58 protein-coding genes and 1 tRNA gene (2 of these 59 running past the window's edge) are annotated in these 54453 nt (G+C 67.9%); 32 read left to right on the top strand and 27 right to left on the bottom strand.

From position 1 onward, the window contains the following. Positions 1-569: the 3' portion of a gamma-glutamylcyclotransferase gene (locus ACFOOL_RS04585; protein WP_380095300.1), read on the top strand. Its footprint begins 13 nt before the window's first position; the window shows 569 of its 582 coding nt (coding positions 14-582); its start codon lies off the left edge, out of view; the stop codon is at positions 567-569. Here the strand turns inward: ACFOOL_RS04585 and ACFOOL_RS04580 are convergent. From ACFOOL_RS04580 to ACFOOL_RS04565, 4 genes are all read right to left on the bottom strand, one after another. Further along, positions 557-892, bottom strand: coding sequence for a hypothetical protein (locus tag ACFOOL_RS04580; protein WP_380095298.1), 336 nt, complete (start codon positions 890-892; stop codon positions 557-559). The two genes, ACFOOL_RS04585 and ACFOOL_RS04580, sit on opposite strands and share 13 nt — an antisense overlap. Before the next feature lie 118 nt (positions 893-1010). Next, positions 1011-1823: a lysophospholipid acyltransferase family protein gene (locus tag ACFOOL_RS04575; RefSeq protein ID WP_380095296.1), complete on the bottom strand. Its 813-nt coding sequence runs from the start codon at positions 1821-1823 to the stop codon at positions 1011-1013. Between the two features lie 71 nt (positions 1824-1894). Continuing rightward, entirely contained in the window at positions 1895-2824 is a 930-nt protein-coding gene (locus ACFOOL_RS04570; protein ID WP_380095294.1) for a cell division protein FtsX, read from the bottom strand. Further along, positions 2817-3479 carry a cell division ATP-binding protein FtsE gene (locus ACFOOL_RS04565; protein WP_380095293.1) on the bottom strand — a complete coding sequence of 221 codons (663 nt, stop codon included), beginning with the start codon at positions 3477-3479 and terminating at the stop codon, positions 2817-2819. Before ACFOOL_RS04565 ends, ACFOOL_RS04570 begins: the two co-directional genes overlap by 8 nt. Before the next feature lie 230 nt (positions 3480-3709). Between ACFOOL_RS04565 and ACFOOL_RS04560 the strand changes: the two genes are divergently transcribed. Together ACFOOL_RS04560 and ACFOOL_RS04555 are read left to right on the top strand one after the other, a co-directional pair. Beyond that, complete coding sequence (locus ACFOOL_RS04560) at positions 3710-4564, top strand: zinc-ribbon domain-containing protein (protein ID WP_380095291.1); 855 nt, start codon at positions 3710-3712, stop codon at positions 4562-4564. 9 nt (positions 4565-4573) lie between these two features. After that, positions 4574-4981, top strand: coding sequence for a response regulator (locus ACFOOL_RS04555; RefSeq protein WP_380095289.1), 408 nt, complete (start codon positions 4574-4576; stop codon positions 4979-4981). 8 nt (positions 4982-4989) lie between these two features. Here the strand turns inward: ACFOOL_RS04555 and lysA are convergent, their stop codons facing one another. Beyond that, the gene (lysA, locus tag ACFOOL_RS04550; RefSeq protein WP_380095287.1) at positions 4990-6249 is read right to left on the bottom strand and encodes a diaminopimelate decarboxylase; all 1260 of its coding nucleotides are present in this window, start codon (positions 6247-6249) and stop codon (positions 4990-4992) included. A gap of 34 nt (positions 6250-6283) precedes the next feature. Next, positions 6284-7732, bottom strand: a complete 1449-nt coding sequence (gene argH, locus ACFOOL_RS04545) for an argininosuccinate lyase (protein ID WP_380095918.1) — start codon at positions 7730-7732, stop codon at positions 6284-6286. Positions 7733-7754: 22 nt separating this feature from the next. Between argH and ACFOOL_RS04540 the strand changes: the two genes are divergently transcribed. Beyond that, entirely contained in the window at positions 7755-8417 is a 663-nt protein-coding gene (locus ACFOOL_RS04540; RefSeq protein ID WP_380095285.1) for a TlpA family protein disulfide reductase, read from the top strand. 7 nt (positions 8418-8424) lie between these two features. On the opposite strand, the gene ACFOOL_RS04535 is transcribed toward ACFOOL_RS04540, so the two are convergent. Genes ACFOOL_RS04535 through ACFOOL_RS04525 form a run of 3 tightly spaced genes read right to left on the bottom strand, consistent with a single transcriptional unit; the run spans position 8425 to position 11395 of the window. Further along, positions 8425-9081 carry a response regulator gene (locus ACFOOL_RS04535; RefSeq protein ID WP_380095283.1) on the bottom strand — a complete coding sequence of 219 codons (657 nt, stop codon included), beginning with the start codon at positions 9079-9081 and terminating at the stop codon, positions 8425-8427. Next, on the bottom strand, positions 9078-10886 hold the full coding sequence (locus ACFOOL_RS04530; protein WP_380095281.1) for a sensor histidine kinase: 1809 nt from the start codon (positions 10884-10886) through the stop codon (positions 9078-9080). Before ACFOOL_RS04530 ends, ACFOOL_RS04535 begins: the two co-directional genes overlap by 4 nt. Next, positions 10883-11395 carry a molybdopterin-dependent oxidoreductase gene (locus ACFOOL_RS04525; protein WP_380095279.1) on the bottom strand — a complete coding sequence of 171 codons (513 nt, stop codon included), beginning with the start codon at positions 11393-11395 and terminating at the stop codon, positions 10883-10885. The genes ACFOOL_RS04530 and ACFOOL_RS04525 overlap by 4 nt, the downstream gene beginning before the upstream one ends. A gap of 184 nt (positions 11396-11579) precedes the next feature. On the opposite strand from ACFOOL_RS04525, the gene ACFOOL_RS04520 reads away from it, so the two are divergent. The 3 genes from ACFOOL_RS04520 to ACFOOL_RS04510 are packed head-to-tail and all read left to right on the top strand — an operon-like array spanning position 11580 to position 15101. Beyond that, positions 11580-12557, top strand: a complete 978-nt coding sequence (locus tag ACFOOL_RS04520; protein WP_380095277.1) for a hypothetical protein — start codon at positions 11580-11582, stop codon at positions 12555-12557. Beyond that, entirely contained in the window at positions 12554-14233 is a 1680-nt protein-coding gene (locus ACFOOL_RS04515) for a vWA domain-containing protein (RefSeq protein WP_380095276.1), read from the top strand. The genes ACFOOL_RS04520 and ACFOOL_RS04515 overlap by 4 nt, the downstream gene beginning before the upstream one ends. Before the next feature lie 37 nt (positions 14234-14270). Continuing rightward, the gene (locus tag ACFOOL_RS04510) at positions 14271-15101 is read left to right on the top strand and encodes a hypothetical protein (protein WP_380095274.1); all 831 of its coding nucleotides are present in this window, start codon (positions 14271-14273) and stop codon (positions 15099-15101) included. Positions 15102-15278: 177 nt separating this feature from the next. Here the strand turns inward: ACFOOL_RS04510 and ACFOOL_RS04505 are convergent. Beyond that, positions 15279-15368 (bottom strand) — tRNA-Ser (locus ACFOOL_RS04505). Positions 15369-15574: 206 nt separating this feature from the next. Here ACFOOL_RS04505 and ACFOOL_RS04500 point away from each other — a divergent pair. The 10 genes from ACFOOL_RS04500 (at position 15575) to rsfS (ending at position 23711) form a co-directional block, all read left to right on the top strand. Then, complete coding sequence (locus ACFOOL_RS04500) at positions 15575-16387, top strand: MBL fold metallo-hydrolase (RefSeq protein ID WP_380095272.1); 813 nt, start codon at positions 15575-15577, stop codon at positions 16385-16387. A gap of 229 nt (positions 16388-16616) precedes the next feature. Continuing rightward, positions 16617-17288, top strand: coding sequence for a 50S ribosomal protein L21 (locus tag ACFOOL_RS04495; RefSeq protein WP_380095270.1), 672 nt, complete (start codon positions 16617-16619; stop codon positions 17286-17288). Between the two features lie 12 nt (positions 17289-17300). Continuing rightward, positions 17301-17567 (top strand): 50S ribosomal protein L27, encoded by a 267-nt coding sequence (gene rpmA, locus ACFOOL_RS04490; RefSeq protein WP_380095269.1) that lies wholly within the window; start codon positions 17301-17303, stop codon positions 17565-17567. Between the two features lie 120 nt (positions 17568-17687). Beyond that, a complete protein-coding gene (locus ACFOOL_RS04485; RefSeq protein ID WP_380095267.1) occupies positions 17688-18230 on the top strand; it encodes a GNAT family N-acetyltransferase in 543 nt (180 codons plus the stop codon). Then, positions 18227-18763, top strand: coding sequence for a GNAT family N-acetyltransferase (locus ACFOOL_RS04480; RefSeq protein ID WP_380095265.1), 537 nt, complete (start codon positions 18227-18229; stop codon positions 18761-18763). Before ACFOOL_RS04485 ends, ACFOOL_RS04480 begins: the two co-directional genes overlap by 4 nt. Further along, a complete protein-coding gene (gene obgE / locus ACFOOL_RS04475) occupies positions 18760-19803 on the top strand; it encodes a GTPase ObgE (RefSeq protein WP_380095263.1) in 1044 nt (347 codons plus the stop codon). The genes ACFOOL_RS04480 and obgE overlap by 4 nt, the downstream gene beginning before the upstream one ends. A 55-nt stretch (positions 19804-19858) precedes the next feature. Continuing rightward, complete coding sequence (proB, locus tag ACFOOL_RS04470; protein WP_380095261.1) at positions 19859-21022, top strand: glutamate 5-kinase; 1164 nt, start codon at positions 19859-19861, stop codon at positions 21020-21022. Then, positions 21009-22292 carry a glutamate-5-semialdehyde dehydrogenase gene (locus tag ACFOOL_RS04465; protein ID WP_380095259.1) on the top strand — a complete coding sequence of 428 codons (1284 nt, stop codon included), beginning with the start codon at positions 21009-21011 and terminating at the stop codon, positions 22290-22292. The genes proB and ACFOOL_RS04465 overlap by 14 nt, the downstream gene beginning before the upstream one ends. Before the next feature lie 34 nt (positions 22293-22326). Continuing rightward, complete coding sequence (locus tag ACFOOL_RS04460) at positions 22327-22959, top strand: nicotinate-nucleotide adenylyltransferase (protein ID WP_380095257.1); 633 nt, start codon at positions 22327-22329, stop codon at positions 22957-22959. A gap of 359 nt (positions 22960-23318) precedes the next feature. Beyond that, positions 23319-23711 carry a ribosome silencing factor gene (gene rsfS, locus ACFOOL_RS04455; protein WP_380095255.1) on the top strand — a complete coding sequence of 131 codons (393 nt, stop codon included), beginning with the start codon at positions 23319-23321 and terminating at the stop codon, positions 23709-23711. Positions 23712-23877: 166 nt separating this feature from the next. On the opposite strand, the gene ACFOOL_RS04450 is transcribed toward rsfS, so the two are convergent. The 6 genes from ACFOOL_RS04450 to rlmH all read right to left on the bottom strand — a co-directional run bounded on the left by ACFOOL_RS04450 (position 23878) and on the right by rlmH (position 29674). Beyond that, a complete protein-coding gene (locus ACFOOL_RS04450) occupies positions 23878-24564 on the bottom strand; it encodes an aspartate/glutamate racemase family protein (protein ID WP_380095253.1) in 687 nt (228 codons plus the stop codon). Positions 24565-24571: 7 nt separating this feature from the next. After that, positions 24572-25108: an RNA pyrophosphohydrolase gene (locus tag ACFOOL_RS04445; RefSeq protein ID WP_380095251.1), complete on the bottom strand. Its 537-nt coding sequence runs from the start codon at positions 25106-25108 to the stop codon at positions 24572-24574. Between the two features lie 9 nt (positions 25109-25117). Continuing rightward, positions 25118-26245: a divergent polysaccharide deacetylase family protein gene (locus ACFOOL_RS04440; protein WP_380095249.1), complete on the bottom strand. Its 1128-nt coding sequence runs from the start codon at positions 26243-26245 to the stop codon at positions 25118-25120. A gap of 31 nt (positions 26246-26276) precedes the next feature. Then, complete coding sequence (locus ACFOOL_RS04435; protein WP_380095246.1) at positions 26277-27692, bottom strand: S41 family peptidase; 1416 nt, start codon at positions 27690-27692, stop codon at positions 26277-26279. 8 nt (positions 27693-27700) lie between these two features. Continuing rightward, the gene (locus ACFOOL_RS04430) at positions 27701-29092 is read right to left on the bottom strand and encodes a murein hydrolase activator EnvC family protein (protein ID WP_380095243.1); all 1392 of its coding nucleotides are present in this window, start codon (positions 29090-29092) and stop codon (positions 27701-27703) included. Between the two features lie 99 nt (positions 29093-29191). Next, positions 29192-29674 (bottom strand): 23S rRNA (pseudouridine(1915)-N(3))-methyltransferase RlmH, encoded by a 483-nt coding sequence (gene rlmH, locus ACFOOL_RS04425; RefSeq protein ID WP_380095240.1) that lies wholly within the window; start codon positions 29672-29674, stop codon positions 29192-29194. A 333-nt stretch (positions 29675-30007) separates the two neighbouring features. Here rlmH and ACFOOL_RS04420 point away from each other — a divergent pair, with 333 nt between their 5' ends. Further along, the gene (locus ACFOOL_RS04420) at positions 30008-30289 is read left to right on the top strand and encodes a hypothetical protein (protein ID WP_380095237.1); all 282 of its coding nucleotides are present in this window, start codon (positions 30008-30010) and stop codon (positions 30287-30289) included. On the opposite strand, the gene ACFOOL_RS04415 is transcribed toward ACFOOL_RS04420, so the two are convergent. Both ACFOOL_RS04415 and ACFOOL_RS04410 read right to left on the bottom strand, forming a co-directional pair. Beyond that, a complete protein-coding gene (locus ACFOOL_RS04415; RefSeq protein ID WP_380095235.1) occupies positions 30282-31490 on the bottom strand; it encodes a GGDEF domain-containing protein in 1209 nt (402 codons plus the stop codon). The genes ACFOOL_RS04420 and ACFOOL_RS04415 overlap by 8 nt on opposite strands. Before the next feature lie 74 nt (positions 31491-31564). Further along, complete coding sequence (locus ACFOOL_RS04410; RefSeq protein WP_380095232.1) at positions 31565-32578, bottom strand: LLM class flavin-dependent oxidoreductase; 1014 nt, start codon at positions 32576-32578, stop codon at positions 31565-31567. 182 nt (positions 32579-32760) lie between these two features. Here ACFOOL_RS04410 and ACFOOL_RS04405 point away from each other — a divergent pair, with 182 nt between their 5' ends. Beyond that, positions 32761-33318 (top strand): acyloxyacyl hydrolase, encoded by a 558-nt coding sequence (locus ACFOOL_RS04405; RefSeq protein ID WP_380095230.1) that lies wholly within the window; start codon positions 32761-32763, stop codon positions 33316-33318. 9 nt (positions 33319-33327) lie between these two features. Here the strand turns inward: ACFOOL_RS04405 and ACFOOL_RS04400 are convergent, their stop codons facing one another. Then, positions 33328-33741 carry a tellurite resistance TerB family protein gene (locus ACFOOL_RS04400; RefSeq protein WP_380095227.1) on the bottom strand — a complete coding sequence of 138 codons (414 nt, stop codon included), beginning with the start codon at positions 33739-33741 and terminating at the stop codon, positions 33328-33330. A gap of 144 nt (positions 33742-33885) precedes the next feature. On the opposite strand from ACFOOL_RS04400, the gene ACFOOL_RS04395 reads away from it, so the two are divergent. After that, positions 33886-35499 (top strand): lysine--tRNA ligase, encoded by a 1614-nt coding sequence (locus ACFOOL_RS04395; protein WP_380095225.1) that lies wholly within the window; start codon positions 33886-33888, stop codon positions 35497-35499. A 600-nt stretch (positions 35500-36099) separates the two neighbouring features. Here ACFOOL_RS04395 and aac(6') read toward each other — a convergent pair. Together aac(6') and ACFOOL_RS04385 are read right to left on the bottom strand one after the other, a co-directional pair. Next, entirely contained in the window at positions 36100-36531 is a 432-nt protein-coding gene (aac(6'), locus tag ACFOOL_RS04390; protein WP_380095223.1) for an aminoglycoside 6'-N-acetyltransferase, read from the bottom strand. Between the two features lie 11 nt (positions 36532-36542). Next, entirely contained in the window at positions 36543-37193 is a 651-nt protein-coding gene (locus ACFOOL_RS04385; RefSeq protein WP_380095220.1) for a S24 family peptidase, read from the bottom strand. A gap of 135 nt (positions 37194-37328) precedes the next feature. Here ACFOOL_RS04385 and ACFOOL_RS04380 point away from each other — a divergent pair, with 135 nt between their 5' ends. Beyond that, a complete protein-coding gene (locus ACFOOL_RS04380) occupies positions 37329-37697 on the top strand; it encodes a DUF952 domain-containing protein (RefSeq protein WP_380095217.1) in 369 nt (122 codons plus the stop codon). Next, complete coding sequence (locus ACFOOL_RS04375) at positions 37694-38806, top strand: quinone-dependent dihydroorotate dehydrogenase (RefSeq protein ID WP_380095214.1); 1113 nt, start codon at positions 37694-37696, stop codon at positions 38804-38806. The genes ACFOOL_RS04380 and ACFOOL_RS04375 overlap by 4 nt, the downstream gene beginning before the upstream one ends. Positions 38807-39024: 218 nt before the next feature. Here ACFOOL_RS04375 and ACFOOL_RS04370 read toward each other — a convergent pair whose 3' ends face one another. Together ACFOOL_RS04370 and ACFOOL_RS04365 are read right to left on the bottom strand one after the other, a co-directional pair. Continuing rightward, complete coding sequence (locus ACFOOL_RS04370) at positions 39025-40377, bottom strand: MATE family efflux transporter (protein ID WP_380095212.1); 1353 nt, start codon at positions 40375-40377, stop codon at positions 39025-39027. Between the two features lie 371 nt (positions 40378-40748). Further along, the gene (locus ACFOOL_RS04365; protein WP_380095210.1) at positions 40749-41420 is read right to left on the bottom strand and encodes a nucleoside/nucleotide kinase family protein; all 672 of its coding nucleotides are present in this window, start codon (positions 41418-41420) and stop codon (positions 40749-40751) included. A gap of 76 nt (positions 41421-41496) precedes the next feature. On the opposite strand from ACFOOL_RS04365, the gene ACFOOL_RS04360 reads away from it, so the two are divergent. Together ACFOOL_RS04360 and pdeM are read left to right on the top strand one after the other, a co-directional pair. Further along, positions 41497-43998, top strand: coding sequence for a ligase-associated DNA damage response DEXH box helicase (locus ACFOOL_RS04360; RefSeq protein WP_380095207.1), 2502 nt, complete (start codon positions 41497-41499; stop codon positions 43996-43998). A gap of 41 nt (positions 43999-44039) precedes the next feature. Beyond that, positions 44040-44747 carry a ligase-associated DNA damage response endonuclease PdeM gene (pdeM, locus tag ACFOOL_RS04355; protein ID WP_380095204.1) on the top strand — a complete coding sequence of 236 codons (708 nt, stop codon included), beginning with the start codon at positions 44040-44042 and terminating at the stop codon, positions 44745-44747. A 638-nt stretch (positions 44748-45385) separates the two neighbouring features. Here pdeM and ACFOOL_RS04350 read toward each other — a convergent pair. Continuing rightward, positions 45386-46576: a BaiN/RdsA family NAD(P)/FAD-dependent oxidoreductase gene (locus ACFOOL_RS04350; RefSeq protein ID WP_380095202.1), complete on the bottom strand. Its 1191-nt coding sequence runs from the start codon at positions 46574-46576 to the stop codon at positions 45386-45388. Between the two features lie 332 nt (positions 46577-46908). Between ACFOOL_RS04350 and ACFOOL_RS04345 the strand changes: the two genes are divergently transcribed. Further along, entirely contained in the window at positions 46909-47949 is a 1041-nt protein-coding gene (locus tag ACFOOL_RS04345; protein ID WP_380095199.1) for an aspartate-semialdehyde dehydrogenase, read from the top strand. A 300-nt stretch (positions 47950-48249) separates the two neighbouring features. Here ACFOOL_RS04345 and ACFOOL_RS04340 read toward each other — a convergent pair whose 3' ends face one another. The 3 genes from ACFOOL_RS04340 to ACFOOL_RS04330 all read right to left on the bottom strand — a co-directional run bounded on the left by ACFOOL_RS04340 (position 48250) and on the right by ACFOOL_RS04330 (position 49917). Then, on the bottom strand, positions 48250-48552 hold the full coding sequence (locus ACFOOL_RS04340; protein ID WP_380095197.1) for a hypothetical protein: 303 nt from the start codon (positions 48550-48552) through the stop codon (positions 48250-48252). Positions 48553-48667: 115 nt separating this feature from the next. Beyond that, complete coding sequence (locus tag ACFOOL_RS04335; protein WP_380095194.1) at positions 48668-48916, bottom strand: hypothetical protein; 249 nt, start codon at positions 48914-48916, stop codon at positions 48668-48670. A gap of 362 nt (positions 48917-49278) precedes the next feature. Next, the gene (locus tag ACFOOL_RS04330) at positions 49279-49917 is read right to left on the bottom strand and encodes a carbonic anhydrase (protein ID WP_380095193.1); all 639 of its coding nucleotides are present in this window, start codon (positions 49915-49917) and stop codon (positions 49279-49281) included. A gap of 72 nt (positions 49918-49989) precedes the next feature. On the opposite strand from ACFOOL_RS04330, the gene ACFOOL_RS04325 reads away from it, so the two are divergent. The 7 genes from ACFOOL_RS04325 to ACFOOL_RS04295 form a co-directional block, all read left to right on the top strand. Continuing rightward, complete coding sequence (locus ACFOOL_RS04325; RefSeq protein ID WP_380095190.1) at positions 49990-50196, top strand: DUF1737 domain-containing protein; 207 nt, start codon at positions 49990-49992, stop codon at positions 50194-50196. A gap of 310 nt (positions 50197-50506) precedes the next feature. Beyond that, on the top strand, positions 50507-50893 hold the full coding sequence (gene sdhC, locus ACFOOL_RS04320) for a succinate dehydrogenase, cytochrome b556 subunit (protein ID WP_380095187.1): 387 nt from the start codon (positions 50507-50509) through the stop codon (positions 50891-50893). A gap of 1 nt (position 50894) precedes the next feature. Further along, positions 50895-51287 carry a succinate dehydrogenase, hydrophobic membrane anchor protein gene (gene sdhD, locus ACFOOL_RS04315; protein WP_380095184.1) on the top strand — a complete coding sequence of 131 codons (393 nt, stop codon included), beginning with the start codon at positions 50895-50897 and terminating at the stop codon, positions 51285-51287. Positions 51288-51292: 5 nt separating this feature from the next. Beyond that, on the top strand, positions 51293-53104 hold the full coding sequence (sdhA, locus tag ACFOOL_RS04310) for a succinate dehydrogenase flavoprotein subunit (protein WP_380095182.1): 1812 nt from the start codon (positions 51293-51295) through the stop codon (positions 53102-53104). Between the two features lie 9 nt (positions 53105-53113). Continuing rightward, a complete protein-coding gene (locus ACFOOL_RS04305; protein WP_380095179.1) occupies positions 53114-53425 on the top strand; it encodes a virulence factor in 312 nt (103 codons plus the stop codon). Next, positions 53425-53712, top strand: a complete 288-nt coding sequence (locus tag ACFOOL_RS04300; protein WP_380095176.1) for a hypothetical protein — start codon at positions 53425-53427, stop codon at positions 53710-53712. The genes ACFOOL_RS04305 and ACFOOL_RS04300 overlap by 1 nt, the downstream gene beginning before the upstream one ends. A 40-nt stretch (positions 53713-53752) precedes the next feature. Beyond that, positions 53753-54453, top strand: the 5' portion of a protein-coding gene (locus ACFOOL_RS04295) for a succinate dehydrogenase iron-sulfur subunit (RefSeq protein WP_380095174.1). The gene runs 82 nt beyond the window's last position; 701 of the gene's 783 nt are visible here — the first part of the coding sequence; the start codon lies at positions 53753-53755; the stop codon falls past the right edge of the window.

Raw genomic sequence — 54453 nt, 5'->3', positions numbered from 1 at the left:
ACGAAAGCGGCAGCGGGAAGACGAGATGGGTGTTCGGATACGGGTCCCTGATCTGGAATCCGGGCTTTGCGCATGTCGGGGTGCAGCAGGGCCTGCTGCGGGGCGCCCATCGGTCGCTCTCGATCATTTCGCACCACCATCGCGGTACGCGCGAGCGTCCCGGGCTGGTGTTCGGGCTGACGCGGGGCGGCTCCTGCCGGGGCATGGTCTTCGAGGTGGCGGCGGCCGAGTGGTCCGGGGTGAAGGCCTATCTCGACCAGCGCGAGCTGGTCACCTCGGTCTATCGGGAGACACTGCGCAAGGTGATGTTGGCGGACGGGCGGGAGGTGCGGGCGCTGACCTATCTCGTCGACGAGACGCATGAGCAGTTCGCCGGGGCGCTGAGCCTTGAGAGCCAACTGGCGATGATTCGGGCGGGCGTGGGCATTTCGGGGCGCAATGTGGACTATGTGCTCAATACCGCGAGGCATTTGGCCGAATTGGGTATCCGGGACCGGGCGCTGATGCTGCTGGCGCGGGAGCTCGAAAAAGAGAGCGGCGGGCGGGGACCGGCCGGTCAGGCGGCCTGAACCGCCGCCTCGGGCGAGGCGCCTTCCAGGTCCCAGATCGCCGAGGGCCGGTTGTCCGGCGCGGGGAGGCGGAACACATGGGTGGCGCAGTCGAGGGCCAGGCGGAAGCGCGCCCGGCTCAGCGGATCGCCCACCAATTCCTGAGTGGAGCCGACCCAGAGCACATGACCGCCTTTGGCGATCAGATAGAGGTCGGCTTCGTGCATGGAAAAGCTCTCAAGGCTCTCCCAGGCCAGCCCGTAGCTGCGGCCGGAGCGGCCGTGCCAATGCGCCATCCGCCCCTGAAGGCCGCTTTCCCGCTGCATGTCGCCAACCGATGCCATTTCGGGTTTCCCCTGCGTTCCAGAAGAAGAACAAATATGGAACAAACTTGGTTGAATGTCAAGCGCGCCTGACGTTCATATCTACATCTATGGGTCGATTTGCGTAATCGGTCAACATCTAGTGGTGCGTGGTTTGGCGCGCCCTGGCCAAACGCTCCTGCAGCGCCGCGTCGGGAACCCGGCCGAGACCGGTCGCCGCCGCCTCCAGCGCCAGCTCGGTCGAGTCGGCCTCGATGGCGCTGCGCAGCCGTTCGAGAAAGATTGTGGGCGGCAGGCCCGGCTCGATGGGCGGCAGGAAGCGGGCGCTGGCGGTGCCGGGCCAGATGACCGGGCTGTTGCGGCCCCAGAACAGGCCGGAATTGAGCGCCACCGGCACCACCGGCACGCCCAGCTCCGCATACATGCGCACGATGCCCTGCCGATATCCGGGCGGCGAGAGCGGCGCCTTGCGGGTGCCTTCGGGGTAGATGACGATGCGGCAGCCGCGGGCGATGGCGTCGCGCGCCTGCTCGATCATGGCGGGAATCGCCTCGGCCCCCTTCTGGCGGTCGATCTCGATACAGTCGAGCGAGCGGGCGGCCCAGCCGAAGAAGGGAATGCGCATCAGCTCCTTCTTGGCGATATAGGCGGGGCGGCCGATATGGGGGAAGATGGCGAAGATGTCCCAGTCGGACTGATGCTTGGAGGCGATGATGCAGCCGCCGGGCGGGATGTTCCCGGCGCCCTCGACATGGGTGTTCAGGCCGGTGAGCCAGCGCAGCAGCCGGACATTGGACCAGCACCAGTAGCGGGCGATGGCCCAGCCGAAGCGGGTGCGCCCCGCCACCAGCCCCACCGTGCCGGCCAGGATCGCCAGCACCGCCGTCTGCCCGATGAAGGCGACATAGAACAGCGCGGTGCGGATCGCCTGAATGAGCGTCTTGAGCGACATGGAATTCCCCCGGCCTCCGCGCCTGATGCTTTCATAGCGGCGCGGCGGGCGCTTGGCGAGAGCAATGGGCCTCAGGAGGCCTCGCCCAGATATCTGCGCACGGTGACGCGCGAGGTGATGGCGGTGAGCGCGGCGATCACCGGCACCACCGCGGCGATGAAGGCGATGCCGTCCCAGCCGAGGAAGAACTGGCCGAACAGGACGCCCATCTGGGCGGTGGCCTCGCTGGGCAGGACGCTGCCGGCGGCGGCGCCGACCAGGGCGAAGAACAGCACCGCCAGCACCGCGCCCAGCAGCCCGCCTTGCAGGCCGATGGAGAGGAACCGGCCCTGGAATTCGCCGGCGATGAAGCGGTTGGAGGCGCCGATGAAATGCAGCACGTCGACGATCTCGCGATTGGAGGCCATGGCGCCCCTCGTGGCGAAGACGATGGCGAGCACGGTGGCGACGCCGATCAGCCCCAGCACCAGCAGGCCCGAGAGCACGATGGTGCCGGCCATGGTGTTGAGCTGCTGGCGCCAGGCTGCATGGGTGTCGAGGCTGGCGCCCCGGACCGCCTGTAGATTGCGCTGGAGCTGCTCGATATCGGCATCGACGGGATCGGCCAGCTGCACCACGACGAGGCGCGGAATGGCGATGGCGGAAAGATCGAGCCCCGCCCCCAGCCAGGGCTCGAGCAGGGCCTGGCTCTCCTCGATGGTCAGGGCCCGCGCGCCCGAGACGCCGGGGGTCGACTGGGCCAGCGACACGGCGGTGCGCAGATTGCTCTCCATCACCTCGCCCTCGACCGGGCGGATCTGGATGGTCAGCTCCCGTCCCACATCGGCGGACCAGGCGATGGCCGATTTCTGCACCAGCACCACCCCGCCCAGGGTCACGGCCGACAGGAAGGCCATGATGGTGATCAGCAATAGCAGGGTGCGCCCGGCCACGCTCTTTTCGGGCACGATGGGGGCGGCGCCGCCGCGGCGCGGCAGCAGGCTCAGCAATTGCCTAATCATGGATGGTCAGCTCCCCCCGGTTGAGCACCATGCGCGGATAGGGGAACCGGTCGAGCAGGGGCAGTTCGTGGGTGGCCAGGATAATGGTCATCCCCAGGGTGCGGTTGAGTTCGGCGAACAGGTGCACCAGCCGGCTCGAGAGTTCGGGATCGACATTGCCGGTGGGCTCGTCGGCCAGCAGCACCTTGGGGCGGGCGATGACGGCGCGGGCGATGGCGGCGCGCTGCTTCTCGCCGCCCGAGAGCAGAGTGGGCAGGGCGTGCATCCGCTCCCCCAGCCCCACCCATTCGAGCAGTTCCACCACATTGGGGCGATATTCGCTTTCCGGCTGGCCCAGCACGCGCAGCGGCAGGGCGACGTTCTCGAACGTGGTCAGGTGGTCGAGCAGGCGGAATTCCTGGAAGACGATGCCGATATGCCGGCGCATCTGCAAGAGCCGGTCCTGGTCGAGATCGCCCACATCCTCGTCGAACATGGTGACGCGGCCGCGGCTGGGCTTGAGCGAAAGCAGCAGCAGGCGCAGGAGGCTGGTCTTGCCCGAGCCCGAGGGGCCGGTGAGGAAGTGGAACGAGCCCGGCTCGATGGAGAAGGTCAGGTCTTTGAGGATCTCCGGGCCATTGCCGTAGCGCAGGCCCACATCGGAAAACTCGATCAAGAACGTATGCTCCCCATCCGGTGGCGACGGCGATCCAGGGCGAATCAGCCATCGGCCCATCATAGCAGCGGGCGGCGCCCGTCGCGGCATGGCCACCCCTTTGGACGGGGGAAAGCGGCACAATTTTGTTGGGGCGGAGGTTTGAGGAGTTTTAACCCCGCAAGGGATAGGGTCCGGAACGCCTGCCGCCGCCCGCAACAGCGCCGAGACGAGACCCCGAACGCCGCCCGATGATCATTTCCTGCCCGCATTGCCAGACCAGATACCGGGTGGCCTTCGAGGCCATCGGCTCGGCCGGCCGCAAGGTGCAGTGCGCCCATTGCCACCAGGCCTGGCAGCAGGCGCCGCTGCCCGCGGCGGGCGAGGCGATGGGGGACGACCGGTTATTCGAGGCCATGGACGAGGACGCGCTGGACGACGCCATGGAGGCCGAGGCGCTGGTGGCAGCGCCCGCTTCGGGGGGCTTCGTTGCGCCCGTTCCCGGCCCGCTGCCGGCGGCGCCCGATGCCGCCGAGATGAAAAAGCGGCAGGTCGCCTATTCGCGCCGGCGCCATGCCATGAGCTCGCGCCAGCCCCTGGCGCGCGTGCGGCGCGCGGCGCGGGTGGTGGGGGCGGTGCTGCTGGCGGCCCTGCTTTGCGGCGCCTATTTCGGCCGGGTGCCGCTTGTCGAGCGCTATCCGGACCTGGCCGGGCTCTACGAGGCGGCGGGGCTGGGGGTCAATGTGGTGGGGCTGGATTTTGCCGGGCTCGAAACGCTGCGCACGCTCTCGAACGGCAGGGACGTGCTGATGGTCTCGGCCCAGATCGTGGGCCGCGCCTCCCGCCCGGTGCCGGTGCCGCCGGTGGTGGTGAGCCTGCTCGATGCGAGCGGCCGCGCCGTCTATGAATGGAGCGTCGCGCCCCGGGTGCGCGACCTCATGGCGGGGGAACGTGCAACCTTCGATACGCGGCTGTCGTTGCCGCCCAGCGAGGCGGTGCGCGTCCGCCTGAGTTTTGCCGGCGCCGGCAGGGCCGGACTGTCCGATCCGTCGGTGGATCTCCCTGCCGGCCCGGCCGCGATGCCGGAAGCCGGCGAACCTTACTAGGAAAGACCCATGGCCCGTATCCTCGTTGCAGAAGACGATCCTTCCGTCCGCGCCTTCGTCGTCAGCGCCCTCAGCATGAAGGGCCACGAGGTGGTGGCCGAGGAGGACGGGGGGCTGGCGGCCGAGACCGTGGATGCTCGCGGCGGGCAGTTCGACCTGTTGCTCTCGGACATCAAAATGCCGGTGATGGACGGGATCGCGCTGGCCCTGCATGTGGGGGCACGCCATCCCGACCTGACCATCCTGCTGATGACCGGCTTCGCCGACCAGCGCGAGCGGGCCCATGGGCTCGATGCGCTGATCTATGACGTCATTCCCAAGCCGTTTTCCCTCGCCGACCTGCTCGCCAAGGTCGACGATGCGCTGCATGGACGACCGGTCGAGGTGGTGTCGCTGGCCCGGCAGGCGCTGCAATGAGCCGGTGATCAGAGCCAGTCGGGCACGCTGTCGAGCGCCAGCAGGTCGGCGAGCGGACGCCGCGGGCGGATGACGTGCCAGCGCCCGCCATCGACCAGCACTTCGGGGATCAGGGGCCGCGAATTATAGGTCGAGGCCATGACCGCGCCATAGGCGCCGGCGCTCATCACCGCCAGCAGGTCGCCCTCCTCGACGCCGGGAATGGTGCGGCCCCTGGCCAGATAGTCGCCGCTTTCGCAGACCGGTCCCACGATATCGCCGGTAATGGGGGGGCGGTTGGACTGGTTGACCGGCACGATGTCGTGATGCGCCTCGTAAAGCGTGGGACGGAGAAGATCGTTCATCGCCGCATCCACGATGATGAAATCGGCCTCGCCCCGCTTCACATATTCGACTTTGGTGACGAGGATGCCGGCATTGCCCACCAGCAGCCGTCCCGGCTCGATCACCAGCGAGCAGCCCAATCCGCCCACCTTGTCGCGCACCAGCGCCGCATAGGCGTCGGGGTGCGGCGGGGCTTCCCGGTCGTGATGATAGGGGATGCCGAGGCCCCCGCCGATATCGACATGCTCGATCCGGTGCCCGTCTTCGCGCAATTGCGTCACCAGTTCGGCCAGGAGGCCGAAGGCGTTGCCGAAGGGCTCGAGGTCGGTGATCTGGCTGCCGATATGCATGTCGACGCCGACGGCATCGACATTGGGCAATTCGGCCATGCGGCGATAGACCTCGCGGGCGCGCCGGAACGGAATGCCGAACTTGTCCTGGGACTTGCCGGTGGAGATCTTGGCGTGGGTGCGCGCGTCGACGTCGGGATTGACGCGGATGGAGACGGGCGCGACGCGGCCCATATCGGCGGCCACCATGGAGAGGCGCTCCAGTTCGGGCTCGCTCTCGACATTGAAGCATTTGATGCCGGCCTCGAGCCCGCGGCGCATCTCGGCCACGGTCTTGGCGACGCCGGAAAAGACGATCCTATCCGGGGCGATGCCGGCGGCCAGCGCCCGTTCGAGCTCGCCCAGCGACACCACGTCCGCGCCGCATCCCTCGGCCGCCATGAGTTTCAGCACCGCCTGGTTGGAATTGGCCTTCATGGCATAGGCGATGAGGGTGGGAATGCCCTCGAAGGCCCGCTGCACCACGCGCACATGGCGGCGCAAAGTGGCCGAGGAATAGACGTAGAACGGCGTGCCGACCTCGGCCGCCAGCGCGTTGAGGTTGACATCCTCGGCAAACAGCGTGCCGTCGCGTTGTTCGAAATGGTGGACCAAGCCCGTCTTCCTCTCTTGCCCGGCCGTAGCCGGGCTATTCCGTCCCGCCCTCGCCGCCGCCCTGTCCCCGCTGCCCTTTGAGGGGGCGAGGCTGGTGCGGCTCGCCGGTCAGCGCGCTTTTCCAGCGGGCGGCCTCGCGCAGCACATTGGCCGGGGCGGTGCCGCCGAAGGAGGCGCGCGCCGCCACCGAGGCCTCGACCGTCAGCACCTTGCGGATGCGGTCATCGATCCGCTGGTCGATGCGCTTGAAATCCTCTATGGCGAGGTCCTCGAGGCCGCAATGCTTTTGTTCGGCCAGCGCCACGATCTGCCCGGTGATGTGGTGGGCGTCGCGGAAGGGGATGTCGAGCTCGCGCACCAGCCAGTCGGCGACATCCGTGGCGGTGGAGAAGCCCGCGGCGGCGGAGGCGCGCATCCTCTTCCGGTCGGGCTGCATGTCGGCGACCATGCCGGTCATGGCGGCCAGCGACAGCGACAGCGCGTCGATGGCGTCGAAGGCGACTTCCTTGTCCTCCTGCATGTCCTTGGAATAGGCCAATGGCAGGCCCTTCATCACCACGAGCAGCGAATTGAGCGCCCCCAATATGCGGCCGATCTTGGCGCGCACCAGTTCGGCGGCGTCCGGATTGCGCTTTTGCGGCATGATCGAGGAGCCGGTGGTGAACTTGTCCGACAGCTTGATGAAGCCGAACTGGGCCGAGGACCAGATCACCATTTCCTCGGCGAAGCGCGACAGATGCATGGCGCAGATGGCGGCGGCGGCGAGGGTCTCGAGGATGAAGTCGCGGTCCGAGACCGCGTCGAGCGAATTGGCGGTGGGGCGGTCGAAGCCGAGCGCGGCGGCGGTCAGGTCACGGTCGATCGGATAGGGCGTTCCGGCCAGTGCCGCCGAGCCCAGCGGGCTTTCGTTGAGGCGCGCCCGGGAGTCGAGCAGCCGGCCGGCATCGCGGCCGAGCATCTCTACATAGGCGAGCAGGTGGTGCCCGAAGGTCACCGGCTGGGCGTTCTGCAGATGGGTGAAGCCGGGCAGGATGGTTTCGGCCTCCTCCTCGGCGCGGGTGACGAGCCCCGATTGCAGGGCGCGGATCTGGGCGACCAGCATGTCGATGGCGTCGCGCACATAAAGGCGGAAATCGGTGGCGACCTGGTCGTTGCGCGAGCGCGCCGTGTGCAGGCGCCCCGCGGCGTCGCCGATCTTTTCGCGCAGCCGGCTCTCGACATTCATATGGATGTCCTCGAGGGTGCGCGAGAATTCGAACCGGCCGTCCTCGATTTCGGCGAGCACCTCGTCGAGGCCGGCCAGGATGGCGTCGCGGTCGGTCTGCGTCAGAATGCCCGTCGCCGCGAGCATTGTCGCATGGGCCTTCGATCCGGCAATATCCTGGCGGAAGAGACGCTGGTCGAACCCGATGGAGGCATTGATCTCCTCCATCACCGCGTCGGGCGCCTCGGCGAAGCGTCCGCCCCACATCTTGTTGCTCAGAGCCTGCTTGTCCGGAGACACCATGCAATTCACCCGCTTGAAACGTCCCCAAACCGCCTTTGGATGGATCTTGCCCGCAGCGGCGGGACTGGCCGTGCTGGGCGGGTCTATAGCGGCATGGCTGATGCTGGGCAATGCCGGCACGGCCAATGAATGTCCGGCGCAGACGGCGGCGGCGCAGATTCTGGACGCGGCGGCGGTGGGGCAATTGGCGGCGCTCAACGGCACCGGCGAGGGGCGCGGCTATGCCGACATGGGCTTCAAGGACGAGGCGGGCCGCGACCTGACCATCGCCGATTTCAGTGGCAGGGCGCTGCTGGTCAATTTCTGGGCGAGCTGGTGCGTGCCCTGCCGCGAGGAGATGCCGGCGCTGGACGAGATCGCCACGCAATACAATTCCGACCGCTTCATGGTGCTGCCGATCAATCTCGATATCGGCGCGGGCGGGCTGGAAAAGGCCCAGGACTTCCTCGACGAGGGGCAGTTCCGGAACCTGCCGCTCTATGCCGACAACACCTTCGCCGCCTTCGAGCGGCTGAAGCGCGAGGCCGTGGCGGTGGGCCTGCCGGCAACGCTGCTGCTCGACGCCGAGGGCTGCGAACTGGCCGTGCTGCAGGGCCCCGCCGAATGGCACAGCAATGACGGCAAGGCCGTGGTGGAGGCGCTGATCGGCCTGCGGGGGTAGGCGGAGGTCACCGCATCCCTTCCGCCCCTAAAAGCACCGCGACCAGTTCCGCCTGCCGGCTGGTGCCGGTTTTCTGGAAGATGTTGCGCAAATGGAAGGTGACGGTGGTGCGGGAAATGTTGAATCCCGCGGCGATTTGGGCGGGAGTTCTGCCCTGGGCGAGTGCCGAGGCGATGCGGGTTTCGGCCGGCGTCAGCCCGAAAGACGCGGACGAGGTTGCCGCATCGGCGGGCCGGCCCTGTCTCCGGGCGGCGCGGATGCGCTCGATCTGGCGCAGCCGCGCATCCACCGTCGCCAGCAGCAGGTCGTAGTCGATCGGCTTGACCAGGTAGTCGTCGGCCCCCAGCCGCTTGCCGTCGACGATCTGCCGCGGATCGGCAAGGGCCGACAGGAAGACGAACGGGGTTTCGGCACTGTCGGAACCCGTTTCCCGCAAGGCGCTCAATACTTCGTAGCCGGACAGGCCCGGCATCGAGATGTCGCACAGGACGAGATCGGGGCGGTTTTTGGCCAATATCGCCAGCGCCTCCTCGCCGTTGCCTGCCTCGATGACGTCGTAGCCGGCCTCGGCCAGTTCGTCGGCGATGTCGCGGCGTAATTGCGCCTCGTCCTCGACGCAGAGGATGCGGAAGCGCTTTTGCCCCGCCGGCGGCCAGCCCTTCATGCCGGCACCTTTGCGGAAGCGGTTTTTGCCGCATCGGGACGGCGCCCGGCGCGGGGAAGCAGCAGGGCCATCCGGACCGTACCCGGCTCGGATGGCTGCAATTGCACCTCGCCGCCTTGCAGCCGCGCCAGGGTTCTCGCCATGTAGAGCCCGACGCCGATGCCCGGCCGGCCTTCGGCATTGCGGCCGCGATAATAGCGCTCGAACAGCGCTGTCCGCTCGGCGGGGTCCTCCAGCGTTCCCTCATTGACCACGGCGCATTCGATCTGCGTGTCGCCGCCGGCCAGCACGATGGTGACCGGCGTTTCCGGCGGCGAATATTTCACGGCGTTGGATACGAGATTGGCGAGGATGTTTTCCGCGTGCACGGGATCGCAACAGACGGTCGCGCCACCCCCGGTCGCGTCCTCGAGCGATATCGCCCGCTCGGGCGTCTGTTCGGCCTGCCGGCAGCAAACCTCCGCAACGATCTCGAGCAGATCGCAGGGCCGGGTGCGGATATCGATCTGGCCAGCGTCGAGGCGCGCGGCGTCGAGCGTGCTGTCGACCAGCCGGGTCAGGCGGGCAATCGCATGGCGGGCATTGCCGCCGCGCTCCAGCACCTCGTCCGGCGTGAGCTTGTCGCGGCGGCGCATGAGGCGGTGCAGCGCCGAATCGACGATGGCGAGCGGCGTGCGGAACTGGTGCGAGATCATGGTGCCGAAATTGCGATAGAGCTCTGCCGTCGCGCGCTCGCGCGTCAGGGCGGCGTCGAGCTCGCGCGTGCGGGCCTCCACCAATTGCTCGAGGCGGTCGCGATGATCGGCGATCTCCCTTTGCGCTTCGCGCCGCTCGGTGACGTCGGAGACCAGCAGGATCGCCCCGATGATCCCCGCGCCTTCGCGCAATGAAAAGCAGCGCAGATCCAGATAAAGCGGGGTGGCCTGATCGGGCGGAAAGAATGGCTGATCGAACAGCGCCGCCGGGCGGCCTTCGAGTGCCGCGCCGATGATCTGCCGGACCGCGTCAACTTCGAAAAAACCGGAGATGTCGACCAGTGCCTGGCCGAGCGCGCTCGCGCCCGGCTGGCTGAACAGGCGTTCGGCCGCTTCGTTCCACACGGTGCAGCGGCGCACTTCATCCACGGCGACGATCCCCTCGCCGCTCGAGCCGATGAGCAGTTCCGAGAATGCCTTTTCCTTGTCGAGAAGCCGTGTGCGCCGCCGCGCGTCGCGGATCGCCAGCAGGAAATGCCCGCAAAGGACGGCGCCTGCCAGCGATATGCCGACCAGCGAGACGATGATCTGCCAGAGTTGCGCTCGCGAGGCGTCGAGCGTGTCGCCCAGATCGTCCCATCCCGCGACCATCGCCCTGTTGGCGGCCTGTCCGAGTGCGCTATTATAGGGCGCGAGCATGGCCCGGAGACGCGGCAGGTCCGATGGCTCGAGGCTCGTCACCAGCGAACCCAGCTCGGACAGGCCCGCGCCCAGCGCGTCGAGGGCGGCGGCGAAGCCGAGTTTTTCCATCTGGCGGCGCTGCGGCCCGTCATCGAGCAGCGCCAGCCGGCTCAGGAACAGCTCGTAGCGCAGCGCGAGCGCGGCGCGGGCGCTTTCGTCCATTGGCTGCGCCGCCGCCGCTTCGCTCAGTTGCAGGCTGGCTATATGCGCGCGCGAAAGCACCCACAGCATGTTCTGCGCGGCCTCGATGCGCATGTCCCGCTCGATGGCGGCGAGGCGCATCAGCGAAAAGCTCAGCAGCGCGACGAATAGGGTGATGGTCAATATCGGCAGGGCGACGCCGAGCAGGGCGCGGGTGAGCTTGCTCATTCGACGTCGAGCCGCCGCAATTGCCACACCCAGCGATAGTCGTAGCGGATGTCCTGAAGCTCGGCGTGCTGGTCGCGCGGATAGACGATCCACAAGGGTCCCTTGTCCGAGGGCAGCAGCGGCTCTCCGTCCATTTCATAGGCGACGAGCACGTCGAAGCGCTCGAATTCGTCGGCGGCGAAGTCGATGACGTAATCGTTGAGGGCGCTGGCGGTAACCGTCGTGCTCCTCGCCCCGACCAGCGCAAGCAGGTCGCGCATGAGGAAACCGTCGAACCGGCGGACGCCGTCGGTGACGGCGGTGGAGGTTTCGAGGCGCGTCCGGGGCAGGGCCTTGAGCATGGCGATGTCGAAATAAGCCGCGCCATCGGCATTGGTATTGGCGATGGCGCCATGCACTTCCAGCACCGCCTCACCCTGCGGCGGCGGCAGTTCCTGTGCCCTGGCATGCGCCGGAGCCAGGACGCAGAGCAGCATCGCCGCCAGCGACGGGAAAACCAATTGCTTCAAGCCCTCCAGATCCCCTCCTTTGCGCCGCGCCCGGACCGATTGATCTCGGTTTCTTTTTGCGGCTTGACGTAATTCTCCCTTTTATAGCGCAGTTTTCCTGCACGTCCCCCTTCAAACGAAGGGGGCGCTTGCGGTCCTGCCCCGCTAGGCTCTCGCGAATCCTTTCCGGGTGATGGAGGAACGCATGTGGGATTTCAGCATTGGCGGCGCGCTGGGAATGATGGCGCGGACCATGCCCTTCATCGTGCTGCGCATGGCGGTCTATTTCGGCATCGCCGTCGGCTATGTGCTGGTGACGGGAACGGGGGCCGGCATCGGCTATGGCGTCGGCGGCTTCGGTGACGAGGGCTTTCGGATGAACTCGACCCTGTGGGGCGGGATGATCGGCTTCGGCGCCTTCGGGGTCGTCATGTACTGGGCGCGCGAATATATCCTCTACATCGTCAAGGCCGGCCACATCGCGGTGCTGGTCGAACTCGTCGACGGCAAGCCGATGCCGGAGGGCCGGTCGCAGGTCGGCCATGCGACAGCCGTGGTGAAGGAGCGTTTCGCGCAGGCCAGCGTGCTGTTCGCCATCGACCAATTGGTCAAGGGCGTGATCGGCGCGATCACCGGCCTGGTGCGCGGCATCCTGACCATCCTGCCGATACCGGGGGCGCAGCAGATTTCGGGCATATTGCATGCCTTTCTCCGGGTCGCGGTCGGCTTCATCGACGAGGTCATCCTCGCCCACGCCATCCGCACCCGGGCCACTGATCCCTGGGCCTCGGCCAGGGACGCGCTGGTGCTTTACGGCCAGAACTACAAGACGATGCTCAAGAACGCCGCCTGGCTGGCGGTCATCGTCTATCTGCTGAGCTTTCTGGTCTTTCTCGTCATGCTGGCTCCCGCCGCCCTTGTCGTCTACCTGATGCCGGGCGCCTGGGCAGCCGGCGGCGTCGTCTTTGCGCTGCTGTTCGCCTGGAGCGTCAAGGCCGCGCTTTTGGAACCCTTTGCCATCGCCTGCCTGATGCAGGTCTATTTCAAGACCATCGAAGGCCAGCGGCCCGACCCGGAATGGGAGGCGCGGCTGGAGCAGATGTCGTCGCATTTCCGCAAGCTCAAGGCCCGCATCACCGGCGGCGCGGCCCCCAAACCCCTTCGCGATGGAGCGCCCGCATGACATCCTTGCTGAAAGCGGCCGTCGCCGCACTGGCGCTCGGCGCCATGGGCCTGCCCGCAATCGCCGAAGACCGCCCGGGCACCATCCTCGTGCTCGATGCCTCCGGCTCGATGTGGGGCCAGATCGACGGGGTGAACAAGATCGTCATCGCCCGCGAGGTGGTGGCCGACATTCTCGCCGATTTCCCCGAGGAGCAGAATCTCGGCTTCGTCACCTATGGCCATCGCGAGCGCGGCCAGTGCTCCGACATCCAGACCGTCATCGACCCGGCACCCGGCACCGCGGCCGACATAATAGAGATCGTCAACGGGCTGAACCCGCGCGGCATGACGCCGATGACCGACGCGGTGATCGTGGCGGCCGAGGCGCTGCGCCACACCGAACAGGCGGCCACGGTCATTCTGGTGTCCGACGGGATCGAGACCTGCAATCCCGACCCCTGCGCCGCCGCGCGTGCGCTGGAGCAGTCGGGCATCGACTTCACCGCCCATGTCATCGGTTTCGACGTCAGGGGCGAGGCCGAGGCGCTGATGCAGATGCAATGCATCGCCGAGGAGACCGGCGGCCGCTTCCTCACCGCCGACAACGCGCAGCAGCTCTCCGAAGCGCTGCAGCAGGTCGTCGCCGCGCCATCGGCGCCATCGGAGTCGCCGGCTTTGTCGGCTGCGGCGGAGCTGACATTGCGCGCGGTGATGGATGGCGAAGACGGTCCGCTGGTCGAAACCCCCGTCATCTGGACCCTGAGCAGCGACGGGGAGAGTTTCGAGGTGGACGGCAATCCGGGCGTGGCCGAGCTGCATTCCGGCTATTGGGATGTCACCGGCTATCATGTCGCGCTGGAGCAGGAGCGGTCGGCGCAGCTTGCCGTCGTGGGAGGGCAGCAGCGCAACTACGCGATGGTGTTCGAAACGCCGCTCCCGACGGTTTCGCTGGTCGCCCCGGACAGCGCCGCCGCCGGCTCGGTGATCGAGATCGGCTGGAACGGTCCGGACGAATCCTCGGACAATATCCAGATCGCCCCGGTGGGCGGCCGCTATCTCCATTACGCCTATACGCGCGACGGCAATCCGCTGCGGCTGCAGATGCCGGCCCAGCCCGGCCCCTACGAGCTGCGCTACAGCCTGCGCGACCGCGAGGTGATCCACACGCAGCCCATCGAGATCACGCCGGTCGAGCTGGACATTGTCGCCCCCGAGACCGCGCCCGCCGGTTCGGTGATCGAGATCGGCTGGATCGGGCCGGACGCGTCGGGAGACAATATCCAGATCGCCCCGGTCGGTGGCCGCTATCTCCACTACGCCTATACACGTGACGGCAACCCGCTGCGGCTGCAAATGCCGATCGCGGCCGGCACCTACGAGCTGCGCTACAGCTTCCGCGACCGCGAGGTGATCCACACGAAGCCCATCGAGATCACGCCGATCGCGTTGGACATCATCGCCCCCGAGACCGCGCCCGCCGGTTCGGTGATCGAGATCGGCTGGGTCGGGCCGGCGGCGTCCGGGGACAATATCCAGATCGGACCCGAAGGCGGCCGCTATCTTCACTATACCTATGTCGGCGACGACAATCCGCTGCGGCTGCGCATGCCTGACGAGCCGGGCGCCTACGAGCTGCGCTACAGCTTCCGCGACCGGGAGGTGATCTTCACCCGCCCGATCACGGTGACCGAATAGGCTCGCGGGCCGAGAGGGCATGCAAGGGGAGACCAGGATGAACGCTTTGCAAGCTGCGATGGCCGCGGCCATCGTCATGGCAATGGCCGGCACCGCTCTACCGGCCCGGGCGGAGATCGACGGTCACGGGCCGGATGCCTGGCGGGTCACCGGGGTGTCGGCCGATGACCGGCTCAATGCGCGCATGGGGCCGGGGACGAACTATCCGGTGATCGAGACCTTCGCCCATGATGAGCGCGGCATGCAGCAGGTCACCTGCGTGCCCTTCTATACGCCGGCCCATTACCAGCGCATGACCCCGGCGGAGATCGAGGCGCTGCCCCCCCGCTGGTGCCTGATGCGCAGCGCCTCGCTGAGCAAGGCCGGCTGGGTGGCCCAACGCTTCATCACGCCGGACGATGCCGTCGCCGCGCCCCGCCGGACACAGTCCCCCGTGGCGGTCTTCAGCACAAAATCGGATCAGGCCACCGGATCGTCCCCGTCCGGCGATGCGATGATCGATGCGGCGCAGCAGATCGTCCGCGACCTCTACGATGCGCAGGCTCGCGCCGACCATGGAGAGGGCCCCGACCCGCTGCAAGGCCGCTCCGCCGCCCAATATTTCACCTCCGACATCGTCGCTCTGCTGCAATCGGGCGGCTTCGGCGCGCATCCGCTTTACGGCGCCCAGGATTTCGACGGCCGCGTCATCCGCATCGCGCCCGACCCGGACCAGCCGATGCTGCGCGGCATGATCGCCATCATCGTCGATTTCACCAATTTCGGCGCCCCCCAGCGCGCGGTGTTCTATCTGCGCGCCGACACGGAAGGACAGGGCGCGCCGCTGCGCATCTTCCGCGTCGAGCATGACGGCTGGTCCTATCCCTGAGCGGGAGGCCGCCGCCCTGGCCGCCGGATTTCTGCTAAGGGGCGGGTCAACGGGCAGTGAACCACCGGCTCCCCAAATGCCGCCGAAGACCATCTGCTTGCGAGCCGCCACGCCCATGCCGGTCCGCAATGTCCTCCGGAGAGACCTTCTCGCCGAAGCGGGTTATAAAGGGGGAAATGGCGGAGAGAGAGGGATTCGAACCCCCGATAGAGTTGCCCCTATGCCGCATTTCGAGTGCGGTGCATTCAACCGCTCTGCCATCTCTCCGCGAGATCGAAAGACGCTCTCGGGGAGCGTGGCTGGTCGATACGCGGCGGCTTATGGCATAGCGGGGAGGCGGCTGCAACTGTCTTTGTGAGCCCGGTGCCGCCCGAAAAGGGCGGTCACTTTCCCGTGCGCGGCGATCCGGCGGGGCGCTGGCGGGTTTAGTCTTCCGACTGCCCATGGATGCCCGATGCAGGGAGATGTTCGAAATGATCACCCGCCGCAAGATCGTGATCGGCATGGCCGGCTTGTCTTTTTCCATCAGCGCCGCCAGCCTGGCCGCCGCGTTCCCGGCCCTGGCCCAGGAAAGGGAGGGGGAGGGAGAGCAGGAACCGAAACAGGAGACGGCGATGGCCGATCGTATTCCCACCGGCACTGGCGATCTCGTCATCCATCCGGTCGAGCATGCCAGCCTGGTGCTGGAATGGGACGGCAAGGCGCTTTACGTCGATCCGGTGGGCGGGGCGGAGCGTTATGCCGGCCTGCCGGCGCCCTCCGCCATCCTCATCACCCATGGCCATGGCGATCATTTCGACGTGCCGACGCTGGAAGCCATTGCCGGGTCGGCGCCGCTGCTCGTCAGCGAAGAGGTGCGCGGCAGGCTGCCCGATCCCCTCAAGGCCAATGCCACGGCGCTGGCCAATGGCGAGAGCGGGTCGGTCCTCGACATTCCGGTACGCGCCATCGCCGCCCATAACCTCACCGCGGAGCGGATGCGCTATCATCCGGTGGGCGTGGGCAATGGCTATGTGCTCACCCTGGGCGACGTCCTCGTCTATATCGCCGGCGATACCGAGCCGACGGACGACATGCTGGGGCTCACCGATATCGACGTGGCTTTCCTGCCCATGAACCTGCCCTTCACCATGACCCCGGAGCAGGCCGCCGAGGCCATCGGCATCTTCAGGCCGCGCATCGTCTATCCCTATCATTACGGGGACAGTGATCTGTCGGGGCTGGAGGCCGCGGCCGGGGAGAATATCGAGATCCGCCTGCGCGACTGGTATCCCGGGGCGGAGTGAGCCCAAAACGGCCAAATCCGCTTGACTCGGGCCCGCTTTCCCCCGATAAGCCCCTCCAGCTTGCGTACCGGCCCCGCCGGTGCGCTGGTTTCGTTTTAAACGCTGCTCGAGGCTGCCGGCCGGACCCTCCGGCCCAAAACTTCGACAAGCCCGCGGAACAGGCATGCAAGCCGCGGCGCCGCAGAGCGCGACAGACAGGGACCGCGTGGCGAACCGCGCGGCACGACATATGACATTCGCCGTTATCAAGACGGGCGGGAAGCAGTACAAGGTCGCTGCCAACGACGTCATCAAGATCGAAAAGCTCGACGCCGAGGCCGGCGATCTGGTCACCTTCGACCAGGTCCTCATGGTCGGCGACACCATCGGCGCGCCGCTGGTGGAAGGCGCCCTGGTGGCGGCCGAGCTGGTCGAGACCAGGAAGCAGAAGACCGTCATCATCTTCAAGAAGCGGCGCCGCCACAATTCGCGCCGCCGCAACGGCCATCGCCAGTTGCTCTCGACCGTGCGCATCACCGAGATCCTGACCGGGGGCGCCAAGCCGGCGGCGAAGGCCGCCGCCAAGGCGGACAAGTCCGCGGCGGCGAGCGAGAAGGCGCCGGCCAAGAAGGCCGAGACCAAGGCCAAGGCCGAGGCTCCCGCCAAGGCGACCGAGGCCAAGGCCGCCGCGTTCAAGGACGACGTCAAGCTGATCGGCGGCGTCGGTCCGGCGCTGGAGAAGAAGCTGCATGCGGCCGGCGTCACCAGCCTCAAGCAGATCGCCGACTGGACCGCCGAAGACGTGGCCAAGATGGACGAAGTGCTGAACTTCAAGGGCCGCATCGAGCGCGAGGAATGGGTCGAACAGGCCAAGGAACTCATTGCCGGCAAGCCCCCGCGCGCCAAGGCCGACAAGGAATAAGGAGCTCAGACCATGGCACATAAGAAAGCAGGCGGCTCGTCCCGCAACGGTCGCGATACCGCCGGCCGGCGCCTGGGCGTCAAGAAGTTCGGTGGCGAAGCGGTCGTCGCCGGCAATATCATCGTGCGCCAGCGCGGCACCAAATGGGCGCCGGGCACCGGCGTCGGCCTGGGCAAGGACCACACCATCTATGCCCTGGTGGACGGCAAGGTCGCCTTCCGCACCCGCGCCAATGCCAAGGTGCATGTTTCCGTCGTCCCGGCAGAGGCCGCCGAATAGCCCGGCAGGCCAGCGCCCCGCCGGAGACCCGTTCCCCGGCGCGTTGGGCGAAAAGCACGACAAACGAAAGGGGAGCCGGTCTGCCGGTTCCCCTTTTTCGTTTTCCGGAGCGTCCGATCCATGCACCAGCCCAGGGACCGCCTCCCCGCCAGCATCGAGACGGCGCGCCTCGCGCTGGTGCCGCCGGTGCCGGCACATGCACCGGCCATTGCTCGCCTCGCCAACAACCGCAACGTCCATCGCTGGCTGGCGCGCCTGCCCTTTCCCTATTCGCTGGAGGATGCGCGCCGCTTCATCGAGGAGATCGCGCCGGGCGAGAGCGAGCACTGCTTCGCCATCGTGCGGCGGGAGGGCGAGGTCATCGGCGTCGTGGGCCTGCATTTCGCCGCCGGGCTGGCGCCCGAACTGGGCTATTGGCTGGGCGAGCCCTATTGGGGCCGGGGCTATGCCAGCGAAGCCGCCGCGGCAGTGGTGGCGGCGGCCCGCATTGCCGGGTTCGCGACGCTGCGCTCGCGCGCGCTCGCCAGCAATGGCCGCTCGCGCCGGGTGCTGCGCAAGCTGGGCTTTGCCGAAATCGGGGAAGGGCCCGATCCGGCGGGCGCCAATAAGGGGCTGCCCGCAATCTTCATGCGGCTCGATTTGGGCGGGGAGGCGGCGCGATGATCCCCGCCATCGAGACCGGGCGCCTTCTCCTGCGCCCGCCGCGCCCCGAGGATGCCGCCGCGATCGCGCTCTATCTCAACGATTTCGCGGTGGCGGGCAATCTCGCCCGGGTGCCCTTTCCCTATCGCCTGTCCGACGCCCGGGCCTGGCTGCGCAGCCAGCAGCGCGAGCCGGAGCCGGAGCAAACGGGGTTCGCCATCGAACTTGCCGGCGCCGGCTATGTGGGCCATATCGGCTATCAGGCCGGCGGCGCCGGCCCGATCATCGGCTATTGGCTGGGCCGGCCGTTCTGGGGCAGGGGGGTGATGAGCGAAGCGGCGGCGGCGGCCGTCGCCTGGTTCTTTTCGGCCACCGGGGCGCCGGCCATATATTCGGGCGTCTTCCACTTCAACACCGCCTCGCTGGCGCTGCAGAAGCGGCTGGGCTTTGTCGAGACGGGACGTTCGCGCCTGCTCTGCCTTGCGCGCGGCGCCGAGGTGGAGCATATCGACACCCAATTGACGCGCGACGTCTGGAAGGCACGGCAGCAATGAAATTTCTCGACCAGGCCAAGGTCTATATCCGGTCCGGCGCCGGGGGCGCGGGGGCGGTGAGCTTCCGGCGCGAAAAATTCATCGAGTTCGGCGGCCCCGATGGCGGCAATGGCGGGCGCGGGGGCGATGTGATCGTGGAATGCGCCGAAGGGCTCAACACGCTGATCGATTTCCGCTATCGCCAGCATTTCCGCGCCGGCACCGGCGTGCACGGCATGGGCAAGAACCGCACCGGCGCCGATGGCGAGGACGTGGTGCTGCGCGTGCCCGAGGGCACGCAGATCTTCGAGGAGGATCAGGAAACCCTCATTGCCGACCTCACCGAGGTGGGCCAGCGCGTGGTGCTGCTCAAGGGCGGCAATGGCGGCTTCGGCAACGCCTATTTCAAGACCAGTTCCAACCAGGCGCCGCGCCGGGCCAATCCGGGGCAGGAGGGGGTGGAAAAGGGCATCTGGCTGCGCCTGAAGCTCATCGCCGATGCCGGGCTCGTCGGCCAGCCCAATGCCGGCAAGTCCACCTTCCTGGCCGCCGTCACCGCTGCAAAGCCCAAGATCGCCGACTATCCCTTCACCACGCTCCATCCCAATCTGGGCGTGGTGCGGATCGGCGAGCGCGAATTCGTCCTGGCCGACATTCCCGGCCTCATCGAGGGCGCCAGCGAGGGGGTGGGCATCGGCGACCGCTTCCTGGGCCATATCGAGCGCTGCAACGTGCTGGTGCATCTGGTCGACGGCACCAGCGAGGACCTGGCCCATGTCTATGGCGCGGTGCGCCACGAACTGGCCGCCTATGCCGACGTGTTGGCCGAAAAGCCCGAGATCGTCGTGCTCAACAAGGTCGATGCCCTGTCCCCCGAGGAGATCGCCGACAAGGTCGCGGCGCTCGAGCAGGCCAGCGGCGCCGAAATCCGCACCATTTCCGCCGCCACCGGGGCGGGCGTCGAGCGGGTGCTCTACGACGTGCTCGCCATTCTCGATGCCGAAAAGGCCGAGCGGGCGGCGCTGGAACAGCAGCAGGCGGGGGAAAAATGGACGCCCTGATGCGCAGCGCCTTTAGTCCCCTCCCCGGCGGGACGGGCGAGGGGGAGGTGCGCAATTGAGCCAGTCCCCCCTCGCCGCCTATCGCCGCGTCACCATCAAGATCGGCTCGGCCCTGCTGGTCGATGGCGCGGGCGGGCTGCGCACGCGCTGGCTGGCGGGCCTTGCCCAGGATATCGCCGCGCTCAAGGCCGAGGGGCGCGAGATCGTCATCGTCTCGTCCGGGGCCATCGCGCTGGGGCGCAGCCTTTTGGGCCTCGCCGCCAGCTCGCTGACGCTGGAGCAGTCCCAGGCCGCCGCCAGTGCCGGGCAGATCGCCCTCAGCCAGGCTTGGGCCGAGGCGCTGGGCCGCCATGGCATCGTCACCGGGCAGATCCTCATCACCCCCAACATCACCGAGGAGCGGCGCTATTTCCTCAATGCCCGCACCACCATCAGGACGCTGCTGGGGCTGGGGGCCATCCCCATCATCAACGAGAACGACAGCGTCGCCACCGCCGAGATCCGCTATGGCGACAATGACCGGCTCTCGGCCCGGGTCGCCACCATGATCGAGGCGGACCTGCTGGTGCTGCTCTCGGATGTCGACGGGCTCTATACCGCCCCGCCGGCGCGCGATCCCGCCGCCGCCCATATGCCGGTGGTCGAGCGGATCACCGCCGCCATCGAGGCCATGGCCGGGGGCGCGGCCAGCCATTTGTCGCGCGGCGGCATGACCACCAAGATCGAGGCGGGCAAGATCGCGACGATGGCCGGCACGGCGATGATCATCGCGCGCGGCACCGAGCCCAATCCGCTCCGCGCCCTGGCGGAGGGCGGGCGGCACACCCTGTTCCATCCCGCCGCCGGCCGGGCCCAGTCGCGCAAGCGCTGGATCATGGGGACGCTGGCGGTGGCCGGCACGCTCGAGGTCGATGACGGCGCCGTCAGCGCTCTCAGACAGGGGCGCTCGCTGCTGCCGGTGGGCGTCACCCGCATTGGCGGCCGCTTCGGGCGCGGCGATGCGCTCGCCGTGGTCGATCTGCATGGCCGCGAGATCGCCCGGGGCCTGGCCGGGCTCGACAGCGAGGATGCGAGGCTGGTCATGGGCCGGCACAGCGATATGGTGGTGCGGCTGCTGGGCGCGAAAAGCCGCACGGAAATGATCCACCGCGACAATCTGGTGCTGGTCGGCACCCCCGAAGATGCCAACGAAATGGAGGCGAGCCATGACCTCGGCTGAAGCCCTGTCCAACGACATTTCCGGCCTGATGCACGAATTGGGGCGCCGGGCCCGCGCCGCCGCCGGCGCGCTCGCCATCGCCTCGGCGGAGCGCAAGCACGCGGCGCTGGCGGGCGCCGCCCAGGCGGTCGACGCCAACCGGGCCGCCATTCTCGACGCCAATGGGCTGGACATGGCCAATGCCCGCGACAAGGGCATGAGCGCGGCGTTCCAGGACCGGCTGCTGCTCGACGATGCGCGGCTCGACGGCATCGTCGATGCGTTGCGGGCCATTGCCGAGCTGCCCGATCCGGTGGGCACGGTGATCGCCGAATGGGACCGGCCCAATGGCCTGCATATCGAGCGGGTGCGCACGCCGCTGGGGGTGATCGGGGTCATTTATGAGAGCCGCCCCAACGTCACCGCCGATGCCGGCGCGCTCTGCCTCAAATCGGGCAATGCGGTCATCCTGCGCGGCGGCAGCGACAGCGTCCATTCCTCGCAGGCGCTGGTGGAATGCCTGCGGCTGGGCCTCGCGCAGGCCGGCCTGCCCGAGGACGCGGTGCAATTGGTGCCTACGACCGACCGGGCGGCGGTGGGCGAGATGCTCAAGGGGCTGGCGGGCAATATCGACGTCATCGTGCCCCGGGGCGGCAAGTCGCTGGTGGGGCGCGTCCAGTCCGAGGCGCGGGTGCCGGTCTTCGCCCATCTCGAGGGGCTGGTGCATGTCTATATCGACCGCTCGGCGGAGCTGGACAAGGCGGTGGCCGTCACCCTCAACGCCAAGATGCGCCGCACCGGCATTTGCGGGGCCGCCGAGACGCTGCTGGTGCACGAGGACGTGGCCGGCACCCATCTGGGGCCCATCCTCGAGGCGCTGATGGCGCGGGGCTGCGAGATCCGCGGCGACGCGGCGGTCATGGCGCGGGTCCCGGCGGCGCGGCCCGCCACCGAAGAGGACTGGAGGACCGAATACGAGGACGCCATCATCGCGGTGAAGATCGTGCCCAGCCTCGAGGCGGCGATCGGCCATATCGAGCATTATTCCAGCCACCATACCGAGGCGATCATCGCCGAGGACCCGGCGGCGGTGGAGAAATTCTTCGCCGGGGTGGACAGCGCCATCCTCGTACACAACGCCTCGACCCAGTTCGCCGATGGCGGCGAATTCGGCTTTGGCGGCGAGATCGGCATCGCCACCGGCAAGATGCACGCCCGGGGCCCGGTCGGGGTCGAGCAGCTCACCAGCTTCAAATACCGCGTGCGCGGCAACGGGCAATTGCGGCCTTGAGCGGGTTTTCGCGCCTTCTCCCCCGGGGGCCTGCGTGACGCTGCGCCCGCCCCTGCGCATCGCCGGCATCACCGAACTGCCGCCGTCGGCGCCGGGAATGCGCATCGGCCTGTTCGGGGGCAGCTTCAACCCCATGCATGAGGGGCATCTGCTGGTCATGGCCGAAACGCTGCGGCGGCTGCGGCTCGACCGGCTCTTCGTGTTGGTGACGCCGGGCAATCCGCTCAAGGACAATGCGGGGCTGCCTTCGCTCGCGGAACGGGTCGGCGCGGCGCGGGCGCTGATCGGGGACCCGCGCATAAAGGTCACCGGCTTCGAGGCGGCGCGGGGCTTCACCTATACCTGGCAGACCATCGATTTTCTGACCCGGACCCTCAAGGACCGGCGCTTCGTCTGGATCATGGGGGCGGACAGCCTCGCCGATTTCCACCGCTGGGAGCGCTGGCGCGACATCGCCGCCCGGGTGCCCATCGCCGTCTATGTGCGGCCGGGCGCCTCGCCCCGGGCGCTGGCCTCGCGGGCGGCGGCGGTGCTCGACCATGCCCAGCTCGACGAGGCCGACGCGCCGCTTCTGGCCGGCATGGCGGCGCCGGCCTGGGTCTATCTGCGGGGGCGGCAATCGGCGCTCTCCTCCAGCGCCATCCGCGCCGGAACGGCGGCAGGCTAGAGCCTTTCACTGTCAAGCGGATCAGCGCTTTCTTGCTCCCCTCCCCCTTGAGGGGAGGGGTCGGGGGTGGGGGTCCTTCGGTGCTCCGCCAAACCCACCCCCTCCCCAACCCTCCCCTCAAGGGGGAGGGAGCGCTGGTCGCCGATTCCGTCAAAACATGAAAGCCTCTTAGCCCGTTTGCCGTCCCGACCTTGCGAAACGGCCGCCAAAGGCGCATATTCGACCCAGTGTGATCATCGTCACCGGAACAGGAACGGACGGCTTGCCGTTAACACGACGCCGCTACATTCCCATCAACGACCAAGGATGCTCTATTCTCGCATGACCCATGCACGCGCATGGGCAGAAGGCCGTTTCTGATGGCCGTGCTGCCCGATAACAATATTTCCTCCGCGCCGGCGCCCGCCACCCCCTCCGGCAAACCCCTCATCGATCTCATCCTGGACACGCTGGATGACGCCAAGGCCGAGGACACGGTCGCGGTGGACATCACCGGCAAGTCCTCGCTGGCCGACCACATGGTGGTCACTTCCGGCCGCTCGCAGCGCCACGTGGCGGCAATGGCCGACCAGGTGATCGGGGCGCTGCGCGAGAACGGCTTCGGCAAGCCCCGCGTCGAGGGCCTGCCCCATGCCGACTGGGTGCTGGTCGATACCGGCGACGTCATCCTCCACATCTTCCGCCCCGAAGTGCGCGAATTCTACAATATCGAAAAAATGTGGCAGGCCGACTTCGCCGCCGACCAGCATTAGAGCCGTTCAGTTTTTGTTGGGAAGCGGTCCCCCTCTCCCCTTGTGGGAGAGGGAGAGAAAATCCGCGTTCAGCGGATTTGCGAGGGTGAGGGGTTCTTTCCGCGCACACGGTGCTGGTGGAATTCTCTCCGCCATTCGCGCCCAGCGCTCAGACTGAACTCTTTCCTTACGCCAGCGCCGCATCCACCAATGCCCGGGCGTGCAGTTCGGTGGTGTCGTAGACCGGCAGCGGGCTGACGTCGTCGTCGACCAGCATGCCGATTTCGGTGCAGCCCAGGATGACCGCCTCGGCGCCGCGCGCGGCGAGGCGCCCGATGGCCTCGACATAGATGCGGCGCGATGGCTCGCGCACGATGCCGCGGCACAGTTCCTCGAAGATGATGCCGTCGAGATTGGTGCGCTCCACCTCCGGCACCAGCACCTCGAGCCCGCCCGCGGCGAGCCGGTCGCGGTAAAAATCCATTTCCATGGTGAAGCGCGTGCCCAGCAGCCCCACCGTCGCAAACCCGTCGGCCCGCAGCGCCGCCGCGGTGGGGTCGGCGATATGGACGAAGGGCGTCTTGATGCCCTCCAGCATGGCTTCGGCCACCAGGTGCATGGTATTGGTGGCCAGCCCCAGCACCTGCGCTCCGGCGGCGACGAGGCCCCGCGCCGCCGCGTTGAGCCGGCGTCCGGCCGCCTCCCAGTCCCCTTCGGCCTGCAGGGCGGCGATGGGGGCGAAATCGAGCGAATTGAGGATGAGCGGGGCCGAATGCAGCCCGCCCCGGCGCCTTGCGGTCTCGGCGTTGATGATGCGGTAGTAATGGGAAGAGGATTCCCAGCTCATGCCGCCGACCAGGCCGATGGTCTTCATGCCGGGCTCAGCCATGGGAAAAACGCCCGGGAATGTCGGCGAAGGCGGCGGCCATTTTTTCGTAGGCCTGCCGCTTGAACGGCACGATCAGGGCGGGCGTGCGGCTCAGCCTTTCCCAGCGCCAGGCGGTGAATTCGGGAGCGAACCGGCCGCCGCCGGGGCTGAGCACGTCGATCTCGCTCTCGGGGCCGGTGAAGGCGAAGGCGAACCAGCGCTGCCGCTGGCCGCGATATCTGCCCTTGAGCGCGATGCCCAGCGCCTCGTCGGGCAGGTCGTAATGGATCCATTCGGGCGCTTCGGCCAACAGGCTCACCGAGGTGATGCTGGTCTCCTCGTGGAGCTCGCGCAGGGCGGCGCGCAGCGGGTCCTCGCCCTTGTCGATGCCGCCCTGGGGCATCTGCCAGGGGGCGCCGCGCTCCTTGGACTGCTCGGGGTCGTCCTCGCCCCGCCGGCTGCCGATGAAGACCTCGCCCCGGGCGTTGAACACGGCCATGCCTACGCAGTCGCGATAGGGCAGGGCGTCACGGTCGGGCCTTGTGGTCATGGCGGTTCTCTATTGCATCAGCGCGCTGGCCGGCACCAGCGCTATTCCCTTGGCGTCGAGCTCGCGGGCCCATTCGGATACCGCCTGCACCGAGATGGGCAGGGCGCTGACGATGCCGATGGCGCTGCCGGTGTCCAGCGCCCGGGCCTCGAGGTCGGCCAGCGCCGCCAGGATGGAGGTGCGGGCCGGATTGGCGTCGACCGCCAGGTCCGCCCGGGCGAAGGGTACCTTGTTGGCGCCGGCAAGCTGCGGGGCGACGGAGCGGCCCGAGGAGCCGTCATCGACATAGCCCAGCCCGCGGGCGCCGAACTCCTCCATGATCGGGGCCATGTCGGCCGCCGAGGCGGTGAAGCGCGCGCCCATATTGTTGATGACGCCGAAATAGCCGCCGAAGCGCGCCATCAGCCAGAACAGCTTTTCCAGATTGGCCCGGGGCGGCTCGCCGGTGAGGATGGTGTGGGGGCCGGGATCGTTCTGCGGATAGTCGAAGGGCTCGAGCGGCACTTCCAGCATCACCTCGTGCCCGGCGGCGCGGGCCGAGGCCACCGTGGTCTCCAGCGACCGCCCATAGGGGGCGAAGGCCAGCGTCACCTCGTCGGGCAACTGGTCGATGGCCTCGAGCGAGCCCTGCTCGTTGATCCCCAGGCCGGTGACCACGATGGCGATGGACGGCCCGGAGGCAGCGGCGGCGCCGGCGCGGCGATAGGCGGCGAAGGGGGTGAGCCCGGCGCCCGAAATGCGCGGAATGGTGCCGTTGGCGGTTTCCTCGCCCAGATCGGGCAGGGCGCCGAAGCCGTCGGCCGGCCGGCCCGGCGCGGCGGACGGGACCGGGGCCGTATCCGGCGCCCCGATCGGGCCGCCGGCGGGATATTGCTGGGGATCGGCGGTGATGGTGGCGGGGCCGCTGGCCACGGCATTGGCGATGGAATTGCCGTCGCGGGTGGAGGTGATCGCCGCTTCGCTGCTGGGGCGGCCGCCGCCGGGGTCGTCCACCAGCACCACGCGCAGCACCACGCCCGCCCCGATCAGCGCGATCACCAGGAAGAGCAGCCGCGCCAGCGGGAAATGGAACCGCCGGGCGCGCTCCCGGGCCCGGCGCTTGCGCCCGGTCAGCGGCGTCGACAGGTCATTGGCCATTGGCGGGTCCGCTCATCGGCGGCCTCCGGCCTCAATCCGCCCGGGGCGGGAAGGCCGGATCGGTCTCCTCGCCATTGATCAGGCGGATGGCGTATTGCAGCTGGGTGTCCTCGCTCTTTTCGATGGGCACATAGACCGAGGAGCCGACGGTGGATTCCTCCTGGCCCTCGATCGTGATGTGGCCCTCCAGCCCCGCCTCGCCGATGATCTCGTCGCGGCCCTGGAATTCCTCGGGCACCACCTGGCGCACCTCGATGTCCGGGGTGATGCCCAGCGCCTGGATGGAGCGGTTGTCGGGCGTGTAGTAGCGCGCCGTGGTCAGCCGCATGGCGCCGTCCGGCCCCAGCGAGATGATCGACTGCACCGAGCCCTTGCCGAAGGAGCGGGTGCCCACCAGGGTGGCGCGCTTGTGGTCCTGCAATGCGCCGGCGACGATCTCGGAGGCCGAGGCCGAGCCGCCATTGATCAGCACCACCATGGGCACCTCGGCCAGGCGCGCATCGAGCGGGTCGGGGGCGGCGTCGTAGCGGGCGCTTTCGCCGTCGGTGCGGCCCCGGGTCAGCACCACGGCGCCGCGCTCGAGAAAGGCGTCGGCGACATAGACCGACTGGTCCACCAGCCCGCCCGGATTGTTGCGCAGGTCGAGGATGATGCCCTTGGGGGCGACGCCGTCGCGCTCCTCGTAGATGTCCTCGATGGCGCGCTCGATGCCGATGAAGGCCTGTTCGGAAAAGCGCGAGAGGCGCAGCAGCGCCACGTCGCCCTCCATCGACCAGCGCACGGCGCGCATGGAGATGATGCCGCGGGTGAGCTCGAAGCTCAGCGGATCGGAAACCCCCTCGCGCATGATGGTGATGGTGACGTCGGTGCCCACGGGCCCGCGCATCTTCTCGACTGCCTCGTCCTGGGTCATGCCCCGGACGGGAAGGCCGTCTATCTCGACGATCAGGTCGTTGGCCATGATGCCGGCGCGCGCCGCGGGGGTCTCGTCGATGGGCGAGACGACCTTGATCAGCTCGTCCTCCATGATGATCTCGACCCCCAGGCCGCCGAACTGGCCGGAGGTGTCCTCGCGCATCTCGTCGTAGTCGGCGGGCGGCAGATAGCCCGAATGCGGGTCGAGCGAGGTCAGCATGCCCTGGATGGCGGCGCGGATCAGCTCCTGCTCGTCGGGCGGGTCGACATATTCGGCGCGGATGCGGTCGAAGATCTCGCCGAACAGGTTGAGGTCGGCATAGATTTCCAGCGGGTCGCGGGGTTCCCGGGCCTTTTCGGCCTCGGTGGGCTCGGGCATTTCGCCGCTGGGATTGGGCTCGGGCTCGGGAGCCTCCTGGTCCTGGTCCTGGGTCTGGACCGGCGCGGGCGCCTGATCCTGGGCGATCAGCAGGCCGGCCGGCACCAGCAGGGCCGCGCAGAAGACCGCAAGGCGGAGGGTGGGCAAACGCATGGGTGTTGTTATCCCGTCTGTTCGTTGTCGGCCCACCACAAGGCGGGGTCGAAAGGCTCGTTGTTCCGTCGCAGCTCAATATAAAGGGTCGGCTGGGCGTTTCCAGCGCTGGTGGTCAGGTTGCGTCCAATTGTGCGTGATCCCATCGTTCCCAGCGGCTCGCCCATCTGGACGAACTGCCCGATCTCGGCGCTGACCGTCTCGAGCCCCGCCAGCAGCGCGGTATAGCCGCCGCCGCCATTGAGAATGACGATCTGGCCGTAATTGAGATAGGGGCCGCGATAGAGCACCCAGCCATCGGCGGGGGCCACCACCTGCGCCTCGGCCCGGGTGAGGATGGACTGGCCGTGGGCGATGCCGCCCATGCCGTCATTGGCGCCGAAGGCCACCGCTTCGGTGCCGTTGGCCGGCCGCGCCAGATAGCCGCGCGCCAGCGGGAAGGGCACGGCGGGCTGGGTGCGCGCCGCGTCGGCGAAGGCGAGGGCGATGGCTTCGGGCGACAGCGCCGGCATGGCGTCGTCCTCCCGGGGCGGCTCGGCGCCGGCGGCGGCGCGTTCGGAGAGCGCCCCGATCAGTTCGCGCAGCGTGCTGGCGCGTTCGGCCAGAGCCACGGCCTCCGCCTCCTCCGCCTCGAGTTCGGCGCTCATCTGCACGATGCCCTGCTTGCGCGCCGCGATCAGCGTGGCGATGCGCAACTGCTCCTCCTCGAGCACTTCGTGGTTGGCCTTGAGCGTTTCCTCCTCGGCCAGTGCCGCCTCCTTGATCGCGGTCAGCGCCTGGAGGTCGGTGGAGACGGCTTCCGCCCGGGCGCGCAATTGCGGCACGATGGCGGCGATCAGCATGGCGCCGCGCGCCGAGCCCAGCGCATCGTCGGGATCGACGATCAGGGCGGGGGGCGGATTGAGGGAGATGCGCTCGAGCGCCGCCAGCACATTGGCGATCTCGGCGTCGGCGCCGTCGAGCCGCCCGCGCACTTCCAGTTCGCGCACGATGAGGTCGGAAAGGCGCTCCTCGACATCGGCCACCTCGATCTCGGCGAGCTTGACGCGCTGGGCGGCGGCGATCAGGGCGGCGTTCTGCTGGGCCCGGTCGCCCTCCATCGCCGCGATCTCGGCCTTGAGCGCCTCGATGCGCTCGCGGCTGAGGCTGAGCGAGGCCTCCACCTGTTCGAGGTCCACCGCGTTGGCGTCGGGCGCTGCTTCCGCCCCGGTCGCCGCTTCGGCCGCGGTTTCCCCTTCGGTCCCGGCCTCCTCCGCGCCGGAGGGGGCGAGCGGCAAAGCTGGGCGCAAGGCGTCGGCCGGCGTGCTCTCGGGCTGGGCCGGCACCGGCAATGGGGACAGGCTCGCCAGGAGCGCGCCCGCCAGCATGGCTGTCACAGTGCTTGCCGGCCGCCGGGGCATGGCATCTCCTCATTGGGGCGGTGCCCCGAATCACCGAGCCGCAGCTTAGCAAGCCGTCGGCAAACCGCCGGTTAACATTGCTTAACCATGAGGTGAAGCTCATTCGCCCCGGTGATAGGGGTGCCCGGCCAGAATGGTGGTGGCGCGATAGAGCTGTTCGGCCAGCATGATGCGCACGAGCTGGTGCGGCCAGACCATGGGCGAGAAGCTCAGCGCGAGATCGGCCGTGCGCAGGAAATCGGGGTCGATGCCGTCGGCGCCGCCGATGACGAAGCCGACCGATGCCCGCCCGTCGTCGCGCCAGCGCGCCAATTGCGCGGCAAAGGCGTCCGAGCCCATCGACCGGCCGCGCTCGTCGAGCATGATCAGCACGCCCCCGGGCAGGGCGGCCCTGAGCGCCCTGGCCTCCTCGGCCTTGCGCGCGGCGGCGCCGGCGGCCCGGGATTCGGCCAGCTCGGTCACCTCGAACCCGGTCAGCGCCAGCGGCCGTCCGGTGGCGGTGGCGCGGTCGAGATAACGCGCCACCAGCTCCCGCTCCGGCCCCGCCTTCATCCGTCCCACCGCCGCGATCGCTATGCGCATGAACCCTTCTCCCGATCTTTCGACATGTCTGCGCCTGTCCAGGGCGTTTGCGTCGGCGACAACGATCAAACCAGGGGCGTCCAAAGTAAACACCCCTGTCCCGCGGGACGATGCGACAACGGTGCTGCTGGATTGTTCGGGCGGTCCGAGGGACGATATGGCTGCGCATCGGCCCGCTGATTCGCCGTGAGGGTCCGCCGGCCGCTGCGCCCTCGTGGCTCGCCGGGGCGTGGCGTCTCCGTTCCGTCGCCTTCGGCGCGCAGAATTGATGGTGGGGGACCGGAACCGGCAGGGGACCGGCCCGTTTGGCCAGCAGGGCGGAAGGAGGCCGAGATGACGCAATTCCACATGCTCACCAGGCATCGGGACATCCAGAACTGGGTCAGCGACCGCAAGGGCAAGCCGGCGATCGCCCGCGTGCGGGACCGCTTCGGCGAGGAAAGGGCGCAGCTCCGGCTGCGCTTTGCCCGCAGCAGCGAGGAAGGCCGCGAGGATGTGGGCATGAGCCCCTGTTCGTGGACGGCCTGGCTCGCCGAGCTCGACCGGCAGCAATTGGCGCTGCGGGTCGATCCCGCCGGCGATTGCGAGCTGGTGTCGCGGCGCGAGCTCAACTGAGCTTCACGACGGCCCCGGGCTCCGGCGCGGGGAGCGGATGCACCGTGCCGGAAAAGGCCAGGCATACCCGGTCGCGCCCTTTCGTCTTGGCCTCGTAGAGCGCCGCATCGGCGCGCCGCAGCAATTCGGACAGCGTCTCGCCCGGGCGCGACTGGGCGACGCCGAAGGAGGCGGTGACCGGCAGGGCGGGGCCCGCCGGATGGGCCGGCTGGTCGCGAAAAGTGCTGCGCACCGCCTCGGCATAGAGCTTGCCCGCCGCCAGGTTGGCGCCGGGGATGAAAGCGGCGAACTCCTCCCCGCCCAGCCGCCCGACCACGGCCCGCTGGTCGCAATTGTCGCGCAGGCAGCGGGCGAAGGCGGCGATGACCCCGTCCCCGGCGGCGTGGCCGTAGCCGTCATTGATCTGCTTGAAATAGTCCAGATCCGCCACGATCATGGCGCCGGGTACGCCCGAGCGCTCGATGAGGCACAGCGCCTCGTTGCCGCGGCTCTCGAAGCCGCGGCGGTTGAGCAGGGACGAGAGCGCGTCGGTTTCCGAGCGGTCCGTCATCTCGGCCATGACGTCGCGCAGGATGATGAGCAGCATCAGCAGGCCGATGGCCACCACCAGCACCGCGCCGACCGATTGCGAGAAAGCGGCATAGGTGGTGCCGATATAATCCTGCGGGGCCGCGCCCGAGCCGATCCACGCGGCGAGGAACGGCTTGCCGAGGAAATGCAGGCCCGACAGCGCCCAAAGGCCCAGCAGCGCCAGGTCGAGCGCGCGCTTGCGGGGATTTTTCAGCGCCACCAGCACGCCGATGGCCTGCATCGCCGCATAGGGCGCCTGATAGAGCAGGTTGCGCGGCAGGTCGCCGCGCGGCAGTTCGAGAATGAGCAGGTTGAGCGTCAGCGAGGCGGCGATGGCGAGGGCGAGCAGGCGCCAGGGCGGGGCGATGCGGTAGTGATGGGCCATGCCGACCACGCAGCCGGCCAGCGCCAGCAGGAAGACCGTGAAGATGGCGAAGCTGACCGGGCGGTGGTCGGCCTGGTAGGGCAGGATGAATTCGAGCGCGATGTTGCAGACCCCCAGCCCATAGGCGAAGGCGAGCCAGCGCGCCCCCAGCGCCGAGCGCTGATAGGCCGCCACCACGCCGAAGGAGGTGGCGAAAATGGCCGCGACCAGCAGATTTATGGCCAGCACGAAGGCGGCGGCGCTCATCGCAAAGATCGTCCCCCTCCTGAGGTCGGGGCGATCCTAGCCGGCGGGGACGAAACGAGACGTTAACGGCGCCCTCACCCTTCGCGCGGTGTGACCCCGAGCGCTGCGGCCAGCAGCCCGTAGGAGCGCCGCCGCAGCTCGTAGGAGTGCATGGTGGTGGTGATCATCACCTCGTCGGCGCCGGCTTCCGTCGCTTTTTGCGAGATCGTCTCGGCCATCTGCGCCGGATCGCCCACCAGCCACAGGCTCGACTGGTGCTCGATCACCTGGCGCTGCTGCGGGGTCAGCTCGTGGGCGATGGCCTCCTCGGGCGGGGTGAGCTGGCGCTGTTCGCCGGTGACGAAGCGGGCCCAGTTCACCGCCTGCGAGGTGGCGAGATATTTTGCCTCCTCCTCGGTCGGGGCGCAGATGACCGAAAGGCACAAAATGGTGCGGGGCGCGGGAAAATGCTCGGTGGGCCGGAAGGCGGCGCGATAGGCGGCGAAGGCCGGCGCCGCCGGGGTGTGGCTGAAATGGGCGGCGAACGCATAGCCGAAGCCGAGCCGTCCGGCCGCGTCGGCGCTGGCGCCGGAGGAGCCGAGCAGCCATTTGGGCGGCAGCGCGATGCCGCCGGGCGACACCGGCACGCGCGAAAAGGGATGGTCGGGCGGAAAGCCGTCCTCGTCGAAGGCCATGAGCTCGGCCAGATAGGCGGAGAATTCCTCGCCCCCGCCGCTGCGCAGCGCCCGCATGGCATGGCCGTCCCCGCCCGGGGCGCGGCCGATGCCCAGGTCGATGCGGCCCGGATGCAGCGCCTCGAGGGTGCGATAGGCCTCGGCGATGCGCAAGGGGGCGTGGTTGAGCAGCATCACCCCGCCGGCGCCCACCCTGATGTCGCGCGTGGCGGCGGCGGCGCTGGCGATGAGGATTTCGGGCACCGAGGAGGCGATGGAGGGCATGCCGTGATGCTCGGCATACCAGAGCCGCGCATAGCCGAGCCGGTCCGCCTCCCGGGCCAGCTTCACCGTTTCGGCCATGGCATCGGGCGTGGTGGTGCCCTGGGCGATGGGGGCGAGGTCCTGGAGGGAGAGGGCGAATGCAGCGGTCACGGCGCGGTCTTCCGGTCGGTTGGCGATCATCGTTAGATCACGATGAACAGGGGTAAAATCAAGCCTTGCCGGCCGATTTTCATCCTCCGCCGGCCCGATTCGGCGCCTTCATGGCCGAAATGGCCTTGACCCGGCCCCGCTTCTGCCCCTGGATGTGGGCCCCAAGGCGGAAGGGTCGTGCGATGAAACGGCTGATCGTGGCGATAGCGGTTGTGGCCGGGCTGGTTTCGGCGCCGGCAGCGCAGGAATTCGGCCTCTCGGAGCTGCGCGGCGGCCTGTTCGCCCATAGCGCCGACGAGCCCGGCGCCTTTTTCGGGATCTTCGACACTTCGCGCATGCAGGATGTCAATGTCGAATTGCTGTTTCACGTACCGGGGCTGACCGACTGGCCGGCGCTGGGGGAATTGCGCCCGCATCTGGGCGCCACGGTCAATTTCGGCGGGCTCGAGAGCATGGTCTATGCCGGGCTGAGCTGGACGGTGCCGCTGTTCGACACCCCGGTGTTCCTGGAGGCCAGTTTCGGCGCGGCCCTGCACAATGGCAGCACCAACGGGGTGGCGGCCTATCCGGCGCGCCACCTGGGCTGCTCGCCGCTGTTCCGCGAATCGGCCAGCCTGGGGGTGATGGTGACCGAAACCGCCTCGATCATGGCCACGGTCGAGCACGCCTCCAATGCCAATCTGTGCGACGGCAATCGCGGCCTCACCAATATGGGGCTCCGCTTCGGCTGGCGGTTCTGAGCCCGGCCTTCATCCCGGCAGCCGCCGGTGCCGGGCGCGGGCGGCGACTTCGATGGCGGCGGTGGTCAGGCGGTCGAGACTGAGCCGGTCGCGCAGCATTTCGAGATAGCGCAGCTCTTCCTGCTCCAGATGCAGGTCCACCGCCGCCACCTCCACCGCCAGCGCATAGGCGGTGTCCTGGAGCAGGGGCGGCAGCGCGGCGATGGCCTCGTCGATGACGCGGTCGAGGCCTTCGGGGCCGTTGAGCCGGTCGGCGCAGTCATTGGCGACCGCCGCCAACCGCCCGGGCTCGAACCCCTCGAATACCGGCAGCCGCCCGATCAGCGCCTGGATGCGCGCCAGTTCCCGTTCGGTGATGGCGGCGTCGGAGGAGGCGGCGACGATCATCAGATGGATGAGCGCATCATGGGCGGCGAGGGACATTTTGGCATCCGGGGCTCGGGTTCGGGCTTCCAGAACTAGGCGGTGGCGCGGCGCGGCGCAACCACCCGCGACATTGACGCCAATCCCTAACAGTGCAACACACGCCTTTCGTCCCTCTTTCCCTGTCCGAAAGGCCGCAACCCCGTGTCGCCCGCCGCTTTGCCCGCCCTCGATCCCGATTTCTTCGCCCCCGCGCAGACCGCCCGCGCCTGGCCCTTCGAGGAAGCGCGCAAGATCGTCAAACGGCTGGAAAAGTCGGGCAAGGGGGAAGCCCTGTTCGAGACCGGCTACGGCCCCTCGGGCCTGCCCCATATCGGCACGTTCGGCGAAGTGGCGCGCACCACCATGGTGCGCACCGCCTTCCGCCTTTTGACGCGCGACGAGATCCCCACGCGGCTCATCTGCTTTTCCGACGACATGGACGGCATGCGCAAGATCCCGGACACCGTCCCCTCCCGCGAGGCGATGGAGCCGCATCTGCAAAAGCCGCTGACGGCGGTGCCCGATCCCTGGACCAATGAATATTCCAGCTTCGGCGAGCACAACAACGCCATGCTGCGGCGCTTCCTCGATACGTTCGGCTTCAACTACGAATTCGCCAGCGCCACCGATTACTACAAGTCCGGCCGGTTCGACGAAGTGCTGCTGCGCGCCGCCGAGCGCTATGACGACATCATGGCGGTCATGCTGCCTACGCTGGGGGCGGAGCGGCGGGCGACCTATTCGCCCTTCCTGCCGATCTCGCCCATTTCGGGTCGCGTGCTCTACGTGCCGATGAAGCAGGTCAACGCCAGGGAGGGCACCGTCACCTTCACCGACGAGGACGGGCGCGACACCACCGTGCCGGTCACCGGCGGCCATGTGAAGCTGCAATGGAAGCCGGATTTCGGCATGCGCTGGGCAGCGCTGGACGTCGATTTCGAGATGTTCGGCAAGGACCACCAGACCAATCAGCATATCTACGACAAGATCTGCTCGATCCTGGGCGGCACCCCGCCCGAGCATTACGTGTTCGAGCTGTTCCTCGACGCCGAGGGCCAGAAGATCTCCAAGTCCAAGGGCAACGGGCTGACCATCGACGAGTGGCTGACCTACGCGCCCACCGAAAGCCTGGGGCTCTACATGTTCCTCAAGCCGCGGGTGGCCAAGCGCCTGCATTTCGACGTCATCCCGCGCCAGGTGGACGATTATTACGCCCATGTCGCGGCCTATCGGGACCAGGACGCGGCGGCGCGCCTCGAAAACCCGGCCTTCCACGTGCATTACGGCGACGTGCCCGCCCCGGCGGTGCCGCTGAGCTTCGCGCTGCTGCTCAATCTGGTGGCCACCGCCAATGCCACCGACACCAAGGTCATGTGGGGCTTCATCTCGCGCTATATTCCCGGCGCCAGCCCCGCCACCCATCCCGAGCTGGACCGGCTCGCCGGCTATGCGGTGCGCTATTTCAACGACCGGATCAAGCCGTTCAAGACCTATCGGGCGCCCTCCGACATGGAACGCGCGGCCCTGCAGGATCTGCACGACCGGCTCGGGGCGCATCGGGGCTCCGCCGATGCCGAGGCGTTGCAGAACCTGGTCTACGAGGTGGGCAAGGCGCACGGATTCGAGCCGCTGCGCGACTGGTTCAAGGCCATCTACCAGGTGCTGCTGGGCGACGATCAGGGCCCGCGCTTCGGCTCCTTCATCGCCCTTTACGGGGTCGATGAAACCCGGCGCCTCATCGCCGACGCCCTCGCCGGCAAGATGCTGGCCGCCTGACCGGCAGCGCTCCTCCCCCGCTCCCTTGCGTGTGGGGTGTTTACTTTGAACGCTCCCAGGTTTGATCGGTGTTCCCCTCCCCGGAGGGGCTAGAGCCTTTCACTGTCAAGTGGATCAGCGCTTTCTTGCTCCCCTCCCCCTTGAGGGGAGGGGTCGGGGGTGGGGGTCCTTCAGTGCTCCGCCAAACCCACCCCCTCCCCAACCCTCCCCTCAAGGGGGAGGGAGCGCTGGTCGTCGATTCCGTCAAAACATGAAAGCCTCTAGGGGTGGGGGCCGTGCCGTCGATTTTCTCGATGGTTTGATTGGAGTCCCGGAATCCCAACCCCACCCTCGATCCCTCCCCACAAGGGGGAGGGAGGCGAAGGGGCCGGCATTGCGGATTTATCCATAGGCAATAGCCTGCCCTTGCGGGAGAGGGGTTCCTTCCGCCAGAGATGGATTGCTCGGACAAGCCGGGCAATGACGGCGGTGAGGGACCGTTTCCCTCAAAACCTGAAAGCCCTAGAGCCGGCGATTTGGTTGCATCAAATCGCCGGCTCTTACTCTTTGATGCCGCATCTCTTTTGCGAAAAACCGGTTCCCACTTTTTCGCCCGATGCTCTAGCCCAGCGTCTTGCGGAAGAACACCACCCGCTGGGTTTCCGTAAAGCCCAGCGCCGCGTGCATGGCGTGGCTGTCGATATTGTCCGCCAGCGCATCGGAGGCGAATTCGCGGCAGCCTTGCTGCCGGGCCCAGTCCTCCACCGCCGCCACCAGGGCGCCCGCCACGCCCTTGCGGCGTGCCTCGGGCAGCACATAGATGCCTTCGAGAAAGGCGACGGGCGAGGTCTTGCAGCCATTGACGTAATCGTGCCGCAGCCCGGCTTCGGCAAAGCCCAGCGCCTTGCCCCGCCCGTCCCGCGCGATCAGGTTGAGCGTCGCGCCGGGCGCTTGCAGCAGGGCGGCGATTTCGCTTTCATGCTCGCCGGCGCCGCTTTCGGGCCAGAGGGCGGCGCGCAGTCGGGCCCAGTCGCCCCGGTCCGCCCGGCTCATGGCGCTTATCCTCACTGGCTGGCCCAGATGATCCGCGCCATCCATTCCACGTCCACCGTATCGAGGAGGCGCGGCTCATAGGCGGGATTGAGCGAATGCAGCTCGATCTGCTTGGCGGTCTGGCGGGCGAGGATTTTCGCCATCACCTCGCCGTCCCGCGTCTTGACCACCACCCGGTCGCCGCGCCGCACCTGCTCGGTGGGCGAGACCACGATGCGGTCGCCCTCGCGATAGAGCGGCTCCATGCTGTCGCCCGAGATTTCCAGCGCATAGATGCCATTGTCGTGGGGGGAGGGCAGGGCCACCTCGTCCCAACCCTGTCCGGCGGGAAAGCCGGCGCTGTCGAAAAAGCCGCCGCTGCCCGCCTGCGCCAGCCCGATCAGCGGCACGGTGGCCGAGCCGGGCGGCTCCGACAGCCCCGAAAGCTGCATATAGGCGCCGGACCCGGCAAGGAAGCTTTCAAAGTTCTCCCCCGTGACTTCCAGGACCTTGGCGAGGCTTTCCGTCGAGGGCCAGCGCTCCCGCCCGTCCTTGCTGACGCGCTTGGAGACGTTGAAGGCGGTGGCGTCGAGCCCGGCCAGCCGCGCCAGCGCCGATACGGAATGGCCATGCCGGCGCGCCAGCGTGTCGATGCCGTCCCATATGGCCCTGTGTGAAATCATGGCGCGCGTCCGGAAAGGAAAAATGTCTCTTTGATGGAATAGAGTCCTATTTTATGGACGCGCAATGGCCTTGTAAAGAGAACCTTTACGATTTACCCCGGCGCTAAGCCCTTCCGCTTCCAGCGCCGGATCGCCATGCCAGACGTCCCCAGCCTTCCCCTGCTCATCTACAAGGTCGCCAGTTCCGCCTCCTATGCCCCGGCCCGGCTTTCGGGGCATTATGCGGGCATGCCGGTGGATGCGGCCGACGGCTACATGCATTTTTCCACCGCCGCGCAACTGGCCGGGACGCTGCGCCGGCATTTCCGGGACGAGGCCGATCTGGTGCTGCTGGCGGTGCGTACCGCCGATCTGGGGCCGGGCCTGGTCTGGGAGCCCTCGCGCGGGGGCGAGCTGTTCCCCCATTATTATGGCGGCCCGCTCGATCTGCGGGCGGTGGCCTGGGAGGAGACGGTCAGCGTCGATGCGGCGGGCGAGTGCTCCTTGCCGGAGGCGGTGCGATGATCTTTTCTGCCTTTTCGCCGCTGCTGCGCCATGCGGGCCTGGCCAGTCTCACCCGCGACGCGCTGCTGCGCATGGACCCGGAAACCGCCCATGGCGCCACCATCGCCGCGCTGCGCCTGGGGCTAGCCCCGCAGTCGCGGCATCCCGATCCGCCGGAGCTGGCTACTCGATTGTGCGGGCTGGACCTCGCCAATCCGGTGGGCATGGCGGCGGGCTTCGACAAGAATGCCGAAGTGCCGCGCCCGCTGGCGCTGATGGGGTTCGGGATGACCGAGATCGGCACCGTCACCCCCCGCCCGCAGGAGGGCAATCCGCGGCCGCGCCTGTTCCGCGTATCCCAGGCCCAGGGTGTCATCAACCGCATGGGCTTCAACAATGAGGGCCATGACGCGGTCTTTGCGCGGCTGCGCGGCCTGCGCGTGCCCGCCGTGCTGGGGGTCAATATCGGCGCCAACAAGGATAGCGAGGATTTCGTCGCCGATTATGTGCTGGGCGTGACCCGCTTCGCCGAGCTGGCCGACTATTTGACCGTCAACGTCTCCTCCCCCAATACGCCCGGCCTGCGCAACCTGCAGGCCGACGAAGCCCTGCGCCGGCTATTGGGCGAGGTGCTGTCGGCCCGCGCCAGGGCGAAGACGCGGGTGCCGGTACTGCTCAAGATCGCGCCCGATCTCGACGAGGCCGGCATGGACGCCATCGCGCGCGTCGTCCTCGCCACCGATCTGGACGGGCTCATCGTCTCCAACACCACCATTTCGCGCGACGCGATCCGTGGCATGGACCATGAAGGGGAAAGCGGCGGGCTGTCCGGGCGGCCGCTTTTCGAGCTCTCCACCAGGCGCCTCGCCCAGATGCGCCAGCGCGTCGGCGCCCTGCCCATGATCGGGGTGGGCGGCATCCATTCCCCGCAAACCGCGCTGGCCAAGTTCGAGGCCGGCGCCGATGCGGTGCAGCTCTATTCGGCCCTGGTCTTCGGCGGCCTCGACCTGCTCGATCGTATCAAGCGCGGGCTGGTCGCCGGCATCCGCGCGGCGGGCAAGACTAATATCGCCGAACTGGCCGGAACCCGCACCGACGACTGGGCGGCCGGGCGGGCCGAGACCGGCTGAGCGTGTGGACCATCTTCGCCCCTCTCTCCCCGGCGCAGGACTGCTTCCGCTGGAGCCTTTCACGTTTTGACGGAAGCGGCGACCAGCGCTCCCTCCCCCTTGAGGGGAGGGTTGGGGAGGGGGTGGATTTGGCGGATCACCGAAGGACCCCCACCCCCGACCCCTCCCCTCAAGGGGGAGGGGAGCAAAGGCACCGATCCGCTTGACAATGAAAGCCGCTAGGCCGCGGCGAACAACCCGGCCTTGCGCCGCTCCAGCGCCCACCAATAGATGAGGCCGCGGGCGAGGAACCAGCAATGCAGCGCCGCCCACAGGCCCCAATTGCCCCAGAGCGGCTGCAGCAGCATGGCGGCGGCGAGGAAGACGGCCAGCGACATCACCATGCCGTTGCGCATGGTGGCGTTGAGCGTCGTGCCGATCAATATGCCGTCATAGACGAAGGCCGGCATGAAGGTGAGCGCGCACAGCGCCGCCACGGGCAGATAGGCGAGCGCATAGGCGCGCACCTCCTCGCTGGTGGTCATGAAGCCGATGACAAAGGGGCCCGAGACGTACCAGGCCAGTCCCAGCCCCAGCGCGATGACCAGCCCCCAGGCCATGGACAGGCCATAGGCGCGCTCGAAGGCCGGCCGCCAATTGGCGCCCACCGCCTTGCCGGTCAGCTGCTCGGCCGCCTGGGCGATGCCGTCAAGGAAGAAGCCCACCATCATCAGCAGGTTGAGCAGCACGGCGTTGGCCGCCAGCGGCACCTCGCCCATGCGCGAGCCCTGGGCCGCGAACCAGGCATAGGCGCCCATCAGCGCCATGGAGCGGATCATCAGGTCGCGGCTGAGCCCGAACATGCGCCGCACCGCCGTCGCGTCGCGCAATTCGCCCGGGGCGATGCGGGCGAGCAGGCCTCCCACACCGCCATAATGGCGCGCCAGCAGCGCCAGCCCGGCAAAGGCCGCCACCGCCTGGCCGATCACCGTGCCGAAGGCGGCGCCGGGCACGCCCCAGCCCAGCCCGTGCACGAACCAGATGGACAGGGTGATGTCGATCAGGTGCAGCAGCAATTGCAGCATCATGCCGGTGCGCGCCGCCGCCCGGCCGTAGAACCAGCCCAGCAGGGCGTAATTGATCAGCGCGAAGGGCGCGGCCCAGATGCGCCAGTGGAAATAATCGGCCAGCGCCGCCTCGACGCCCTGCTCGGGCGCCATCGCCCAGATCGAGAGCGACAGGATCGGGCCGGCGAGAAGGATCATCGCCAGGCCGATCAGGACGCCCAGCAGCAGCGCCCGGCCGACATGCAGCAGCCCGTCGCGCGGGTCGCGCGCCCCGACCGCCTGCGCCACCAGCCCCGCCGTGCCGATGCGGAGGAAATAGGCCAGCGAGAACAGCGCGTCGAACACCAGCGCCCCCAGCACCAGCCCGCCCAGCAGCGCCGCGTCGCCCAGCCGCCCGATCACGGTGATGTCCACCAGCCCCACCAGCGGCTCGGTGATGAAGGCGATGGAGGCGGGCAGGGCGATCTTCCACACATCGGCATGGCGGACGTGGAAAGGGTGCTGGGGTCGGCTGGGGGCGGTCATGGGGCGGGCTCGGCGCGGCGGGAGCTTCCTCATAGAGGCTTTCAGGTTGTGACGGAAGCGGCGGCCAGAGCCCCCTCCCTCGAGGGGGAGTGTTTACTTTGGACGCTTCTGGTTTGATCGTTGTTGTCAACACCAACGCTGTGCTGCCCTCGGGCGTGACCCGAGGGCCGGCCTGGGCGCCCCGAAACCCGAGTTTCTTGCACGTGGACAGAGGCCCTCGGGTCAAGCCCGAGGGAAGCCCGGTGTGGGGGATAAATTGTGCCGGCAGCCCATTGTAAACACTCCCCCCTCGAGGGGGGCAGAGACAACGATCCCGCCTGACAATGAAAGCATCGCCGGCGCGGCCGGGACGCCCCGGGCGAGCGGCAGGCCTATGCCGGCACCTCCAGCTCGAACACCACGTCGGCCCGGTCGCGCGAGGTTTCGACGAGGTCGTAATTGGGCAGGTCGTTGCGGGCGATATGGGCCCGGTTGCGCTCCTGGGTGAACAGGCCCTCCTCGCCATGGCGCCGCAGCAGCCGCGCCTCCACCAGGGCGCGCGGCACGTGGATGAAGGCGGCATAGTCGAGCAGCGCCCTGACGCCGGCCCAGGGTCCCTCCGGCAGCAGCAGGTAATTGCCCTCCACCACCAGCACCCGCACATCGGCGGCGACGGTGAAGGCGTTTTCCACCACGTCCTCGATCCGGCGGCTGTAGCCCGGCCCGCTGACCGGCCCGGTGGCGCGTTTGAGATGGTGGAGGAAGCCGGCGAAGGCGGCGCCCTCGAATGTATGCGGGGCGCCCTTGAAATCGGCCAGTCCCATGGCCTCGATCTTGGCATGCTGCATGTGGAAGCCGTCCATGGGCACCAGCGCGGCGCTGCCCGGACGGACCGCGTCGAGCAGGGTGACGAGCTCCGCGGCCAGCGTCGACTTGCCGGTGCCCGGCCCGCCGGCGAGGCCGATGGCGAGGCGCCGGCCCCGCGCCGCGCTCTCCATTGCGAGGATATGCGGCACCAGCCGCGCCAGCATTTCCGGCGGCGTCAGCCGGATCGTCCCGCGCATGAGCGGTTCCTCCCGTGGTCGGACCGGCTCGGATCATATAGGCTTTCGCCCGATTTGCATCGGGTGCAAGGGGATTTTGGGCCTGTCACATTCACCGATCGAGCTCCCGCCAATCATCGAAAGCTGGTTCGCCTCCCGCGGCTGGGCGCCGCGCGCCCATCAGCTCGAGGTGCTGGCCAGCTACCGGCAGGAAGCCGGCCAGTTGCTGATCGCCCCCACCGGGGCCGGCAAGACCCTGGCCGGCTTCCTGCCGACGCTGGTAGAGCTGGCCGAGGGCGGCTTTGCGGGGCTCCACACGCTCTACATCTCCCCGCTCAAGGCGCTGGCCGTCGACGTGCAGCGCAATCTGGCGACGCCCATCGCCGAGATGGGCCTGCCCATAAGCGTCGAGACCCGCACCGGCGACACCTCCGCCGCCAAGCGCGCCCGCCAGCGCGCGCGGCCCCCGCACATCCTGCTCACCACGCCCGAGCAATTGGCGCTGCTGATCTCCCATCCCCATGCCGACCTGCTGTTCGGCACGCTGCGCCGCGTGGTGCTGGACGAATTGCATGCCCTGGTCACCTCCAAGCGCGGGGACCTGCTGGCGCTGGGGCTGGCGCGGCTGGCGCGGCTGGCGCCGGCGATGCGCGTCACCGCGCTTTCGGCCACGGTGGCCCGCCCCGATCTCCTGCGCGACTGGATCGCCCAATCCCGCCCCGAAGGACGCACGGATCTGTTGCGCATGGCGGGCGGCGCGCCGCCCGAGCTGTCCATCCTCGAGACCGGCGCGCACCTGCCCTGGGCCGGCCATTCGGCCCGCTATGCCCATGCCGAGCTCTACGAGATCGTCCGGCGCCACAAGACCACGCTGCTGTTCGTCAATACCCGCTCGCAGGCGGAAATGCTGTTCCAGGGCCTGTGGGACCTCAACGAGGACATGCTGCCCATCGCGCTGCATCACGGCTCGCTGGCGGTGGAGCAGCGCCGCAAGGTCGAGGCGGCCATGGCCGACGGTCGGCTCAGGGCGGTGGTGTGCACCTCCACGCTCGATCTGGGCATCGACTGGGGCGATGTGGACCTGGTGGTGCAGGTGGGGGCGCCCAAGGGCTCCTCGCGCATGCTGCAGCGCATCGGCCGCGCCAATCACCGGCTCGACGAGCCCTCGAAGGCCCTGCTGGTGCCCTCCAACCGCTTCGAAGTGCTCGAATGCGAGGCGGCGGTGGAGGCGGTGGAAGAGGGCCATCAGGACAGCGAGGACCCCCATCCCGGCGCCTATGACGTGCTCGCCCAGCACGTCTTGGGCATGGCCTGCGCCGCGCCCTTCGCCGCCGACGCGCTCTATGGGGAAATCCTGCGCGCCTGGCCCTATCGCGATCTGCCGCGCGGCAAGTTCGACCAGGTGCTCGATTTCGTCGCCACCGGCGGCTATGCGCTGCGCGCCTATGAGCGCTATGCGCGGCTGCGGCTGACCCCGGAGGGGCTCTGGCGCATCGCCCATCCGTCCGTCGCCCAGCAATACCGGCTCAATATCGGCACCATCATCGAGGAGCCCATGGTGCGGGTGCGGCTGGTGCGGGGCAGGGGGCGGAAACAGGGCCGCACCACCGGCCCCATCGGCGCCGGCGGGCGGGTGCTGGGGGAGATGGAGGAATATTTCTTCGGCACGCTCTCGCCCGGCGACACCTTCATGTTCGGCGGCGAGATCGTCGCCTTCGAGGGCATGAAGGACAATGAGGCCTTCGTGTCGCGCGCCTTTTCCAGCGATCCGAAAATCCCCTCCTATATGGGCGGCAAGTTCCCGCTCTCGACCTATCTGGCCGAGCGGGTCCGCCGCATCATGGACAGTCCCGGCCAGTGGGAGAAGCTGCCCGACCAGGTGGGCGACTGGCTGCGCCTGCAACGCGCCCTCTCCGTCGTGCCGCGACGCGACAGCCTGCTGGTGGAGACCTTCCCGCGCGGCGCGCAGAACTACCTCGTCTGCTATCCCTTCGAGGGCCGTCTCGCCCACCAGACGCTGGGCATGCTGCTGACGCGCCGGCTGGAGCGGATGCGCGCCCGCCCGCTCGGCTTCGTCGCCTCCGAATACGCCCTCGGCATCTGGGGGCTGGGCGATCTGTCCGCCCTCATCCGCACCGGCCGGCTCTCGCTGGACGAATTGTTCTCCGAGGACATGCTGGGCGACGACCTCGAGGCCTGGCTCGACGAATCGGCGCTGATGAAGCGCACCTTCCGCAATTGCGCCATCATCGCCGGCCTCATCGAGCGGCGCCATCCCGGCAGGGAAAAGACCGGCCGCCAGATCACCATGAGCTCGGACCTCATCTATGACGTGCTCTACCAGCACGAGCCCGACCACATCCTCATCGAGGCCACGCGGCGCGATGCGGCCCGCGGCCTGCTCGACATCGAGCGGCTGGGCCGCATGCTGGCCCGCGTCCGCGCCCATATCGTCCACCAGCCGCTGGCCCGGGTCTCGCCGCTGGCCGTGCCCATCCTGCTCGATATCGGCAAGGAACCGATTTTCGGGGAAGGGCGCGAATCGGCTATGGCGGAAGCGGCCGACGAGCTGTTGCGCGAAGCGGCCGGCAATCCCTGATCCGGCACGCCCGGTCAAAGGCCCTTGAGAGAACCGCACACGTGCATAATCTGAACGCAGCCCTGGACCTGCCGGAAACCCCGATGCTGCGCTTTGCCGGCCACAGTTTCGAGCCGCTTGCCTCCGGCGCCCTTTACTGGCGCGCCCGCGAGACGCTGCTGGTGGCCGATCTGCATTTCGAGAAGATGGCCAGCTTCGCCCGCCGCGGCAGCCTGCTGCCCCCTTACGATACCGGCCTGACCCTGTCGCGGCTCGAAGCCGATCTGCGCCGGACCGGCGCCAGGCGGCTGTTGTCGCTGGGCGACAGCTTCCACCGCGCCGATGCGAGCGGCCTGCTCACCCCCGCCGACCGCATGCGCCTCGATGCCCTGACCGATGCGGTGGAGTGCATCTGGCTTTCGGGCAATCACGATCCCGCCCCCCACGCCATTGGCGGCCTGTGCCGTCCGGGGTTGGAACTGGATGGCCTCATTTTCGCCCACGAGCCGGAAAAGGGCGCGAAAAACCGCATTTCCGGCCATCTGCATCCGGCGGCGCGCATCGCCATGCCGGGCCGTTCCACCCGCAAGCCCTGCTTCGTCCACGACAACCGGCTGATGATCCTGCCGGCCTATGGCAGTTCCACCGGCGCCATCAACATCCTCTCCGCCCCCTTTATCGGCCTTTTCCACTGGCCGGCGCTGGAAGTGGTCATGCTGGGGCGCGATCGTACCTATCCCGTGCCGGTCCGCCGGCTGGTCGGCGGCTAGGGGGGCGGCGGCGGCGGCGTGCCAGGCGACTTCCTCTTCCACAATGCCCCTCCCGTTCCACGATGTCATTCCCGCGCAAGCGGGAATCTCCGTTTCCCTTTCTGGCGGCCGAACAGGGATTCCCGCGTGCGCGGGAATGACCCGGGTGAAAGGATGAACACCCCGAGCCCGAACCCCACCAATCGCCCAGAGGCTTTCATGTTTTTGACGGAAGCGGCGATCAGCACCCTCCCCCCCTTGAGGGGAGGGTTGGGGAGGGGGTGGATCTGACGGATCACCGAAGGACCCCCACCCCCGACCCCTCCCCTCAAGGGGGGAGGGGAGCAAGAAAGCGCTGATCCACTTGACAGTGAAAGGCTCTAGGGGGAGGGGGCGGCGGCGTGCCATGCGACTGCCTTTTCCACGATGCCCGTCCCGTTCCACGATGTCATTCCCGCGCAAGCGGGAATCTCCGTTTCCCTTTCTGGCAGCCGAACAGGGATTCCCGCGTGCGCGGGAATGACCCGGGTGAAAGGATAAACACCCCGAGCCCGAACCCCACCAATCGCCCAGAGGCTTTCATGTTTTGACGGAAGCGGCGACCAGCACCCTCCCCCTTGAAGGTGGAGAATTGCATATGAGCCCGACGATGAAAGACTCTAGGCGGCCTGCCCCGCGACCCAGCCCGAGGCCCAGGCCCATTGGAAATTATAGCCGCCCAGCCAGCCGGTGACGTCCACCGCCTCGCCGATGAAATAGAGGCCGGGCACGGTGCGCGCCTGCATGGTGCGGGGGTCGAGCCCGGCGGTGTCGATGCCCCCCAGGGTCACCTCGGCGGTGCGGTAGCCCTCCGAGCCGACCGGTTTCAGGCTCCAGCGCTGCACCGCCTCGGCGGCGGCCGTCAGCTTCTTGTCGGAAAGGTCGCCGATCATGCCGGGCAGATCGATGGTTTCGCCCAGCATTTGCGCCAGGCGCTTGGGCAGGTGCTGGGCCAGCACCGTGTGCACATGCAGTTTCGGCGTTTCGCGCCGCGCCGCGCGCAGCAGGTCGAGCGCGTCCCGGCCGGGCAGCAGGTCGACGCCGATCGCGTCGCCCTCGCGCCAATAGGAGGAGATCTGCAGGATGGCGGGGCCCGACAGGCCGCGATGGGTGAACAGCAGTGCCTCCTCGAAACGCGTCCGGCCATGCGTCACCACGGCATCGGCCGAAACCCCGGCCAGGGGCTTCAGCTTTTCCAGCGCGCCCGGCTCGAAGGTCAGCGGCACCAGGCCCGGCCGCGTCTCGGTGACCGCCAGGTCGAATTGCCGCGCCAGCTCATAGGCAAGGCCGGTGGCGCCCATCTTGGGAATGGACTTGCCGCCGGTGGCGACGACGAGGCTCGCCGCCGTCACCCTGCCGTCCCCCACCATGACGGCGAAGCCCTCGGCGGTCCGCTCGACGCTGCCCACCTCGCGGCCGGTCCAGATGGCGGCGCCGGCGGCGCGCAAATCGTTGGTCAGCATGGCGACGATCTGGGTGGCCGGCCCGTCGCAGAAGAGCTGCCCCAAAGTCTTTTCGTGAAAGGCGATGCCGTGCCGTTTCACCCGGTCGATGAACATGTCGGGGGTGAAGCGCGACAGCGCCGAGAGCGCGAAGCGCGGATTGGCGCCCAGGAAGCGCTCGCGCCCCAGGGCGGCGGTAGCGTTGATATTGGTGAAATTGCAGCGCCCGCCGCCGGAAATGCGGATCTTCTCGCCCGGATTGCGGGCGTGGTCGACCACCAGCACCCGCCGTCCCCGCCGCGCGGCCTCGATGCCGGCCATCATGCCGGCGGCGCCGGCGCCAAGGACGATCACGTCGAAATCGGGCATGGCGGGCGTCCTTGGGTCGGTGTTCGCTGTGGTGCAGGCGTCCCTATGCGCCGGCCGGCGGGCGCGGTCAAATTCATTGACTCTTTCCTATTTGGGAGTATGAGAAGTCCTGCTCTTTGAAAGGACGCAGACCGTCATGGCCAGAACCGGCTCCATCGCCGCTTTCGCTGTCGCCCGGTGCCTTGCCGGGACGGCTAAAACCATGACCAAAATCACCAAAACCGCCTGACGCTTTTCCCCGGGTCGCCTCCCGCCGGGGAGGGGCCGACAAGCAATTACCGCGTCGCCCGGCGATGCGCGGGGGCGGAACGGGAAGGGACCGGAGTTCCAAAATGGGTTATCGCGTCGCAATCGTCGGTGCCACGGGCAATGTGGGCCGCGAAGTTCTCAATATCCTGGCCGAGCGCAAGTTTCCCGCCGACGAGGTGGTGGCGCTGGCCTCCTCCCGCTCGATCGGCAAGGAAATCTCCTATGGCGACAAGGTGCTGAAGGCGCGCGACCTGCAGCATTTCGATTTTTCCAGCGTCGATTTCGCCATCCTGTCGGCGGGCAGCGCCATCGCCAAGGAATGGGCGCCGCGCATCGCCGCCGCCGGGGCCATCGTCATCGATAATTCGAGCTATTGGCGCTACCATGCCGACGTGCCGCTGATCGTGCCGGAGGTGAACGGGCCGGTGCTCGACCGCTGGCTGGCCGATCCCAAGCGCAGCAATATCATCGCCAATCCCAATTGCTCGACGGCGCAGCTCGTGGTGGCGCTCAAGCCCCTGCACGACGCGGCGACCATAAGGCGCGCCGTGGTCTCGACCTATCAGTCGGTCTCGGGCGCCGGCAAGGGAGGCGTCGACGAGCTGTGGAACCAGACCAAGGGCATCTTCGTCAACGACAGCCCCAGCCCGCAGCAGTTCACCAAGCAGATCGCCTTCAACGTCATCCCCCATATCGATGTCTTCATGGAGGACGGCTACACCAAGGAAGAATGGAAGGTGCTGGCCGAGACCAAGAAGATTCTCGATCCCCGGATCAAGGTGACCTGCACGGCGGTGCGGGTGCCGGTCTTCGTGGGCCATTCCGAGGCGGTCAATCTCGAGTTCGAAAAGCCCATCACCGCCGACGAGGCGCGCGCGATCCTGCGCGAGGCGCCCGGCATCAGCGTCATCGACAAGCGCGAGGCGGGCGGCTATGCGACGCCGGTGGAATGCGTGGGCGAATACGACACCTATGTCAGCCGCATCCGCGAGGACGTGACGGTGGAAAACGGCCTCGCCCTGTGGGTGGTCTCGGACAATCTGCGCAAGGGCGCCGCCCTCAACACCGTGCAGATCGCCGAGACGCTGCTGGCCAAGGGCCTCGAAAGCCGCAAGGCGGCCTGATCGGCATTTGTGAAACCCCGCGCGTCACCGGCAATGACGGCGGAGGCGAAGGAGCCGGGGATTCCTTCTTCCACCCCGCTCACACCCTCCGACGCTGCCCTCGGGCCTTGACCCGAGGGCCACTCGCAACGCAGGCCGACACCTCCCATCCCGCCGAAAACGGCCCTCGGGTCGGAGCCCGAGGGCAGCGCTCCGGCTGGGAGAACATCGTTTAAACCCCGACACCCCCACCCGTCATTGCCCGGATAAACCGGGCAATGACGCAGGAGGTGGAGGAGCCGGGAACCGGAATCACCCGCCTCAGTCGGTCAGGGATTCGGCCGGGGCGTCGAGCGAGGTGCCGCCATCGTCCGTCGGGGCGGGCGCCGGCAGGGTGCTGGGCTGGAGCGCGTTGAGCTCGTCGGGGTTGAGCCCGCCGCTCAGGTCCAGGTCGGCGGCGTCGAACTCCTCCTGGCTGAGGTCGGGCCAGACGGCCTGCAATTCCACGAAGCTCAGCTCGCCGCTGCCGTCGATATCGACATCGGCGAAGGTCAGCGGGGTCTGGGCGAGGGCCGGGGTGGCGGCCAGGGCCAGGGCGGCGAAGCCCAGGACGAATTTGTTCATGGTCAATCTCCGGTGGGGTGTCTTCACCCCTCATGGGTCTAAAAAGCCGCAGCCATCCCGGGGACGTTCGGGATGGCTGGCTGGGCTGCCCCCGCATTGGGGGCAGGTCGCGGCCTTACTGGGCCGGGGCGGCGTTGGCGGCCGCCAGGGCGTCGTATTCGTCGGCCGAGAGCTCGCCATTGCCGTCGGTGTCGGCGGCGTTGAACGCCTCTTCGGTCAGATCGGGCCAGGCCACCTGGGCTTCGGCCAGGGAGACCGAGCCATTGGCGTCGGTGTCCACCGAGGCGAAGTCGGTGGCGGCCTGGGCCATGACGGCGGTGGAGAGGCCGAGGGCGAACAGCGAGGTCAGTACGATCTTCTTCATGGGAGGTTTCTCCATGTTGACTTTGGGAGGAGGCGGCACCGGGGACCGGCGCCGGCGGTCCGCTCTCCGGCGAGCCGCGGCAAGGACACTCGCCCCCCAATATGGCTGCCATTGGCCCCGACCTTGGCGCGGCCGGACAAATGTTTGGGCGTTTTCCGGGCAGGCGCCGGGCCTTGCGATCCGGGGGCCGGCAAGCAGCGGGGACGCCCGCCCGATGTGTTCGGGAGGATTGTAACGGGCATTACCGTTCACGATCGGGGCGGGGCCGGTACAAATTTGCGGCCGAATCCGGGCAAGTGATCACGCGCAAGTGATCGCGCCGGGCTCGACATGGCGGCGGCCCGGGAAAGACTGGATGAAAATCAGAGTTCGGGACGGATGAAATCGCCGCTTTCGTTCATCACCCACAATTCCCCGGTGGAAATGTCGAACCAGGCGCCGTGCACGGCCAGCTTGTCCTCTTCCTCGAGCGCGGCGACATAGGGGAAGGAGCGCAGATTGCGGATGGAATTGCGGATGGAGATGCGCTCCATGGCGGTCTGCCGCTCGCTGGGCGTGAGCAGGCCGTTCTGGCCTAGCTGGCTGGGCAGGTCGCCCAGCATGGTGAGCCATTTGCCGATGAAGTCGCCCTTGTCGAGGGGGCGGAACTTGGGGTCGAGCGCGGCGGTGATGCCGCCGCAGCGGCCATGGCCCATGATGACGATATTGGCGATGTTGAGCACCTTGACCGCATATTCTATCCCGGCCGAGGTGCCGTGCTGGTTGCCGTCGGGCTCATAGGGCGGCACCAGATTGCCCACATTGCGCAGCACGAACAGCTCGCCCGGCCCCGCATCGAAGATCAATTCGGGTGCCGCACGGCTGTCGCAGCAGGCGATGATCATCGTGGTGGGGGTCTGCCCGGCCTCCGCCATGTCGCGGATGCGGCCCTTTTCACGGGCATAGCGCCCCGACATGAAGTGGGCATGGCCATCGAGAAGGTGCTGTGGAAAGCTGTGCATCGCTTTCGAATAACGCTATGAGGCTTCCAGATCAATCGCTGGTTTCATGCAGCCGGCACATGGGGGGCATGTATGCTGATCTACCGGTTTCTGACGGGCGAGGACGACGCCGCCTTCTGCCACAAGGTGACGAAGGCGCTGGCGGAAGGCTGGCAATTGCATGGCGGCCCCACCTATGCCTATGACGCCGTCAGCAAGAAGATGCGCTGCGGCCAGGCGGTGACCCGGGTGGCCAGGGACCAGCCCTACGATCCGGAGCGGAAGCTGGTGGATTATTAGCGCCTTCCCCATCGTCACCACCGGACTTGTTCGGGTGGTCCACGCGAAACCACAAAATGGGTTGCCGGGATGAACCCGGCAATGACGCAGGAAGAGGGGCGCTGCAGGGCAGCCCCTGCTTTCTACCCTTCCCCCACGGGCACATCCCGAACATCGTGTGCGGCAGGCGAACAAAGTGCGGAACGCGCCGAAAGTAGCAGGTCCGGGGTGGCGCAGGGCTTTGATTTCGGGATGATTGGGCGCTAGAACCCTCGAACCATTCCAAACTGCCGCGGCCCCGCGCCGCCGCGCACGGCCCCGGATTAGCCCCATGTCGGTCAGAGCCCGCCCAATATCGCCGCATCTGCAGATCTATCGCTGGACCGTCACCATGACGATGTCCATCCTCCACCGCGCCACCGGCATCGCCAATTATGCCGGCATGGCGCTGTTCGCCCTCTGGCTGGTCGCCGCCGCCAGCGGGCAGGAGGCGCTCAACCAGGTCAATCTCGTCTATGGCAGCTGGTTCGGCCAATTGGTGCTGTTCGGCTTCACCTGGAGCCTGGTGCACCACATGCTGGGCGGCTTGCGGCATTTCGTGTGGGATTTCACCGCCATGATGGAGCCGGGCCAGCGCGAGGCCATGGCCTGGGTCACCATTACCGGCTCGGTGGTCCTTACCCTGCTCATCTGGACCCTGTTCGTGTGGATGGCCTGACATGCGCGAAGAAGTGATCACCACCGACATTATCGCCGATCCCCGCTCGCGCTACGGCGATTCGCGGGCCTCCACCCGCCATTTCATCACCCAGCGCCTCAGCGGCGCGATCAATGTCGCCTTTCTGGGCCTGCTGCTGTTCCTCGTGGTGCGGCTGGCCGGGCAGGACCGGCCCGACATGGTCGGGGTCATCGGCAATGCCTGGATCGGGCTGCCGCTGGCGGTGCTGATCGGCGTTGCCGCCATCCATATGCGCAACGGCATGCGCGACGTGCTGGAGGACTATGTCGCCGGCCGCATGTATCGCCTGCTGATGCTGCTCAACACGCTTTTCTGTCTCATCGTCGCGGCCGCCGGGATCGGCGCCGTGCTCAAGCTGGTCTTCTGGGGTTGATCGCAATGGCCAATTACGAACTGATCGACCACGAATTCGACGTGGTGGTGGTCGGCGCCGGCGGCGCGGGCCTGCGCGCTACGCTGGGCATGGCCGAGCAGGGCTTCAACACCGCCTGCGTCACCAAGGTCTTCCCCACCCGCTCGCACACCGTGGCGGCCCAGGGCGGCATCGCCGCCTCGCTGCAGAACATGGGCCCGGATAGCTGGCAGTGGCACATGTACGACACCGTCAAGGGCTCGGACTGGCTGGGCGACAACGACGCCATGGAATATCTGGCGCGCGAGGCGCCGGCCGCCATCTACGAGCTCGAGCATTACGGCGTGCCCTTTTCGCGCACCGGGGACGGCCGCATCTATCAGCGTCCCTTTGGCGGGCACATGACCGAGTTCGGCGACGGCCCTCCGGTGCAGCGCACCTGCGCCGCCGCCGACCGCACGGGCCATGCCATCCTGCACACGCTTTACGGCCAGTCGCTCAAGCACGACGCGCAGTTCTTCATCGAATATTTCGCGCTCGACCTGATCATGGGCGAGGACGGCGCCTGCCAGGGCGTCATCGCCTGGAAGCTCGACGACGGCACGCTGCACCGCTTCCGCGCCAAGCTGGTGGTGCTGGCCACCGGCGGCTATGGCCGCGCCTATTTCTCGGCCACCTCCGCCCATACCTGCACCGGCGACGGCAACGGCATGGTGGCGCGGGCCGGCCTGCCGCTCCAGGACATGGAATTCGTGCAGTTCCACCCCACCGGCATCTATGGCGCCGGCGTGCTCATCACCGAGGGCGCGCGCGGCGAGGGGGGCTATCTGACCAATTCGGAAGGCGAGCGCTTCATGGAGCGCTACGCCCCCAACGCCAAGGACCTGGCCAGCCGCGACGTGGTCTCGCGCTGCATGACGCTGGAAATCCGCGAGGGGCGGGGCGTGGGGCCCAAGAAGGACCATATCTATCTGCACCTCGACCATCTCGATCCCAAGGTGCTGCATGAGCGCCTGCCGGGCATTACCGAGAGCGCCAAGATCTTCGCTGGCGTCGACCTCACCCGCGAGCCGATCCCGGTCCTGCCCACCGTGCACTACAATATGGGCGGCATTCCCGCCAATTATCACGGCGAGGTGCTGAACCCGACCGCCCAGGACCCCAACCGCGTCGTGCCGGGGCTGATGGCGGTGGGCGAGGCCGCCTGCGCCTCCGTCCACGGGGCCAACCGGCTGGGCTCCAATTCGCTGACCGACCTCGTGGTGTTCGGCCGCGCCGCCGCCCTGCGCGCCGGCAAGGTGCTGGACAAGGCCGCGCCGGTGCCGGGCATCGACAAGGCCCAGGACGACAGGATCCTCGCCCGTTTCGACCGGCTGCGCCATGCCGACGGCTCCCGGCCTACCGCGGCGCTGCGCGACGAGATGCAGCGCACCATGCAGGCCGACGCCGCCGTGTTCCGCACCGCCGAAACGCTCAAGCTGGGCGTCGAGGCGATGGGCGAGATCTATGCGTGCCTGCCCGACATCAAGGTCACCGACCGTTCGCTGATCTGGAATTCCGATCTGGTGGAAACGCTGGAGCTGGAAAACCTCATGGTGTGCGCCATGACCACGGTGGTTTCGGCCGAGGCGCGCCATGAAAGCCGCGGCGCCCATGCGCGTGAGGATTTTCCCGATCGCGACGACGAGAACTGGCGCAAGCACACGCTGAGCCGCCTGAACGTCGAAACCGGCGCGGTGGAACTGTCCTACCGCCCGGTCATCGTCGATCCGCTGACGCCCGAAAGCGAAGGCGGCATCGATCTCAAGAAGATCGCGCCCAAGGCGCGGGTCTATTAGGAGAGAAAGATGGTTTACGCCGTGGTTTTCGATCTCGATACGACTGTTCTACAGGCGACCTACCATAACTCGTCCTACAACAATGCCTATAACGACATCCGCAAAGTTCTAGGAAATTACGGCTTCGACTGGCAGCAGGGCAGCACTTATTTCGGCAACGCCAAGGTCGATGCCGTGACCTGTGTTCTGGCGGTGCAGGACCTGTCGTCCCAGTATGACTGGTTCTCCGCTTCCGTGCGCGATATCCGCATGCTGCGCATCGAAGAAAATAACGACCTCATGCCTGCGGTTGAGCGGGCGAAGAACCTGGGGAAGAACTGATGCGCGCGGCCCTGGCTCTGTCCGCCGTCCTGCTGCTGGCGGCGCCCGCCTTCGCCGCCGCGCCCACCTCCGCCCAGAAGGACGAATTCTATTCCGTCTGCATGGGCATCGCCCAGGATGCGGCGCTGTGCGGGTGCAAGGCCGATGCGGCCATGACGCTGATCGATCAGCGCTTCATGGGCGTGGTCATCGCCTCGATGCGGGGCGGCGCGCCCGCCGCCGGCGATTACCAGGCCTACAATACCTATGTCGCCAGATCGAACCAGATCTGCAAGCCGAACTATTGAGACGAACGCGCCGGGTTGAGCGGCGCAGAATGAGGACACAATGGCCGAACTGACGCTTCGCAAGGCCGATCAGCCGCAAAAGGGCAGGACCTGGCCCCGGCCGGAAGGCGCCACGCGCCTGCGCGAATTCCATGTCTATCGCTACGATCCGGACAAGCAGGACAATCCGCGCATCGACACCTATTTCGTCGATCTGGACGATTGCGGCCCGATGGTGCTGGACGCGCTGCTCTATATCAAGAACCGCATCGATCCGACGCTGACGCTGCGCCGCTCCTGCCGCGAGGGCATTTGCGGCTCGTGCTCGATGAACATCAACGGACTCAATACGCTGGCCTGCACCAAGGGCATGGACGACAGCAGCGGGCCGGTCAAGATCTATCCCCTGCCGCATATGCCGGTGGTCAAGGACCTCGTCCCCGACCTCACCAATTTCTACGCCCAGCACCGCGCGATCGAGCCCTGGCTCAAGACCACCTCGCCCACGCCCGAAAAGGAATGGACGCAGTCGATCGAGCAGCGGGCCCTGCTCGACGGGCTCTATGAATGCATCCTGTGCGCCTGCTGCTCCACCTCCTGCCCCTCCTATTGGTGGAACGGGGAGAAATATCTCGGCCCCGCCGCGCTGCTCCAGGCCTATCGCTGGCTCATCGACAGCCGCGACGAGACCACCTCGGAGCGCCTCGACAATCTCGAGGACCCCTTCAAGCTCTATCGCTGCCACACCATCATGAACTGCTC

It is taken from the genome of Devosia honganensis, from assembly GCF_042648785.1.
GTDB lineage: Bacteria > Pseudomonadota > Alphaproteobacteria > Rhizobiales > Devosiaceae > Devosia > Devosia honganensis.
The sequence above is the reverse complement of the archived record's forward strand: the minus strand, read 5'-3'. Positions and strand labels throughout refer to the sequence as shown.

Bases quoted from the DNA above. Each gene is read 5' to 3' on its own strand.
- ACFOOL_RS04580 (WP_380095298.1), bottom strand. From the start codon at position 892: ATGGCATCGGTTGGCGACATGCAGCGGGAAAGCGGCCTTCAGGGGCGG.
- ACFOOL_RS04575 (WP_380095296.1), bottom strand. From the start codon at position 1,823: ATGTCGCTCAAGACGCTCATTCAGGCGATCCGCACCGCGCTGTTCTAT.
- ACFOOL_RS04570 (WP_380095294.1), bottom strand. From the start codon at position 2,824: ATGATTAGGCAATTGCTGAGCCTGCTGCCGCGCCGCGGCGGCGCCGCC.
- ACFOOL_RS04560 (WP_380095291.1), top strand. From the start codon at position 3,710: ATGATCATTTCCTGCCCGCATTGCCAGACCAGATACCGGGTGGCCTTC.
- ACFOOL_RS04555 (WP_380095289.1), top strand. From the start codon at position 4,574: ATGGCCCGTATCCTCGTTGCAGAAGACGATCCTTCCGTCCGCGCCTTC.
- ACFOOL_RS04540 (WP_380095285.1), top strand. From the start codon at position 7,755: ATGCAATTCACCCGCTTGAAACGTCCCCAAACCGCCTTTGGATGGATC.
- ACFOOL_RS04535 (WP_380095283.1), bottom strand. From the start codon at position 9,081: ATGAAGGGCTGGCCGCCGGCGGGGCAAAAGCGCTTCCGCATCCTCTGC.
- ACFOOL_RS04530 (WP_380095281.1), bottom strand. From the start codon at position 10,886: ATGAGCAAGCTCACCCGCGCCCTGCTCGGCGTCGCCCTGCCGATATTG.
- ACFOOL_RS04520 (WP_380095277.1), top strand. From the start codon at position 11,580: ATGTGGGATTTCAGCATTGGCGGCGCGCTGGGAATGATGGCGCGGACC.
- ACFOOL_RS04515 (WP_380095276.1), top strand. From the start codon at position 12,554: ATGACATCCTTGCTGAAAGCGGCCGTCGCCGCACTGGCGCTCGGCGCC.
- ACFOOL_RS04510 (WP_380095274.1), top strand. From the start codon at position 14,271: ATGAACGCTTTGCAAGCTGCGATGGCCGCGGCCATCGTCATGGCAATG.
- ACFOOL_RS04500 (WP_380095272.1), top strand. From the start codon at position 15,575: ATGATCACCCGCCGCAAGATCGTGATCGGCATGGCCGGCTTGTCTTTT.
- ACFOOL_RS04495 (WP_380095270.1), top strand. From the start codon at position 16,617: ATGACATTCGCCGTTATCAAGACGGGCGGGAAGCAGTACAAGGTCGCT.
- rpmA (WP_380095269.1), top strand. From the start codon at position 17,301: ATGGCACATAAGAAAGCAGGCGGCTCGTCCCGCAACGGTCGCGATACC.
- ACFOOL_RS04485 (WP_380095267.1), top strand. From the start codon at position 17,688: ATGCACCAGCCCAGGGACCGCCTCCCCGCCAGCATCGAGACGGCGCGC.
- ACFOOL_RS04480 (WP_380095265.1), top strand. From the start codon at position 18,227: ATGATCCCCGCCATCGAGACCGGGCGCCTTCTCCTGCGCCCGCCGCGC.
- obgE (WP_380095263.1), top strand. From the start codon at position 18,760: ATGAAATTTCTCGACCAGGCCAAGGTCTATATCCGGTCCGGCGCCGGG.
- ACFOOL_RS04465 (WP_380095259.1), top strand. From the start codon at position 21,009: ATGACCTCGGCTGAAGCCCTGTCCAACGACATTTCCGGCCTGATGCAC.
- rsfS (WP_380095255.1), top strand. From the start codon at position 23,319: ATGGCCGTGCTGCCCGATAACAATATTTCCTCCGCGCCGGCGCCCGCC.
- ACFOOL_RS04450 (WP_380095253.1), bottom strand. From the start codon at position 24,564: ATGAAGACCATCGGCCTGGTCGGCGGCATGAGCTGGGAATCCTCTTCC.
- ACFOOL_RS04445 (WP_380095251.1), bottom strand. From the start codon at position 25,108: ATGACCACAAGGCCCGACCGTGACGCCCTGCCCTATCGCGACTGCGTA.
- ACFOOL_RS04440 (WP_380095249.1), bottom strand. From the start codon at position 26,245: ATGGCCAATGACCTGTCGACGCCGCTGACCGGGCGCAAGCGCCGGGCC.
- ACFOOL_RS04435 (WP_380095246.1), bottom strand. From the start codon at position 27,692: ATGCGTTTGCCCACCCTCCGCCTTGCGGTCTTCTGCGCGGCCCTGCTG.
- ACFOOL_RS04430 (WP_380095243.1), bottom strand. From the start codon at position 29,092: ATGCCCCGGCGGCCGGCAAGCACTGTGACAGCCATGCTGGCGGGCGCG.
- rlmH (WP_380095240.1), bottom strand. From the start codon at position 29,674: ATGCGCATAGCGATCGCGGCGGTGGGACGGATGAAGGCGGGGCCGGAG.
- ACFOOL_RS04420 (WP_380095237.1), top strand. From the start codon at position 30,008: ATGACGCAATTCCACATGCTCACCAGGCATCGGGACATCCAGAACTGG.
- ACFOOL_RS04415 (WP_380095235.1), bottom strand. From the start codon at position 31,490: ATGAGCGCCGCCGCCTTCGTGCTGGCCATAAATCTGCTGGTCGCGGCC.
- ACFOOL_RS04405 (WP_380095230.1), top strand. From the start codon at position 32,761: ATGAAACGGCTGATCGTGGCGATAGCGGTTGTGGCCGGGCTGGTTTCG.
- ACFOOL_RS04400 (WP_380095227.1), bottom strand. From the start codon at position 33,741: ATGTCCCTCGCCGCCCATGATGCGCTCATCCATCTGATGATCGTCGCC.
- ACFOOL_RS04385 (WP_380095220.1), bottom strand. From the start codon at position 37,193: ATGATTTCACACAGGGCCATATGGGACGGCATCGACACGCTGGCGCGC.
- ACFOOL_RS04380 (WP_380095217.1), top strand. From the start codon at position 37,329: ATGCCAGACGTCCCCAGCCTTCCCCTGCTCATCTACAAGGTCGCCAGT.
- ACFOOL_RS04375 (WP_380095214.1), top strand. From the start codon at position 37,694: ATGATCTTTTCTGCCTTTTCGCCGCTGCTGCGCCATGCGGGCCTGGCC.
- ACFOOL_RS04370 (WP_380095212.1), bottom strand. From the start codon at position 40,377: ATGACCGCCCCCAGCCGACCCCAGCACCCTTTCCACGTCCGCCATGCC.
- ACFOOL_RS04365 (WP_380095210.1), bottom strand. From the start codon at position 41,420: ATGCGCGGGACGATCCGGCTGACGCCGCCGGAAATGCTGGCGCGGCTG.
- ACFOOL_RS04350 (WP_380095202.1), bottom strand. From the start codon at position 46,576: ATGCCCGATTTCGACGTGATCGTCCTTGGCGCCGGCGCCGCCGGCATG.
- ACFOOL_RS04345 (WP_380095199.1), top strand. From the start codon at position 46,909: ATGGGTTATCGCGTCGCAATCGTCGGTGCCACGGGCAATGTGGGCCGC.
- ACFOOL_RS04340 (WP_380095197.1), bottom strand. From the start codon at position 48,552: ATGAACAAATTCGTCCTGGGCTTCGCCGCCCTGGCCCTGGCCGCCACC.
- ACFOOL_RS04335 (WP_380095194.1), bottom strand. From the start codon at position 48,916: ATGAAGAAGATCGTACTGACCTCGCTGTTCGCCCTCGGCCTCTCCACC.
- ACFOOL_RS04330 (WP_380095193.1), bottom strand. From the start codon at position 49,917: ATGCACAGCTTTCCACAGCACCTTCTCGATGGCCATGCCCACTTCATG.
- ACFOOL_RS04325 (WP_380095190.1), top strand. From the start codon at position 49,990: ATGCTGATCTACCGGTTTCTGACGGGCGAGGACGACGCCGCCTTCTGC.
- sdhC (WP_380095187.1), top strand. From the start codon at position 50,507: ATGTCGGTCAGAGCCCGCCCAATATCGCCGCATCTGCAGATCTATCGC.
- sdhD (WP_380095184.1), top strand. From the start codon at position 50,895: ATGCGCGAAGAAGTGATCACCACCGACATTATCGCCGATCCCCGCTCG.
- sdhA (WP_380095182.1), top strand. From the start codon at position 51,293: ATGGCCAATTACGAACTGATCGACCACGAATTCGACGTGGTGGTGGTC.
- ACFOOL_RS04305 (WP_380095179.1), top strand. From the start codon at position 53,114: ATGGTTTACGCCGTGGTTTTCGATCTCGATACGACTGTTCTACAGGCG.
- ACFOOL_RS04300 (WP_380095176.1), top strand. From the start codon at position 53,425: ATGCGCGCGGCCCTGGCTCTGTCCGCCGTCCTGCTGCTGGCGGCGCCC.